Raw genomic sequence first — 57,671 nt, 5'->3', positions numbered from 1 at the left:
TCGTGACCTGTTTCTTGCTCTCGGCAGGGTTTTCGGCAAAAGCCGGTTGATGTGTAGCCAGAAGAAGACCGCAAGCAAGTACGACAGCAGAAAAGACTACTCTCATCATTTATCCTTTGGAGTGGAAACTGCAGATTGGCTGTGATCTTGGTGAGTGACAGCCCCAAAACTGTAACTCATTTGACAATGTTTGTCAGCTTCAACGAGTCCCCGGCCACACGGATCAGCCGTGCCCACCAAACCCACGCAGCGTTGCGCAAATGCCTCAATGTTGCAAACGGTGCCATATCCGTTTCCCCCAGCACCACCTCCCCATGACTCGCACAGCCATGCGTTTGGCTCGCTAAGCCACTGCAAAGTCGCCAGTCACCCCTCGGTTTCGCTCTAAGATCGGCTCATTGCAGTAATGACACCGTTTCTGAGAACCCCCATGAAACCAGCTTTGAATGTGCACGCGGCGCTGTCCGGTAAGCGCGTACTGATCACCGGCAGCACCGGCTTCCTCGCCAAGGTAGTGCTGGAAAAACTCATCCGCAGCGTGCCCGACATCGGCCGCATCGTGCTGGTGATACGCGGCGGCCGAGGCAAGACCAACGGCGACGCCCGCACCCGCTTCGAACGCGACATCGCCACCTCCTCCGTATTCGACCGCCTGCGCGCCGAACGCCCGGCCTTCCTGGCCGAGTTCTTCGCCGAGCGCATCGAATGCATCACCGGCGAAGTGACCGAACCCTGCTTCGGCCTGCCGCTGGCCGAGTTCAACGCCCTGGCCCGCCGCATCGACCTGGTAATCAACGCCGCCGCCAGCGTCAACTTCCGCGAAGCGCTGGACGAGGCGCTGGCCATCAACGCCCTCAGCGTGCAGAACATCGCCGAGCTGGCGCGCGTCGCCAACGCACCGCTGGTGCAGGTATCGACCTGCTACGTCAACGGCTACAACCGCGGCGACATGCTGGAGCAGAACGTGACGCCGGCGCGCGCCGCCATCCCGCGCCACGCCGACGGCCATTTTGATTTATACGGTTTACTCAAACACCTGCAGCACCGCGTGGCCGCCATCAAGGCCGACACCAGCGACGCCGAGCAGTTGACCCGCCGCCTGACGGAACTGGGCATCGCCGAAGCCAACTACCACGGCTGGAACGACACCTACACCTTCACCAAATGGATGGGCGAGCAGCTGGCGATGCAAGCCATGCGCGGCAAGACGCTGACCATCGTGCGCCCGTCCATCATCGAAAGCACGCTGCAAGAGCCGGCGCCGGGATGGATCGAAGGCGTCAAGGTGGCCGACGCCATCATCCTGGCCTACGCGCGCGGCAAGACCAACTTCTTCCCGGCCAAGCCGAACGAAATCGTCGACATCGTCCCGGCCGACCTGGTCGCCAACAGCATCGTGCTGGCCGCCGCCGAAGCGCTGGCCGAGCCAGGCGCCACGCGCATCTACCAGGCTTGCACCGGCTCGGCCAATCCGATCTCGGTAGGCCGCGTGATCGAACTGTTCCAGACCGAGTCGCAACGCAACTGGCGCAACTACGAGCGCCTGTTCTACAACGAGCCCAAACATGGCTTCCGCGTCGTGAGCCGCCCTGTATTCCTGTTGATGCTGCGGGCCATGAGCCTGGGCGCAACCGCCTGGAGCGGCGTACGGCGCCTGCTGGGCGCGGGCGAATCGCCCAAGCTCGAAGCACTGCGTACCACGCAGCTGCTGGCGTTGACGTTCTCGTTCTACACCGCACCGCACTACGTATTCCATAACAAATCGCTGATGGCGTTGGCCCGGCGCTTCAACAGCGAAGACCAGGCGCGCTACGCGGTGGACCCGGCCATCATCGACTGGCCGGACTACCTGTGCCGCATCCACATGACAGGCTTGAACCGTTACGCGCTGCGGCCGCGCTCACCCAAATCGGTGGAAGCGGCAGCGGCGGCAGCGCCTGCGCCGACCACGGAAGCAGAAGCACGACCAGTAAAAATATAAGCGGACACCGACAAAGATTCGGCGCCGCACGAGGAGACAGCATCACATGAGCAAACCAACCGCAGCACCGGCGGCAATGACGCGTCGCGACTATGCGTGGCACCGCATGGACACCGACAAGAACCTGATGGTCATCAACAGCATCTTGCTGTTCGAAGGCCAGGTCGATATGGAGCGGCTGATTTCCACCATCGGTCTGCGCCTGCCCAACTACCCGCGCTTCACGCAGAAGGTGGTGCAGCGGCGCGGCCGTCCGCACTGGGTCGAGGACGACCAGTTCAACATCGCCCAGCACATCAAGCTGGAACAGATGTCGCAGGAAGTGAGCCGCGAAGAACTGCAAGGCCATATGACGCGCATCGCCCACCTGCCGCTGGAACGCGACCGGCCGATGTGGCATATGACGGTGCTGGACCGCGTCAACGGCGGGCACGCCATCGTGTTCCGCGTCCACCACTGCATCACCGACGGCCTGGGGCTGGTGCATGTGCTCAACCACCTCACCGACGACAACGGCGTGCATGGCCGCACGCCCTCCCCGGTCGGCCATCCGCACCGCGCCACGGTGGCGCACAACGCCGTGTGTTCGGCGGTGGCGCGTGGCGTGTCGTGGCTGAAGATCGCCTTCCACGTGGCGCGGTTATCGGTGCTGTGGCCCGACGCGCGGAGCCAGTTCAAGGCGCCGATGACGGGCGCCAAGCAGCTGGTGTGGCTGCCGCCGCTGGAGATGGACCGCGTACGCGCCATGTCCAAGCGCATGGGCGTGACATTGAACGATGTATGGGTGGCCGCCGTCTCCGGCGCGCTGCGTCAGTACCTGGGCGAGCGTGGGCAGCGGCCCGATGGCCGCGCTCTGCGCGCCGCCGTCACCTTCAACCTGCGCGAGAAGGCCAACGCTTTCCAGTTGGGGAACGAGTTTGGTCTGGTGGCGGTGGATCTGCCGACCAATGTGGACGATCCATGTGTGCGCCTGCGCCAGTCCAGCGACCGCATGACAGCCATCAAACGCTCGCACCAGCCACGCGCGACGATGGCCTTCCTGTCGATCGCAGGCTGCCTGCCGACCGCCCTGCAGCACTTCGCACTGAACCTGTTCACGTCCAAGGGCTCGGTGGTGCTGACCAATATCGAAGGCCCGGGCAGCCGCCGCTACCTGGCCGGCTCGCGCATGACGGATTTGATCTGCTGGGTGCCGCAAGCAGGCAAGCTGGGCGTGGGGTTGGCCTTTATCTCGTACGCCGGACAGATCCAGCTGGCCCTGTTCGTCGACACTGATCTCGTGCCCGACCCGGAGCGCCTGATGGCGTTGACCTACGATGCTTTCGAAGAACTGGAGTTGGCCACCCGCGCCGCGCCGGCCGACGCACCGGAGGAAGCGGCGGACAACGAACTGACAGGAGCGCCACTGGCCCCTGCCCGTTAGCCATTCATATCGAAGTCCGTGCCGGAAAAGAGGCGTTCAATGATGCGCCTCATTTTGGGCACCCGGTGTTTTCCCATCCAAGTTGGGTGAGCTTGTAACGTCAACCTTCAAGACTGGCTTCAGGGTCGGGTTTTTTAATTTCAATTCAATAACACCAATACTCCTATTCGCCGACAAGGGCTTTTTAGAAGGTTGCTTATCCCGCTTTAAGTAGAAATTTCGATGCCAAGTCAACACCCTAGCATAACAGTCCCCCAAGGTTTCGTTGGTTGACTTATGGGTCACTTCCCAATCGGGTAATGCTTTTGCCAGAAGTTCAGCTTTAATTTCACGATTTTTCTCAAGCCCGTGAAGATGGCCTTTAAGGATTATCGTATCTCGAAAGTCGATCGCCTGCGCCGCTTTAGCGATCGCCACTCTGCCTTTGTCCATGAATTCCGTGTCAGAGCACATTACTCGCGCGTAAAAGCAAGGAAATAATGTCACACCCAACCCCATGTGGGTACTCCACTCCCCGCGCCCCTCTGGGCTGAGCATCATATTTGTCTTTCTGTAAGTCCAGCACCACATTGTGTAAAAATACAATACAGTGAAAACACAAACCATTCCGCAGAGCAGGCACATAACCCACAACATCATCCCCTCGAAGTCGAGCAAACTCAAAGATAGAATTAATAGCAAGAAAATCACACCCAAAACACCGAAAAAAAATTTCCCCTCCGTTTTCGTCAATTTATTGCGCCAGGGAGAAAAATACATACGATCATACAAATTCCACATTTTTATACTTTCTAATAAATATGAGATTAATATTTATTAATTTAAAAATTTTCGTTGCGCGCTTTGACGAAAGCCAACCAGACGTTCCCGTTCAAAACTCACCACGCATTCTCCGTCAATAGAGGCCAGTGATTCCGATCCGAATTAAGTAAACTTGCGTGTAACACTATACAGCGCCCCTCCCTCAAAATACTCACCCATTATCACTTTTGACACTGTTGGCAAAGGTCTCGTCATATCTCTGTCATATTCGACAAGTACATTCAGCTACCACCTTGATACTGGAGCTGAATCGCATGAATACAGTCGTCCAACCCGCGCGGGTCAGCCCTGCCGAGAGCAAGAACACTCCCATCACCGCCGCCATCTTCTTCCTGCTGCTGGTGGCCGGCCTGCTGTTCAGCGGCTACAGCCTGCGCTCCGACGTCACCGAAGCCGGCCCGGTCGCCACCAACTGGCTGCCTTACGTGCTGCTCGGCGTGGCCCTGCTGATCGCCCTCGCCTTCGAATTCGTCAACGGCTTCCACGACACCGCCAACGCCGTTGCCACCGTCATCTACACCAACTCCATGCCGGCCAATGCCGCCGTGGTGTGGTCCGGCTGCTTCAACTTCCTCGGCGTGCTAACCTCCAGCGGCGCGGTCGCCTTCGGCATCATCTCGCTACTGCCGGTCGAACTGATACTGCAAGTGGGCGCAGGCTCCGGCTTCGCCATGGTGTTCGCGCTGCTGATCGCCGCCATCGTCTGGAACCTCGGCACCTGGGCGCTCGGCCTGCCGGCATCGTCGTCGCACACGATGATCGGCTCCATATTGGGCGTCGGCGTCGCCAACGCGCTGATGCACGGCCGCGATGGCACCAGCGGCGTCGATTGGGCGCAAGCCTCCAAGGTCGGCTACTCGCTGCTGCTGTCGCCGATGGTCGGCTTCCTGTGCGCCGCCTTGCTGCTGCTGGCGCTGCGCGCTTTCGTCAAGAGCCGCGAGCTGTACGAAGCCCCGGTCGGCAACACGCCGCCGCCCTGGTATATCCGCGGCCTGCTGATCCTGACCTGCACCGGCGTCTCCTTCGCCCACGGTTCCAACGACGGCCAAAAAGGCATGGGCCTCATCATGCTGATTCTGGTCGGCACCGTGCCGATGGCCTATGCGCTCAACCGCGCGATGCCGGTCGACCAGGTCACGCAGTTCGTCGCCGTGGCCCAGGTCACGCAACAGTCGCTGCAAAAATACATACCGCCCGGCGCATTGCCGGCAGCCGAACCGCGTCCCGCGCTGTCGGCCTACATCGGCAGCAAGCAGCTGACGCCCGAAGTCGTGCCTGCGCTGGCCGCGCTGATCGGCGATATCCGCAACGCCGTCAAGCAGCACGGTTCGCTGGCCAAAGTGCCTGCCGAAACCGTGGGCAACGTGCGTAACGATATGTACCTGGCCGCCGAAGCGATGCGCGTGATGGACAAGACCAAGGCCGTCCCCTTCGATCCCGACACCTCCGCCAACCTGAAGGCCTTCAAGCAGCAGCTGGACGACGCCACCAAGTTCATTCCGCTGTGGGTCAAGGTGGCGGTGGCGATCGCGCTGGGCCTGGGCACGATGGTGGGTTGGAAGCGCATCGTCGTCACCGTCGGCGAGAAGATCGGCAAATCCCACCTGACCTATGCACAGGGCGCGTCGGCCGAAATGGTGGCGATGCTGACCATCGGCGCGGCCGATGCCTACGGCCTGCCGGTATCGACCACGCAAGTGCTGTCGTCCGGCGTGGCAGGCACGATGGCGGCCAACCGCTCCGGCCTGCAATGGTCCACCGTCCGCAACCTGGCTATCGCCTGGGTGCTGACGCTGCCGGCGGCGATCCTGTTATCGGGTTCGCTGTTCTGGCTGTTCTCCCACATTTTCTGACCCAGGATAGACCATGCGACTGAATGAAACCGATTTGATGGAACGCGTACAGCGCGAACTGACCGACAGCTACGACGAAGAGCTGGAGATGGAACTGGAAGACCGCGAGATCGATCCAGTCACGCGCGAAGTGCTCGTCAGCGAACGCAGCGACGAGGCCAAGGAAGCCCGCCGGCTTTACTTCCGCGAGCTGTTCCGCCTTCAGGCGGAGCTGGTCAAGCTGCAGGACTGGGTGGTCCACACCGGCCACAAGGTCGTGATCCTGTTCGAAGGCCGCGACGCCGCCGGCAAGGGTGGCGTCATCAAGCGCATCGTCCAGCGCCTGAATCCGCGCGTGTGCCGCGTGGCCGCGCTGCCGGCGCCGAACAACCGCGAGCGCACGCAATGGTACTTCCAGCGCTACGTGTCGCACCTGCCTGCGGCCGGCGAAATCGTGCTGTTCGACCGCAGCTGGTATAACCGCGCCGGCGTCGAACGCGTGATGGGCTTCTGCACCGACGAGCAGTACGAAGAGTTCTTCCAGACCGTGCCGGAATTCGAACGCATGCTGGCGCGCTCCGGCATCCAGCTGATTAAGTACTGGTTCTCGATCTCTGACGAGGAGCAGAACGCCCGCTTCCTGGGCCGCATCCACGATCCGCTCAAGCAGTGGAAACTGAGCCCGATGGACCTGGAGTCGCGCCGTCGCTGGGAGGAGTACACCAAGGCCAAGGAGATCATGCTGGAGCGTACCCACATCGCGGAAGCGCCGTGGTGGGTGGTGCAAGGCGTGGACAAGAAGAAGGCGCGCCTGAACTGCATCCACCACCTGCTGGAGCAGATGCCGTATGTGGAAGTCGAGCACCCGGCGATCCAGCTGCCGGAACGCGAGTATCACGACGACTACGTGCGCCGTCCGGTGCCGGCGGAAATCATCGTGCCGGAAGTGTACTGAGCGACGACGCTGTGCTAAAGTTGGCCGATCATCCATGTTAGGAGATCGACATGCAACTCGGCGCATTTTCCATCAGCCTGGCGGTCAAGGACTTGGCCGCCTCGCGGGCTTTCTATGAAAAGCTGGGCTTCAAGGAGTTCGGCGGCAACCCCGCGCAGAACTGGCTGATCCTCAAGAACGGCGACCATATCATCGGCCTGTTCCAGGGCATGTTCGAGAAGAATATGCTGACCTTCAATCCAGGCTGGGACCAGAACGCCACAGCGCTGGACGGCTTCACCGACGTGCGCGAGATCCAGCGCCAGCTGAAGGCGCAAGGCGTCGCCCTCGCCTCCGAGGCCGACGAAGCCACCACCGGCCCGGCCAGCATCATCCTCACCGACCCGGACGGCAATCCCGTTCTGATCGACCAGCACCTGTGAGAATGCCCACGCTATGAACCTGAGCCGCATCACACCTATCCTGAGAAGCTTCAACGAAGCGCAGACGCGGGAATTCTATGTCGACTTCCTGGGCTTCCAGGTCGACTGGGAGCACCGCTTCGAACCGGGGCTGCCCTTGTACATGCAGGTATCCCGGGGCGACTGCGTGCTGCACCTGACCGAGCATTTCGGCGATTGCAGCCCGGGCAGCGCTATCCGCATCGAGACCAGCGGGCTGGATGAATTCCATGCCGGGCTGCTGGCCAAGCAGTTCAAGTACGCCCGCCCCGGCATCGAGGACATGCCTTGGGGTAGCCGCGAGATGTCGATCAAAGACCCATCCGGCAACCGGCTGACCTTTGTCGGCGCCGATGCACCATGAAGCTGCTGCTCGCGTTATCGCTGGCTTGTATCACGGCGCATGCGGACGATGGACAGGCGGCGCTCAGTTCCACCGGCGGCCAGTTGATCCGGTCGACCTTCGCCAAGGGACTGCATGAGCTGAAGCTCGGCGCGGTGCCGGCCGCAGATAAGCTACAATCCCGCGATGCACAGATGTCCAGCGCCATCGCCAGCGCTGCAAAAAAGGATTTTATCCAGGAAGGGATCGAAGCATCCCGAAAAGCGCTGCTGGCGTGCCAACAAGAGACATCGGCCGTGCTGGTCATGCCGTCCTTGCGCAGCGACAGCCAGCAGGCGCATTGTTATCGGTTTTAAGGGAAGTATATGGCGTGGTTAATCATCAAGTACCTGCTGACGTCCGCTGTCGTCGTGGGCGTATCGGAGTTCGCCAAACGCAGCGACCGGCTGGGAGGCCTGATCGCCGCGCTGCCGCTGGTGACGGTGCTGGCCTTGATCTGGCTGTACGTTGAAAAACAGCCCGAGCAAAAAATCGCCAACCACGCGTGGTACACCTTCTGGTACGTGGTGCCGACGCTGCCGATGTTCCTGGCCTTCCCTCTCCTGCTGCCACGCATCGGCTTTTGGCCGACGCTGCTGGCATGCATAGTCCTCACCATCGTTTGCTTCGGCCTGTTCGCGATGCTCGTACGCCGCTTCGGCATCGAGCTGCTTTAACTTAGAAGCGGTGACGTAAGCCGACGGTGAACTGGCGGTTGCCGATACCCGGTTCTTCGCTATTCCCCTCAGTGTAGCCGCCGCCATTATGGTTGCGTATCACCGCATAAGACGTGTAGATGTCGGTGCGCTTGGAGAACGCATACATATACGCCAACGCATACTGCTGCGCATCCTGATTCCGCACGGTGCGGTCGTTCTTGTTGATGTACGTCGCAACCACGGTACTCAAGCCACACGGCACCGTCACGCCAAGCAACACATCGCGGCTGTCGGTGGAAGCAACCGGCGCCGGGCCATCGAAATTGATGATGGAGCTGTTCAGCGGCGAGGAATTCAAACCCCGGTCGACACCATAACCAAACCAGGCCTTGGCCGGACCAAAATCATAGTTCGCGCCCAGCAGCGTATTGCGCGCCGAGCCAGTGCCCTTCAACGTAGCCGTATCGTTGTTCTTGTTGTGGTAGGCCAGGCGCACATTCAGCGGACCACGGCTGTAACCGAACGATCCACCCAGCGCGCGATTGGCACGCTGATCGCCGGCCACCTCGCCCGCCACATACATCGCGTCGGCGCTGAAACCATCGATCACCGGCGTGCGATACAACACCGAATTCCCGGCGCGGAAGCCTGTCGACGACATCAGATTGTTGGAACGCGCAATCCCGTTGCGCAGCGGGTCGACGATGGTATTGAGCGTGGTGAACAGCGGCGTATCCTGCAAGCCTGCCGACACTGCACCGTACTTTGTGCCCAGGCCGACGATGCTGGTGCGGCCAAACAGCGTGCTGTTTTGCGTCGAGACGCCCGTGTCGGCATGAATCCCGCCTTCGATCACAAAGAAGGCCGACATGCCGCCGCCCAGGTCTTCATTGCCACGGAAGCCCCAGCGGCTTTGCGTCGCCATGCCGCTGGTGGCGCGGGTCGACGTGCCGGCGATGCCGCCGCGGTCTTGCGAGATGCCCATGTCCATCACGCCGTAAAACGTCACATTGCTTTGCGCCAGTGCGGCGGCGGAACAAGTGGCCAAGGCGAGCGCACCCACCGCATAAATGCTTTTTTTCATTTTTGTCTCCAGATTTTATGTGCCGGTGAGACGGCGCGCTGTCGGCGCCGCCTCATCCGCAGGAAGGATTTACATCAGCGCGCCGGCTGGATAGCGCCGCGCGGCTCAGGGTCGGGAATGGCTTCGATCTTGCCGAGCACGAAGACGAAGGAGACGATGCCGATCAACAGTATCACGCCGGCCACCATGAAGGCGTTGGTGAACGAGTTGGTCGCGCCGACGATCATGCCGGTAACGATAGGAGCAGCTGCGCCCATCAGGTTGTTGGCAAAGTTCATGATGCCGCCGATGGTGCCGGCGCCGCCCTTCGGAGCGATCAGCGATGGCAACGACCAGCCCACCGGTGCAGCCGACGCCAGGCCACCCAGGGCGATGGAGATCCAGAAGATCGCCCAGGCCGGATCGGTGGTCTGCGTTGCGCCGAACACAGCCAGACCCAGCACCATGCCGCATACCAGCACGCCTTTGCGGACCAGCGATTCATCCTTGCCACGCGAGATCAGGTGATCGATCAGCCAGCCGCCAACGAACAAATCAGCCACCGTCGCCACCAGCCACGGAATCGCCGCGTAGCCGGCCGACTTCAGGATACTCATGTGCATGGTCTGCACCAGATAGCCAGGCAACCAGGTCAGGAACAGATAGAACGAGTAGCCGTAGGCGGCGAAGCCGATGGTCAGGCCCCAGATCTTGGATTTGGTCAGCAGATAGCCCAGCATATTGAGCGCGCCCGCTTCGGACGGGCCTTCCGGCGAAGCGCCACCTTCCTGGATATAGCGCAGCTCTTCCTTGCTCAGCTTCGGGTCGGCGCTAGGATCGCGGTACAGCACATAGAACGCGATAAAGTAGCTGAAGCTCAGCACAGCGGTCAGGCCGAAGCCCCAGCGCCAGCCGAAGGTGACGATGGTCAGCGCCAGCAGCGGCACGCCGATCACGTTGGAGAACTTGGCGGCGGCGTCGAAGATCGCCGTTGCCATGCCGCGTTCATTGCGCGGGAACCAGTAGCCGGTAGCCTTGGCGCTGACCGGGAAAGCAGGCGCCTCGGCAATGCCCAGCAAAATACGCGCCGCGAAGATGCCGGCAAAGCCGCTCGAAAATGCGGTGATCGTAGCAGCCAGTCCCCACAGGAACGCGCCCCAACGGCCAACGCGGGTGGGACCGAAACGATCCATCACCATGCCGACCGGAATCTGCAACAGCGAATACGACCAGGCGAAGGCGCTGAACAGCAGGCCCAGTTCAACCGGCGTCAGGTTGAATAGTTCCTTGATCTGCGGCGCAGCCACGGACAGGCCGATACGGTCGATGTAGTTAATCAGTACGCCCACGCCGAGCAGCGCGCCTATGCCCCAGCGCCGCTTCGGTATCTTTTTGGTGATGTCGGTTTTCATTCTGTCTCCCAGTTAAATTATGGATGGCACGCTATTACTGCGGCTCCGGATACTTCAAAATTTGGCTGACCAGCTCCGATGGCGGCTGCGTCAGGTCCAGGCGCAGGCCCGATTCATCGGACTGCAGCGGTTCAAGATCACGCAACTGGCTGTCGAGCAAACTTGTTGGCATGTAGTGACCGGTGCGGGCTTGCATGCGGCTTTCGATGACGGCACGTTCGCCGTCCAGATGAGCAAAACGCAGCTCGGGGTCGGCCTGGCGCAGCAGGTCGCGGTAGCGTCGCTTGAGGGATGAGCACGACAACACCAGTCCCTCGCCCCGTTGCGCCGCTTCCCGGATTTTGGCTTGCAGCGTCAGCAGCCAGCCGGCCCGGTCGTCGTCATTGAGCGGCACGCCGGCCGACATCTTGGCGACGTTTTCCGCCGGATGAAAAGTGTCGCCTTCAAGGAAAGGCACTCCGAGTTCCGTAGCCAGGCGCGAACCGATCTCGCTCTTTCCACAGCCACTCACTCCCATGACGACCCAACGATATACCGCACTATTGTTCACAGACACTCCAAATTGTTAGCGCTAACAAGACCTGTAGTCTAGCCGGTCGTCGTTTTTTGTAAAGGATAATTCGTGTTGCGACGCACAAACTGTGGTGTGGCTTGGACGCTATGGCCTAACCCACTGCTTTGGCCATAATTCCGCTTGAAAATTTTCTGTCGCAATGTTAGCGCTATCACTCGCACACAAAAAAAGGCCGCGCATTGCTGCGCGGCCGGCATATCATTTTCCTTCAGGAGGTTCCCACAGCTCGACCTTGTTGCCGTCCGGGTCGATCACCCAACCGAACTTGCCGTACTCCGATTCATCGACCTTGTCTTCGACCTGGCATCCTTCGGCGCGCAGCGCGGCCAGCAGCGCGTGCAGGTCATCGACCCGATAGTTGAACATGAACGGCGCGGTGCTCGGCGCAAAATAGTCCGAGTCCTGCTTGAACGGACTCCACGCCGTGGTTCCCGTGCCGGACCAGCGGAAGGCAACACCGCCCCACTCCGACACATCGAAGCCAAGATGCACCCGATACCATTCGGTCAGCCGCTTAGGGTCTGGAGATTTGAAGAACACACCGCCAATGCCGGTGACACGTTTCATATAGGGCTCCTGAAGTGAGAAAGTAGCAGTGATTGAGCGGCTACTTTACTCCCATGCAGGAACCCGATCAAGCGGCTCAGTAAGCCGTCTGCGTGTACGGACGCGCTGCCGCGCCCTTGCCCCAATCAGCGTTCGGCTTGGCCGACATGGTGAATACCAACTCGCCGCCCGCAGTGATCTGCTCATGGCGCAGGAAGCTTTGCGCCAGCGGCTTGCCGTTCAACGTCACGCCGGCCACGTACACGTTCTCCGCGCTCAGGCCCACGCTGCGGATGGTGAAGGTCTTCCCGTTCGGCAGATTCATCACAGCCTTGTCCAGGAACGGCCGGCCGATCACGTACTCATTGCTGCCCGGCGCAACCGGGTAGAAGCCCAAGGCCGTAAAGGCCAGCCATGCCGACATCTGCCCCAGGTCGTCGTTGCCCGACAAGCCGGCCGGCGTGGTGTTGTACTGCGACGCCACCACCTGCGTCAGCCGCTTCTGCGTCTTCCACGGCGCACCGGCGTAGTTGTACAGGTAAGCCACATGATGCGAGGGCTCGTTGCCATGCGCGTAGTGACCGATCAGGCCGGAGATGTCCTCCATGTGCGCGTACACCTTCTCGTCCACTTTGGCGTCGAACATCATGTCGATCTTGTTCTGCAGGCCGGCGTCGCCGCCCAGCATGTGGATCAGGCCCGCGTTATCGTGCGGCATATACCACGAGTACTGCCACGCGCTGCCCTCGGTGTAGTCGCTGCCGAAGTTGGACAGCACCGGATCGAAAGGCTCGCGGAAGGTGCCGTCGGACTTCTTCGCCCGCAGGAAGCCGGTCTTCACATCGAAGGAGTTGCGATAGTTCTGCGCACGCTTGTAGTAGCGCGCCGCGATATCCTTCTTGCCCATCTTTTCAGCCATGCGGGCGATGGTCCAGTCGTCGAAGGCATATTCCACCGTCTTCGACGCCGCTTCGGGCTCCAGGTCGATCGGCACATAGCCCAGTTTCATGTAGTGCTGAAGGCCGCCGTACGGGCCATACTCCGCGCTGCTGGTCATGGCCTTCAGGGCTTCTTCGGCATCGAAGCCCTTCAAGCCCTTCATGTAGGCGTCCGCAATGACCGGCACCGCGTGGTAGCCGATCATGCACCAAGTTTCAAGGCCGTGGAACTGCCAGACCGGCAGGATGCCGTAGGGACTGGACTTCTGCGATTCGATCAGCGAACGCACGAAGTCCACGTTGCGCTGCTCCGGCTGGATCAGCGTCAGCAAAGGGTGCAGCGCGCGATAGGTATCCCACAGCGAGAAGGTCGAGTGGTAGCGGAAGCCCTGCGCCTGATGGACCTCGTTGTCCGGGCCGCGATAGCGTCCGTCGCGGTCCATGAACAGGCTGGGCGCCAGCATGCTGTGATACAGCGCCGTGTAGACCATCTTGCGCATATCGGGAGCTGCCTCGATAGCCACCGCGCCCAGCGCCTCGTTCCATGCGGCCGACGCCTTGGCGCGTTCGGCGTCGAAGTCCCAGCCCGGCATCTCGGCCAGATTGGCAATCGCGCCCTCCTCGCTGACGGCCGATATCGCCACCTTCACTTCAAGCTGTCCATCCGCAGGCACGCCGAAATCCAGCGCGCCGACCAGCGCCTTGCCCTCGACCATAGCCTTGTCGCCAGGGCCGCTGCCTGGGCCGGCGAAGCCTTTGTATTCAACGTCCGTCTCCATATTGCGCAGCGCGCGCGACGCCAGCGGATGCGAGAACGAGATGGCGAAGTACAGCTGCCGCCCGGCCGCCCAGCCCCGCGTTTCGCGCATGCCGGTGATGAGCGTGTTGTCGCGCACCCGCAGGCGTGACCACAGATTCTTGGCCTTGTAATCGTAGATGCTGCTGCGCAGGTCCAGTATCACCTTGGCCGATGCGCCCTTGGCGTAACGATAGCGGTGCATGCCTACACGCTCGCTGGCGGTCAGCTCGACATCGACCTCGTTGTCCATCAGCTTGACGGCGTAGTATCCCGGCTCCGCATGTTCATCCTGGTGCTTGAAGCGCGAGCGATAGCCGCTGAAGGGACGCTCGGGATAGCCCGGTTCCAGCTTGGTCTCGCCGCTGTACGGCATCAGCAGCACGTCGCCCAGATCGGAATGGCCGGTGCCGGAGAAGTGGGTATGCGAGAAGCCCAGTATGCTGTCATCCTCGTAGCGGTAGCCGGCTGCCCAAGGATAGCTTTGGCGGAACGGCCGCACCTGCGTATCGGGACTCAGCTGGATCATGCCGAACGGCCGCGCCGCGCCGGGGAAGGTATGGCCGTCGCCGCCGGTGCCGATGAAGACATCGACCGCAGCGGCGGGTGTGGACGGCTGTGCCGCGATGGCGGGAAGTGCGAGCGCCAGCGCAAGCGCGCCAGCCGGCAGGAGTTTGGTCATGGACATTCGGCTTCCAATCGTAGGGGGCGATCCAACTTTATAGCCCTGCACGCGGCACCGGTCAACCGGATGCCTTCCTGAAAGCCGCTTGTTTAGCGAATCCGCTAAACTTCCACTGCTATTTGTACCAGGGACGGGTAATTTGCAGCGGCCGCACATCGAGCCGCAAATTGAGGATCGTATAGCCCTCCGTCGCGGCCGACGCGTAACCCACGCTGTCAGCGACGCGGGTGAACTTGAATTCGAATCCCAGTTCCTGGCGTGGCTCGCCCGGCGCGGCGGTGGCGATGCCGATCGCCTCGGTCTGCGCGTTGTCGATCAGCTTTTCCATCGTAAGCAGCACGGCGTTGTGGCCGAGGATATCGGTCGAATACACTGGTTCCTTCATGTAGGGCTTTTGCGGATCGACCTTGCCATCCACCTTGTCGGCCGACGGCGTGTACTGGCGAGTGGCCAGGTTGTAGCGGTCGCCGCGATCCAGATAGCTGATGCGCGCATTGGAGATATTGAAGTCCTTGCCGTCTCCGACCACGGCCTGCGACAGGTCGAGCAGCAGCGCGCCCTGATAGCCCAGCACCTCCACCTCGCGCGCCGCGTTAATCACCATCGCCGTGTTTTCATCGATGCCCAGTCCCAGCTTGTAGCCCTTCTTCAGCATGGCCGGCAGCATGCGGGCGAAGCGTCCGCGCGCCAGCAGGTGCTGGTCCACGAAGATGTCGTTGCCGATGAAACCCAGGCCCGACGCCAGCTCGCGGCCATCGTTGACGCCCTCGCTCATCGTGGAGAACACGGACCTGGCGTTGTAGTACATGGTGCTGCTCATGACGGCCGCGCCGGCGCTGGTGCCGGCGATTACGCCGCCGCGCCGGTAGACATCCCAGATCGCTTCCAGCACCGCCGTGCGACTGCCGTCCGGACGCACCAGCGCCCGCGTAATCAAACCCTGGTCGCCGCCGGAAAAGTAGACGCCGCCGGCCGCGCGGATGGAGTTAGCCAGCTCCTGGTCTTCGGCATCGCGCCGATAATCGCGGTCCTTCAAGCGCACCGACAGCGGCACGACAAAGGCGGACGCGCCGTAGCGGTTCAGATTTGCCGCCAGATTGGTCCCGGATCGCTCAGGATTCGCGGCGGCCGTCGGCAGCACGGCGATACGCGCCCCGGCGCCGCCGGCCAGCTGCACCACGCGCTGCCAGACCACTGCATTATCGGCCCTCAAGGCGCCGCCGATGACCACCAACGAGCCTTGCTGCGCTGCCTCCGCCGCATTCGCCTGCATGCACCACACCAGCCCTGCCAACAACAACCCTGCGAATCGCCTCATGCCTTATTTCCCTTTTTTGCCGTACGCTTCCTGGTGGCGGGGCCGTACAGATACGCCGATATCGCCTCCGTCAGCCGCGCCGCCTTTTCCACATTGTCCTTGTTCGACACCATTAACGATACCGCCAGCGCCTCGATCACCGCCACCGCCGCCGTCGCGCTGCTGGGCAGCACGGCGTGGCCGCTGTTCGCATACAGCACATGTTCGGACACTTCGACCAGCGGCGATGCCGGCGCGTCGGTGATCGAAATAACGCAAGCGCCGTGGTCACGCGCAAACTTCGCCAGCCGGACCACATCCAGAGCATAACGCGGGAAGGAAATCACCACCAGCAGATCATTCGGGCCGACGTTGGCCAGATGGGCGGCCGCCACTTCGGTGCCGCCCTGCCCCGCTACTTGCACCACATGCGGGCAGAAAGGCTGCAAATGCAGCGACAACAGGCCGGCCAGATAGGACGACAGCCCGAAGCCCAGCACATACACGGTGCGCGCGCTGCTCAACTTCTTTACCACCTGCTCCATCTCCGCCTGCGACTGCGCATTGCGGGTCGCGCTGATATTGGCCAGTGCGTACTCCATGCTCTGATCGCCCGGCCATACCGAGCCTTGACGGTTCTCGATCGTGTGGCGCAGCTTGTCCACCGGCTGCATCTCCGAATGCAGCGTCTCGGCCACGGCGCTGCGCATCGCGCCGTAGTTGGAGAAGCCGATGTCGCGGGCAAAGCGGCTGATCGTCGCGGTCGAGACCTGACAGCCTTCGGCCATCTCGTCGATCTTCAGCGCGGTCACGCGCATCGGATTGCGCAGCACGAAATTGGCGATGCTGCGGTTCGACGCAGAACCCGCAGCCAGCACGCCGGACAGCACATGGCCCAGCGAAGACTGCGCAAACGCCACATCCGCCGACGACGATCGTGTCTTGGCTGATCTACTGCTAGTCATCCAGCTCTCCAAATCCGAAAGACCGTAAGCATACTTACATTTTCGGAGAATTTGGCATCCAATTTTCACACAACTGGAAGTTACAACAGAATTCGACTACCATACCAAAACATTAACATGGAGAGCGATCATGGTATCGAGCGTTTTATCAGGCAGCGCGCGCAGAATGGAATTGAGCGTCAGCGCGCAAGACCAGATCAGCATGATCCTCAAATCGATCAAGGGGCTGCGCAAGAAGGTCGTTCTGCTTCAAAAGCAGCTGATGGAAGAGACTGACCCGCAGGCCCGCGTACTGTTAAGCAAACAGATTCAAGACCTGCAGAACACCATCGCGCTGCTGGAGCGGCAGATCGCGCAGATCGAAGAAGCCGAACGACGGCGTGCGCAGATGCGCCAGCAGGCGCAGCTCGACATGGCGGCGGAGCATAAACGGCGGGAACAATAGCCGCATCATTCACTGGGAGACCGTAGTGACACGTGCACACATGAAGAAGCTCGCCTGCATACTGGCCTTGTTTGTCTCCGGCGGCGCCTCGGCCATCGACTACTATAACAAGGGCAACGAGCCTGGCCGACCGTTCTCGCTGGCGGTGCGCGCGGGCGACTACGTGTTCGTGTCGGGCCAACTGGGCACAGGCCCGGCAGGCCTGGTCAAGGGCTTCGATGCGCAGTCGCGCCAGGCGCTGGATAACATCGTCACCATCCTCAAAGGCGTGAACCTCGGCATGGACGATGTGGTCAAGTGCACCATCATGATGGCCGACATGGCCAAGTGGGAGGACTTCAACAAGGTGTACGTCACCTATTTCAAGCCGCAGCGCCTGCCCGCGCGCAGTGCGATGGGCGTCAACGGCCTGGCCCTGGGCGGCGAAGTGGAAGTCGAATGCATGGCCTACTCGCCGCGCCGGTAAGGCTCCTGGCGGCGGCATGAACGACCATCGCAAACGCATCCTGATTTTCTGTTCCACCTGCCGGCTTTTGCATTAGAATCGTCCTCTTTGCTTACCACTCAGGGGACCAGATGGCAGATGGGAAGAATGAACTCAAGCGAGGCCTGAAGAGCCGGCACATCCAGCTGATCGCGCTGGGCGGCGCCATCGGCACCGGCCTGTTCCTCGGCATCGCGCAGACCATCCAGATGGCCGGGCCTTCCGTGCTGCTCGGGTATGGCGTGGCCGGGCTGATCGCCTTCTTCATCATGCGCCAGTTGGGCGAGATGGTGGTCGACGAGCCGGTCGCAGGTTCGTTCAGCTACTTCGCCGACAAATACTGCGGCCACCTGGCCGGCTTCATGTCGGGCTGGAATTACTGGGTGCTGTATGTGCTGGTCAGCATGGCCGAGCTGTCGGCGGTCGGCATCTACGTCCAGTACTGGTGGCCTGCGATTCCGACCTGGATGTCGGCGCTGGCCTTCTTCGTCATCATCAACGCCATCAGCCTTGCCAACGTCAAGGCCTTCGGCGAGATGGAATTCTGGTTCGCCATCATCAAGGTGGTCGCCATCGTCGGCATGATCGTCTTCGGCGCCTACCTGCTGATCTCCGGTGACGCCGGTCCGCAAGCCACCGTGGCCAACCTGTGGCAGCACGGCGGCTTCTTCCCGAACGGGATCGGCGGATTGGTGATGGCCATGGCCGTCATCATGTTCTCCTTCGGTGGACTGGAACTGATCGGCATCACCGCCGCCGAGGCGGACGACCCTTCGCGCACCATTCCCAAGGCCACCAACCAGGCCATCTACCGCATCCTGATCTTCTACATCGGCGCGCTGGGCATCCTGTTGTCGCTGTACCCGTGGGAGAAAGTGGTCACCGGCGGCAGCCCCTTCGTGCTGATCTTCCACGCGTTGAACAGCAATCTGGTGGCGCACGCGCTCAACGCCGTGGTCCTGACGGCGGCGCTGTCCGTGTATAACAGCGGCGTCTACTCCAACACCCGCATGCTGTACGGCCTGGCCAGGCAAGGCAATGCGCCGCAGCTGCTGCTGAAGGTGAACCAGCGCGGCGTGCCGCTGGCGGCGCTGGGCGTTTCGGCGCTGGCGACCGGCATCTGCGTGGCCGTCAACTACTTCATGCCTGGCAAAGCCTTCGGCTTCCTGATGGGTCTTGTGGTGTCGGCGCTGATTATCAACTGGGGCATGATCAGCTGGATCCACCTGCGCTTCCGGGCACAGAAAAAGGCCGAGGGCCAGACTACCGCGTTCCGCAGCCTGGGCTACCCGCTGACCAACTACCTGTGCCTGGCCTTCCTGGCCGGCATCCTGGCGGTGATGTATCTGACGCCCGACCTGCAATTGTCGGTCTACCTGATCCCCGTGTGGCTGGCCGTGCTGGGCGTCGGTTATCTGATACGGCAGAAAAAGGCCGCCTAGCCGAGGACGGCGATCGCCTGCGCCAATCAGATGGTTTCGCTCTCCCGTACCGTCAACGGGCTGCCCAAAGCATAGCGGGCGATATCGTCCTTGCGCATGAAGGCCACGCCGGCCTTGCTGCGCGCATAGGTCAGGAACTCATCCCACACCCGCACCATCTGCGGCGTGCCGCTGATGCGGTCGTGGGCGCTGATCGACATCATGCGGCGGCGCGTTCCGGCTTCCTCGTACAGCTGGTCGAACTCGCCCTTGATCTGCGCCAGGAAGGCCTGCGGCGAATAATTGCGGCCCTCGATCAGCAGGATATCGTTGTTGCGCAGCGTGTAAGGCACCACGACAAAATCGCGGCCGTTCACCTGCTCGATAAACGGCTCGTCGCGACTGACGTCATCGATGTGGTACAGGAAGCCCAGCTCCTGCAGCAGCGACAAGGTGTTCGGGCCGCGACGCAGCCAGTTGCAGTTGTAGCCGACGGTCTGCTCGCCCGTCGCCTGCTGCACCATCTCGCGGCCGGCGACGAGGAATTCCCGCTCGTCCTTGCGGCTCATCGCATACTGCGAACTCCAGCGCGGCCCGTGGCCGGAAGCCTCATGCCCGCGCTTGACGATGTCCCTCGCCAGCTCCGGGTGCCGGCGCGCGGCCTCGCCTATCATGTGCGACGTCACTTTGACGCCGTGCTTGTCCCACAAGTCCAGCATGCGCGGCACGCCTTCGCGGTAGCCGTAGGCAAACCAGGTACTGGCCGCCGCATCCGACGGCACGCCGGCCGGAAAGTCCACCTTGGGGAAAGGGCTGTCCGCACCCTTGGCCGGCTGGCCGCCCGCTTCGAACTGCATGGAGATCGAGATCACGAGCCGCGCACCATTCGGCCAGAAGGCCCCAGGCGCAGCACCACCCGGCACCGAAGCACTGTGCGCCATGCCGGCAGCCAGCAAAGCCGCGCCACCGGCGGCCTGCGTCAAGAACTGGCGGCGCGGAGGCGTCGTCGTAGAGCTGTTTTTCATAATTCATTCCCTGATAATGAAGTCACTCATTCTCCCGCCAGCAACGCCAATTGGGAATTGGCCCAGTCCTTGAAGGACCTTCAATGCAGGATTGAAGATGCGCCGCGATTGCCGGGCTTGGGCTAGAATGACGCGCATGAATTCTCCAAACAACACCTCGCTGTATTGTTATCCGTGGGATGTCGCGGATGTTGACCGCTTTGTAGACCAGGCCCGCAGCCTGGGCATGAACGGCGCGACGCTCGCCGTCAGCTACCATGCCGGAAAATTCCTGCGTCCGCACGCGTCCAGTGGGCCGCGCGTCATATTCCCCGAAGACGGCGTGGTCTACTTCGAGCCGGACATGGCGCGCTACGGCGACATCAAACCGCAGGCCCACTCCGACCCGGCGTTGCGCGAAGTGCTGCCCAAGCTGGTCGCCAACGGCGGCGTCGCGGTGCATGCGTGGACTGTACTGCTGCACAACAGCCGCCTCGGCACGGCGCACCCGCAGTACACCGCCTGCAACGCTTACGGCGATAGCTACCTGTACAGCCTTTGCCCGATGCAGCAGCCGGTGTTCGACTACGCCGTCGCCCTCAGCGCCGACGTGGCCGCGCGCGGCGTCGCCAGCGTGGTGGTCGAGACGCCGGGCTGGCTGCCTTACGCCCACGGCTACCATCACGAATTCGCGCAAGTGCGCAGCAACCTGTGGCTGGACTCCATGCTGGGCCTGTGCTTCTGCGACGCCTGCATGGCCGCAGGCCAGGCCGCGGACATCGACATGGACGGCCTGCGCCAGCGCATCCGCCGCAGCATCGACAGCTATCTCGATGCGCCTATCGACGCCACGCCCACCCAGGCAGCCGCCTGGCTAACCGCCGACCTGCTGGAAGACCGCGCCCTGGCCGCCTTGAACCGATTGCGGCAGGACCGCGTCACGCAGCTGGTCGCCGCCATTCGCGCTTCCATGCCGCCGCAGGTGCAGCTGGCCGTGGTGGCGACCGTGCAGCGCCCTACCGCCCAAAGCTGGATTGAAGGCACCGACCTGCACGCGCTGTCCAAGGTGGCGGACTGGCTGGAGATTCCGTTCTACGAATCCGATGCCGCCGCCGTCGTCAGCGACGCCTGGGATTGCATCCGCCGCATCGGTACACCAGACAGCATCCGCGCCATCCTTCGTCCCGGCCCGCCGGACCTGGGCGACGGCGCGCAACTGCCGCAGGCACTGCAAGGCCTGTGGGAACTGGGCATCCGCCACTTCGGCTTCTACAACTACGGCATGCTGCGCCGCGACCGCCTTCAGGCGCTGGGCGCAGCACTTCACTCTTTCGACCGCAGGAGCACTACTTGACACGCACCGCCCCCATGATGGAATTGGAAAACCAACTGCTGCAACCCGGCGTCAAAGGCCTGCCGATCACCGCGCCGCTGCGCCAGGGCGACATCGGCGCCCGTCAGTGGAACGTGCTGCGCGCCGACACCAGCTTCCCGGTCGCACTGCTGAAAACCTCGGCGCAGGAACACAACCTGCAATGGATGCGAGGCTTCTGCGAGCGCTACGGCGTACAACTGGCCCCGCACGGCAAGACCACCATGAGCCCGCAGCTGTTCGACGCCCAACTATCCAACGGCGCCTGGGGCATGACGCTGGCGACGGTGTCACAGACGCTGATCGCCCACCGCTACGGCGTGCGGCGCGTGCTGCTGGCGAACCAGCTGGTGGCGCCGGCCGACATCACCGCCGTGCTGACGCTGATGCGCGACAATCCATCATTCGAATTTTTCGCGCTGGCCGATTCCAGCGCAGGCGTTGCGCGCTTGTCGCAAATGGCGCAGCAAACCGGTATCGGCCGGCCCTTGCCGCTGCTGGTGGAACTGGGCCTGGCCGGCAAGCGCGCCGGTTGCCGCAGCATGGAAGAAGCACTGGCGCTGGCGCGTGAGATCGCCGCTGCGCCGGGCCTGGAGTTGGCCGGCATCGAAGGCTACGAAGGTCTGCTGGTCAGCCCCGACCGCGACAGGGACCATGAGGCAGTACGCCATTTCGTCGCCCAACTGTCCGAGCTGCTGCGCCAGGCCGATGCCGAGCACCTGTTCAAACGCAGCGAGATCCTGCTGACGGCGGGCGGATCGGCGTATTTCGATTTCGTCGCCAGCGGCTTCGCGCAAGTCCAGGATTTGTCGCGCCCCGTGTTGCCGGTACTGCGCAGTGGCTGCTACCTGACCAACGATCACGGCTTCTACCACGATCTGATCGAGCAATTGAACACGCGCGAGGGCTACGCGCCCGGCCAGGGTCTGCGGCCAGCACTGGAGGTATGGAGCATGGTGCTGTCGCGCCCAGAGCCGACGCTGGCGATACTCGGCATGGGCAAGCGCGACGCCTCCTACGACATGGAGCTGCCGCGCGCGCTGGTCTCGCACCGTCCCGGCGCCGGCCTGCCGTCCGCGCTGCCCGAAGGCTGCCGCATCGAGAAGATGAACGACCAGCACGCGTACCTGCGCCTGCCCGAAGGTCATCCCATCATTGGAGAGTTAGCGGTGGGCGACCTGATAGGCTGCGGCATCTCGCACCCCTGCACCACCTTCGACAAATGGCCGTTGCTGCTCGCCGTGGACGACGACTACACCGTGCAACGCGCCGTCAACACCTTCTTCTAGGCCGCCACCCAGCGCAGATGCTTCGCGATGGTGGCGAACATCTGCTCCACGTCGACCGGCTTGCCGATGAAATCATCCATGCCGGCGGCGATGCATTGTTCGCGTTCCGATTCCATCACACCGGCCGTCATGGCGATCACGGGCAGCGTCATGCGCAGCTCATCGCGTATCGCCCGCGTCGCCGTGAAGCCGTCCATCACCGGCATCTGCACATCCATCAGCACCAGGTCGCATTGCAGGCCATCGCGCAGCAACTTGAGCGCTTCCTCGCCGTTCTCGGCCACAGCAACCTGCGCGCCCGCCTGTTCCAGTATGCCTTTGGCCACCTGCTGGTTGATCGGATTGTCCTCCACCAGCAGCACGCGCACGCCGAGCAGCACCTTGGGCCCCGGCGTGGCAGGACCGGCGGCGGCATCGCCATGCCGGCGCGCCAGCGCGGTCTGCACCGCGTCGTACAGACTGGACGCCGTCACCGGCTTGGTCAGGAACACCGGCGCGCTGACCGCTTCCATATCCTGTACCAGCTTGCTGCGGCCATAGGCGTTGACCATGCAGATCACCGGCGTGCCGGATTCCTGCTGCACCGCGCGCATGGTCGCCGGGCCGTCCATGTCCGGCATCTGCCAGTCGACCAGCGCGGCGTCATAAGCGCGGCCGGAGCGCAGCAGCGCCAGCGCCTCCGTTCCTGTGGCGACGATGTCGCAGGTCCAACCCCAGGCCTGTATGGTCTTGCCGAGATAGGAACGGCTGGTCGGATTGTCGTCCACCACCAGCAGGTGGCGGCGGTGGGCCGGCTTGGGCGCCTCGGTCGCGTCGCCCTGCTTCATCGGCAGCGTGAAGGTGAAGGCGCTGCCCAGTCCTGCGGTGCTGCTCACTTCAATCGCGCCACCCAGCAGTTCGATCAAACCCTTGGAGATGGTCAGACCCAGGCCTGTGCCGCCGAAGCGCCGCGTGGTGGACAGGTCGGCCTGGGTGAACGGCGAGAACAGGCGCGCCAACTGCTCTTCGCTCATGCCGATGCCGGTGTCGCGCACGGTGAAACGCAGCAGCACCGCGCCTTCGCCGCCTGCGCGCTCCACCAGCACCGAGACCTCGCCCTGTTCGGTGAACTTGATGGCGTTGCCGGTCAGGTTGACCAGGATCTGCTGCAGCCGCAACGCATCGCCGACCAGCACGCGCGGCACGTCCAGCTCCACGCCCAGGCACAGCTCCAGGTTCTTCTCGCCGACGCTGACGCTCATGATGCTGGCCAGCGAATGCAGCACATCGTCCAGCAGGAAGCGCACCGGATGCACTTCGATCTTCCCGGCGCTCATCTTGGAAAAATCGAGGATGTCGTTGAGGATGCCGAGCAGCGACTGCCCGGACGCCCGTATCATCTCCAGATAGCGGCCCTGCTCCGGCGACAGTCCGGTTGTGTTGAGCAGGTGGGCCATGCCCAGCACCGCGTTCATCGGCGTGCGCAGCTCGTGGCTCATATTGGCCACGAAGACATCCTTGGCGGCGCTGGCGATCTGCGCCTGCTCCATGGCCTGGCGCAGCTCCCGCTCCGCGCGTTTGCGCTCCGTGACATCGCGCACGATGCCGACGAACAGATGATGTCCATCGACGAACAGCGCCCGTATCGACAGCTCCAGCACGAACGTGGTGCCGTCCTTGCGCAGTCCTTGCAGCTCGACGTTGTTCTTGCCGACGACCGTGGGAGCGCCGCCCGACAGGTAGCGCGCCATGCCCGCGTGGTGGGCGCCGCGCATGGATTCCGGCATCATGCACATGATGTTGGCGCCTATCGCTTCCTCGGGTGTGTAGCCGAAGATGCCGCAGGCGGCGCGGTTGAAGGATTCGATCACGCCTTCCGCGTTGATGGTGATGATGCCGTCGCCGACGTTGTCCATCACGGTGCGAGTGCGCAGTTCCCGGTCGCTCGCCTCGCGCTGCGCCCATTGCAGTTGCAGGGTGCGTTCCTCGATCACGCTTTCAAGACGGTGGCGGTAGCGCTGCAGTTCCGACTCCACCGCCTGCAAGGTATGAATGGCGTCGTCGGCCTCGCGGAACGCCGGCCGCACGCGGTCCAGCCGCAGGTCGGTATCCTTGCCCAGGGCGCTGGCGGCATAGGACAGCGCCCGGACCGAATGGCCGATGCGGCGGGCAAAGTACCAGGCCGACGCCAGGCCCAAACCGAGCAGGCAGGCCACGACCAGCGTGATCCAGCGTATCGATGACGCCATCTCGGCCAGCACCGTACTGCGCGGCACGCCGATCACCACCGCCCAGCCGGACATGGTGGAATGGCTGTACATCGAATACACCGGCGTGCCTTCCAGCGTGCTGGTTTCGATGGCCGCCTCGCCGCTGCTGTTCATCTTGGCGAGCAAGGACGGCGAGCCGCGCTTGCCGACATATTTTTCCGGCTCGCGCGTGCGCGCCACGATCACGCCTTGCGAATCGAAGATGCCGGCCACGCGGTCGACCGGCAGGCGCTGTTCGCGCAGCACCATGCCCAGGCGTTCCGGCACGAAGGCCACGGACAGGCAGTAGACCACCTTGCCGTTCCTGAGCACCGGCACATGCACCGCGACCAGCGGCCGCTTCAGCGCGCCGCCGATGAAAACGTCGGAGATGACGGTGCGGCCGGTGTCGAACACCTTCCTGATTCTTTCCCGGCTGCCCGGGTCGGGCATGGGTGCGCCGAAAGGACGCACGGTATTGAGCAGCTGCACCGAGTCGCGGTCGCTCAGGACGAAATTAAATCCGGGGAACTCGGGCCGCAGCGCCTTGCTGGCCAGCGTATGGAAGGCTGCGAGATCGTTGTTGTCGAGGCTGGGCGAATTGGCCAGGGCCAGCGCCATCGTGATGCCGGTGTTGAGGTCGCGGTCCACCGCCTGGATCAGCGCGCGGGCGGTAATCAGCGATTCCAGCTGGATCTGCTCGCGCTCATGTTCGTAGAAATTATTCGCCAGCAGAACAAAGCCGACGATGGCAGGCAGCGCGCAAGCCCACACCAGCGTGTAAATTTGCGCTCGTATCGATGGTAGCGGGCGATGGGCGGCAGGCTTCATTCTCGGCGATAGTTACTTACACGAGAACAACTCTAGCACAGAAGCGCGGCGCGGCCACCGCCGATGCTACAGGCGGGCGCCCAGGCTGAGCACGGCTGCCACATTGCGCGCGGCGCGGCGCACGTTCTGCGCCGCCTCGGCCAGCGCCTGCTCGACCGTGCACGGCCGGCTGACCGCGCTGAACACGGCGGCTATGCCATGCTCGTGCACGACGGCCGCGCCCGGCGCCAGGCAGCCGGCGATGGCGATCACCGGCTTGCCGTGCCGCTGCGCCACGCGGGCCACGCCGACCGGCGTCTTGCCGTGGATGGTCTGGCTGTCAATGCGGCCTTCGCCGGTGATGACCAGGTCGGCATCGGCCACGGCCGCGTCAAGGCCGACCGCCGCCGTCACGATCTCGCTTCCGGGACGCAAGCTACCGCCCAGGAACACCAGCATGGCCGCGCCGATGCCGCCGCCCGCGCCGGCGCCGGGCACGTCCGCGACCTGTTGGCCGAGCTCGCGTTCGATGACGTCGGCATAGTGGCGCAGATTGGCGTCCAGCTGCCCGACCATGGCCGGCGTGGCGCCCTTCTGCGGGCCGAAGATGTGCGAGGCGCCCTGCGGCCCCACCAGCGGATTGCTGACATCGCAGGCGATGTCGAACACGCAGTCCTTGATGCGCCCGTCCAGGCCGGACAGGTCGATGCGGTGCAAACGATCCAGCGCGCCGCCGCCGGGCGGCAAGTCGCCGCCGCCGGCGTCGAGCAGGCGTCCGCCCAGCGCCTGCACCATGCCGGCGCCGCCGTCGTTGGTGGCGCTGCCGCCCACGCCCAGCACGAAGCGGCGGGCGCCGGCGTCGAGCGCGTTGCGGATCAACTGGCCGGTGCCGTAGCTGCTGGTGCGCAGCGGGTCGCGCAGCGCCGTCGGCACCAGCTCCAGGCCGCTGGCGGCGGCCATTTCGATCACCGCCGTCGCGCCGTCGCCCATCAGGCCGTAGAACGCGTCCACCGGCTCGCCCAGCGGGCCGGACACTTGCAGGTTCACGCGCCGGCCGCCGCTGGCGTCTATCATCGCCTGCACCGTGCCTTCGCCGCCGTCGGCCACCGGCAGCTTGACGTACTCGGCATCGGGATAGAACTCGCGGAAGCCGGCCTCGATTTCGTTGGCGACCGCCATGGCGGTCAGGCTTTCCTTAAACGAATCGGGCGCTATGACTATTTTCATCGAAGAACTCTATCAACGGTTGACCAGCTTGGCGGGTACGCGCAGCACCAGTATCGCACCAAGCAGCAGCACGCTGGACAAAATATACAGGGCGGTATCGGTGCTCTGGGTGGCGTCCTTGATCCAGCCGACCAGGAAGGGACTGACGAAACCGGCGATCTGGCCCAGCGAGTTGATCAGCGCCAGCCCGGCGGCGGCCGCCGCGCTGCCCAGGAAGGCCGACGGCAAGGACCAGAACATCGCCAGCGCGCCCATGGTCGCCATGCTCAGGCCTATCATCACGACCACCACATTGCTGGAGAAATTGGCAGCCATCATCAGGCCGGTAAAGCCCATCAGCATCGGCAGGCTGACGTGCCAGCGGCGCTCACGGCGGCGGTCGGCCGAGCGGCCGGCCCAGACCATGAAGATGGCGGCGCACAGATAAGGAATCGCGCTCAGCCAGCCCACCGCCACCGAGCTCTGGAAGCCCAGCGACTTGATGATGGACGGCAGCCAGAAGTTGATCGCGTACACGCCCATCTGGATGCAGAAGTACAGCACGCCCAGCATCCACACGTTGCCGTTGCGTACCACGTCCGAGAAGGATTGGCCGACACTGCTGTTGGCCTGGCGCTGCTTTTCATCGCTGGCCAGCGCGGCTTGCATCGCGGCTTTTTCTTCGGTGCTCAGCCACCTGGCCTGCGCGATGCCGTCGTTCAGGTAGAAGTACACGCCCACGCCCAGCAGCACGGTCGGCAAGCCCTGCAGCAGGAACAGCCACTGCCAGCCCGCCATGCCGGCCTGTCCGGCCGAGAAATGCTGCAACATCCAGCCCGACAGCGGGCCGCCGACCAGGCCGGAAATCGGTATCGCCGACATGAACAGCGCCATCACCTGCCCGCGCTTCTGCGCCGGGAACCAGTGGGTGAAGTACAGCACCATGCCCGGGAAGAAGCCGGCCTCGGCCACGCCGGTGAAGAAGCGCAGCACGTAGAACGACACCGGGTTGTGCACGAACAGCATGCAGGCCGACAGGCTGCCCCAGGCCACCATCATCACCGCGATCCAGCGGCGGGCGCCGATCTTGTGGAGGATCAGGTTGCTCGGCACGCCGCTGAGCACGTAGCCGATGAAGAAGATGCCGGCGCCCAGGCCGTAGACGGTATTGCTCAACTGGAGAGCGTCCAGCATCTCCAGCTTGGCGAAGCCGACGTTGACGCGGTCCAGATAATTGAAGAAGTAGCAGACGAAGATAAACGGTATCAGATGCCAGCTGGCCTTCCTGTAGGCGCCGTCCAGAACGGACGCCGCCGGCCACGGTGTGGCGGTAGTGGTGGTGTTCATGCTTGTCTCCTTGGTTTTTTTAGGGGCTTGTGCAGATGATTATCTGGAATCGACGCTGAAAAATCATCGGCCAAATGCACCATAAATCCGGCGGCGTCCGGCCGTTTATTGGGCATATGCACAACTTAATCCATGAAAACATCTAAATCTTTTTGATTTCTTTGTTCTTTGGCACAATGACGGGCAAGGAGAACCTTCATGTACATACTCAGCACCGAACTGGCGCAGGACATCGTCAGCCGGACGATGAAGATCATCCCCTACAACGTCAACGTGATGGATGCCAACGGCACCATCCTGGCCAGCGGCAATCCGGCGCGCATCGGCGAGCTGCACGCGGGCGCCATGCTGGCCCTGGCCAAGCGGCTGACCGTGGAAGTGGACGCCGCCGGCGCGCGCAATATGCACGGCGCCCAGCCCGGCATCAACCTGCCGTTGACGGTCAACGGCCAGGTCTGCGGCGCGGTCGGCCTGAGCGGCGTGCCGGACCAGGTGCGCCAGTTCGGCGAACTGGTGCGGCTGACGGCGGAGATGATCCTCGAACAAGCCCACCTGGCCGGCGAGCTGCAGCGCGACTCGCGCTACCGCGAAGCCTTCGTGCTCAACCTGATCCGCTACGAACCGGCGCGCGAGGCCGACCTGGCAGCCTGGGCCCGCCGGCTGGGCGTCAATTTCGAACGCAGCCACCTGGTGTTCCTGCTGGAGCTGGACGACAAGGCGGCCGGCACCGACCAGGCGCTGAGCGAGCTCCAGCGCCTGCAACTGCGCATGCTGGCGCGGCAGCCGTCGGTGCTGACGGCCTCGGCCGCCGCCGACCAGATGGTGCTGCTGGATTTCCACGAGGCCCCGGGCGCGCACGACGCGCACTGGCCGCAGCGCCGCCTGCAGGCGCTGGCCGCCATGCTGCGCGAGGAATGCCAGCAGCCGCACACGCTGACCATGGGCATCGCCCAGTCCGGCATGGCCGGGGTGGCGATTTCCTGGCAGAGCGCGCAGACGGCGGCCCGCATCGGCCGCGCCCGTCATCCGCGCCGTTCGCGCTTCAGCTATTACGAGCAAGCCTTGCCGGTGCTGCTGTCCGGGCTGGGTTCCGGCTGGGAGGCGGAACAGCTGCGCCGCCCCATGGCCCAGCTCCAAGCCGTGGACAAAAGCAAGGACTTGTTGCGGCGCACGCTGGAAGTGTGGTTTGAACACGACGGTCATCCCGCCGCGACCGCCGCCGCCCTGCACATCCACCGCAACACGCTCGATTACAGGCTGCGCCGCATCGGCGAAGCGACCGGGCTGGACCTGGGCAGGCTGGAAGACCGATTCTTGATCTATGTATCATCGTTATTAACAACTTAACTTCTCGGCATCACCTCGAAGTTACTGTATTATTTGCCGTCGCCCGGCCGCCCACAAGGCACCAATCCGGGGACGGAGACCACCAAAATAAAACTGGAGCCATTTTGAGCCTATTTCGCACTAAGAACCTGGACGATATGATCGCCAACAGCCGCAAACCTGGCGGCCTGGCGAAAGTACTCGGACCCTTCGACCTCATACTCATGGGTATCGGCGCCATCGTCGGCACCGGTATTTTCGTACTGACCGGCACCGGCGCCGTCACCGCCGGCCCGGCGCTGACGCTGTCCTTCGTGGTCGCCGCCATCGCCTGCGGTTTCGCCGCACTCTGCTACGCCGAATTCGCCTCCACCGTACCGGTGGCCGGCTCCATCTACACTTACACCTACGCCACGCTGGGCGAACTGGCGGCCTGGATGATAGGCTGGGACTTGCTGCTGGAATACGGCCTGGCCACCTCGGCCGTGTCGGTAGGCTGGTCCGGCTACTTCCAGTCGCTGATTTCCGGCTTCGGCATCAACCTGCCGGTCGAGTTGACGGCCGCACCCGGCGCCATCCCCGGCGTGCACACACTGATCAACCTGCCGGCGCTGTGCATCATGCTGGTGCTGACCGCGATGCTGAGCTGGGGCGTGCGCGAATCGGCCCGCCTGAACAACATCATGGTGGCGATCAAGGTCGGCGTGGTACTGCTGTTCATCTTCGTCGGCGCGCGCCACGTTGAGCCGGCAAACTGGAAACCGTTTATGCCGTTTGGCTATAACGGCATGCTGAGCGCCGCCGCGCTGGTGTTCTTCGCCTTCATCGGTTTCGATGCGGTGACGTCGGCCGCCGAGGAAGTCAAGCGTCCCGAGCGCGACCTGCCGATCGGCATCATCGGCTCGCTGGCCGCCTGCACCGTGCTGTACGTGGTGGTCTCGGCCATCATGACCGGCATCGTGCCTTACCAGCAGTACCTGGGCATCGACCATCCGGTGTCGCTGGCCCTGAAGCACGCCGGTGAAAACTGGTTCGCCGGCTTCGTCGATCTGGGCGCGATCCTGGGCATGACCACCGTGATCCTGGTGATGGCCTACGGCCAGACCCGCATCATCTTCGCCATGTCGCGCGACGGCCTGCTGCCGAAGGCGCTGTCGACCGTGCATCCGCGCTTCCACACGCCGTTCCTGGCCACGTGGATGGTGGGCATCGTGTTCGGCCTGATCGCCGCCGTGGTGCCGCTGAACGTGCTGACCGAGCTGATCAACATCGGCACGCTGGCCGCCTTCAGCCTGGTATCGATTGCCGTGGTCATCATGCGCAAGAAGCGTCCTGATTTGAAGCGCGCCTTCCGCTGCCCTGGCGTGCCGGTGATTCCGGCGCTGGCCGTGATCTTCTGCGTCATGCTGATGACCTACCTGAGCTGGTTCACCTGGGTGGCCTTCGCCGTCTGGCTGGTGCTGGGCCTGGGCATCTACTTCGGCTATGCCCGCAGCCGCTCGGTGCTGAACAAGGCTTGATGTAAATCCGCGTCCCCCGGCCACCGCTGCCGGGGGACGATTTAGCGATCAAGGCGAGTAGCTCAATATCAGGCTGTCCGCGATATCCTTGATGCAGATCCCCAGCGCATAGTCTTGCGCTTCCTCCTCCCTGAATCCGTACACAAGCCGCTTCACGCCGGCCAAGTTCTCCAGCGTGCCGCCCAAATCCCGATACGACAGTACACGCGAATAGACCTCCGCGATTTCGCGCTTATACCACTGATAGCGCTGCGGCAGAATGAAAAATTTCACCGAAGTCCGGCACGCGCCTATTCCGGTCACTTCAATTTCAATCTGCTTTGCAGTCATCTTCACCGGATTGCGCGGCAAGCGTTCTCCGCCGGCCAGGCGCATACGGAACTGGACCGATTTATTGCCGATCTCGAATGGGTGCGTCAATGCTTTAGCCAAGGGATCGTGGTCTCCCTTGATAGTTGAATTGCATTGATAACAGCTGGGTATCAAGTTGTACAGACTAGTGCCGAGGTACGGATAGCGCGACCGTGGATAGAAGTGATCGAGTGGCGGCCGCATGTCCTTCTCACTGTGGAAGTGAAAGTTCAGATGCGAAGTGTGGCAGTAGGCACAAATCCTCAGGTTGTACTTTTCGACCAGCTCGTAAGCACCCCATTTGGGATGCTTCCAACGGCTGAAGGCACCGTAGTCGAACACCCATTGCAAGCCGCTCACGATATCCTTCTCCCAGTCATCCCGGTCTTCCGCATCCTTGGCAAGAATGATTTCCAGCCATCCAAGCTTCAGGCTGGTCGCAGTAATAAACTCCCTCAACTCGGCGGGCTTCGCGACCACTATGTCCTTGACCTTGGAACGAAAATAAACGACGAGATCATTCAAATCGGCAGGCGGAACATGCGTCAGCGTGGCCGCGTCCAGTTTTTTCGAGATCAGATCACCGAGGCGCTTTTTGGCATGGTCGCTCAGCTTCTTGAGATGCGTATCGACCACCGTCTGATCGAAATATTTAAGTTTGATCATTCGCGGCACCGCTCCAAGGCTTCGACGACCTGCTGCTCTAGAAATTTACTGACATTCACATCGGCAAGCGCTGCTGTCAGCTCCATGATTTGCGGATAGTCCTCGCGTCGCGGATGATGAATAAAAGCCTCGATCCGCTTGAACTCAGCCTCCGAACTCTGCCCCTGGAAGACTGCGACCTCGTAGACATCAGCCAACGTACTGCGCGGCCCCAGGCCAAAACCGTTGACCTGCTCGCCGGTCGACACGTTGACCAAGCTGTACGGCGGAGCATCCGCAGCGACGATCAACGAATGGGTTGCCAGTAGCAGGTACAAGCGGCCCTTGAGTTTCTTCGCCCCTTGTATGAAGTCGAGCAGTTTGGCGATGTAGAGACGCTGCCAGCTTGGATGCAGAAACATCTCACCTTCATCCAATAGCAGGAACACCGGATGCTCCCCATCCATCTGGCTCACCTGTTCCAATCCGCCATACAGCGAGGAAAAAATCATCGCATACGCCGTCTCGCCGGAACTGAGGCCGGAGATCGAAAACTCCAGCAGGCCAAGATCAGCGCACAGCCGCAGGCCTTCTTTGTAGCCGAAAAGCTGTTGCGCGATCATCTGCTCCAATGCCGCCGGGTTGTATCGCTGCGACAGGCTCTTGGAAAACTTAGGCTGCAACATCAACTGCAGCAGTTCCATTACCTGCGTCATCTCTGTCTCATTCATGTTGCTGGCAGTGGCATTGATCACGCTCTTCCATAGCTCGTACAGGTCAGCCCCCGGGTCAGCTGACTCCGGGAATAGATCGAGTTTTTGGACGAACTCCTGGGGGAATGGCAGCTGTTTGCGCTGGTGAACCGCAACGAACAAACTCAACCAGCAGCGCAGTTGTATCTCTTCACCTTTCGGTAGCTCGCTCGCAGCAGCCATCACGGCACGGCGCACAACCGGCACATGCGGACTATGGGTCCCTCCATTCATGTTGGAGATCGCAATCATCGCGTTCGACACGGGCTTGACCGCGTGACGGACACGGATGCTGGCGTGATCAAGGAACGGCATATCCAGCTGATCGCAGATCTTCAACAGCGACAAGCCATCGAATGTATTCCGCTCACCGAACACCGGCGAGACATCATGGGCCAGCGAATTCTCGCCGAACCGTTCACGGCGCCCCCCATCGAACGGCGAGGTCGTATAGAACACCGACGGGCAACGCAAGAGCTCGTCGGATTTCTTGACTTCAGCCGGTATACCCTCGACTGTGCGCCCTTGGAGTGCCTTGCCCGGACGCAGGAACAACTTGCCGTCGCGTTCATACAAGCCGCCTGCAGTTTTTTCTTGTGGATTATTGCCAAACACGTTGGCAATATCGATCATCGCGCTCGTCTTGCCCGCGCCATTCTCGCCATACAAGACCGCCATGCCTGCAACACCGGCGACCTGGACGCCCGCCGTCACATACCGGTCAGAATTGAGGGCGATCTTCAATGTTTGCGGCGTGGGAAACGTCACGGCGTAAGTGTTGGTCAGATTAACGACCAGCACAGACTGGTCCTTCTGGTTCCTCCGCCCCTTCTGCTCCGTCTGGTCGATAAACAGACAATGTATAACTTCGGTCATCAATGCTCTCTCTATTGGCAATTAACTATTGTTGCAAACTATTGTAGGACGAGGCCTACAATGTGTACAGCCCTCCTTCGCTACCAACTGTGGGTTATGCCACAGACAAAACTCCCGTCACGGTCGAGACTATGTCGAAAGTCAGCGTCCCGCTGCTAAGGAGGCCTGTGAACACCACTCAATGGTTCCTGCTCGTCGGCTGCCTGATGCTGGCGCGCGGACTGGCGGCCACCACGATCTCGAAGTCGCCCTTCACGTCCGCCATCGTCTACCTGGGCGTGGGCATCCTGCTGGGCCCGACCTTCCTCAACATCTTCGGCTTCGATCCCAAGCTGCAATCCGCGCTGCTGGAAGTGCTGACCGAGATCGCCTTGCTGATTTCGCTATTCTCGGCAGGCATCAAGATGCCGGTGCCGTTCAAGCGCCAGCGCTGGAACGCGCCGATGCGCCTGGCCTGGCTGTCGATGACGTTGACGGTGGGACTGGTGGCGCTGTTCGGCCACTACGTGCTGCATTTGCCGCCGGGTGGAGCGGTGCTGCTCGGCGGCATCCTGGCGCCCACCGATCCGGTGCTGGCCACCGACGTGCAGGTGCGCCACGCGGGCGACAAGGACCAGCTGCGTTTCACGCTGACCTGCGAGGCCGGCATGAACGACGGCAGCGCCTTCCCCTTCGTCATCCTCGGCCTGGGCATGCTGGGGTTGGCCGATACCGGCCACTTCCACTTGCGCTGGCTGCTGGTGGATGTCTTGTGGGCCACGGCGGGCGCGGTGCTGATCGGTGTGGCGGCCGGGGCTGGCGTCGCAAGATTGGGCTGGAGACTGCGCGCCAGCGAGCCCAGGCACGAAATCATGGACGACCTCGTGGCCTTGGGCATGATCGCCATCATCTACGGCATCGCCACGCTGGCCAAGGCCTCCGGCTTCCTGGCGGTGTACTTCGCCGCCGTCGCGCTGCGCCAGACCGAGCTGGTCCTGGCCGGCGCCCCCAAGGACCGCCACGGCCTGCTGGAGCCGGACACGGCGAAATCCGAAGCGGCCATGACCAGCGTTACGCATGAGGCGCCGCTCATCGTCAGCGCCGGATCGCTGGTGTTCAAGGAACACCTGGAGCGCCTGTCCGAGCTGACGCTGGTGCTGCTGCTGGGCGGCATGCTCTCACTGCAAAGCCTGCAATGGGATGCCTTGTGGATGGCCTTGTTCCTGTTCATTATTGCCCGCCCGCTCAGCGTGTTCTCGGGCCTGGCCGGCAGCGACACCAGCCTGCGCATGCGCGCCATGACCGCCTGGTTCGGCGTGCGCGGCATAGGCTCGATCTACTACCTGATGTTCGCCATCGAGGCGGGACTGGCGCCGGAACTGGCGGCGCAGCTGACGCGCATCGCACTGTTCGTCATCATGCTGTCGATACTAGTGCATGGCTTCAGCGTCAAGCCGCTGATGGACACGGTGTGGCGCCGGCGCCGCTGATCGCCTCGTTTCGACCTGCATCAACAAGCGCCGGTGCGGGATATGGGATCGTCTGGCGACCATGTCCAACGATACCTACCTCATTGAAGACGCCAGCACACAGGTCGGCGACCACGCCCTGATCCAGCGCTGGCGCGAGCTGCTGGCCGATAGCGACAGCCATGGCCGCGTCTACCAGAGTCCGGAATTCTTCGACTATCTGCTGTCCACTGCGACACAGCATCCGCCTCCACAGCTGTTCACTGTGAAGCACCGCTGGAGTGGCGTGGTGGTCGGGGTGGTACCGCTGACGCTGCGGCATCACGGCATGGAATTCTCCGCCGGCCGGCTGCGCCTCGGTTCGCTGCCGGTGCCGAGCGTCGTGCTGCTCGGCAGCGCGCCGTTGATGCCGGCCGAGCCGGCGCTGCTGGACTTGCTGCTCGATTTTCTGCTGAATCACTTCCCGCAATGCCAGGCGGTCTCGCTGACATCGCTGCCGTCGGACAGCGAGCTGTGGCGTTGCATAGCCCGCAGCCAGCGCGCCTACCGGACGCATCTGCTGAACGACTGGCGCGACTGCCACCAGATCCCCCTGCCCGCCAGCTTCGACGCCTTCATGGCGCAGTTCAACTCCAAGCGCCGCTACAACCTCAAGCGGCAACAACGCCAGCTAAGCGAGCATGGCGGCGGACAGTTGACGCTGCATTGCATCGAACATCCGGGACAACTGGCGGCCATGGGCGAGGCCCTGTCCCGGCTGAGCACCCCCGAACACCGGGCGCAGTTGTGGACCCCGGAAGAGATGCACGAACTGGCACAACACGGCATGCTGCTGTGCTACCAGATCGACTGTGGCGGCCTGCCCTGCGCGTTGATGCTGGGCTTGCAGTCCAGCGATACGCTCCATCTGTTCAACATCTTCCACGACAGCGCGCTCGACCATCTGTCGGTCGGCACCACGATGCTGCATATGGCCATTGAAGACATGTGCAAGCGGCGCCGCTTCAAGCGCATCGACCTCGGCTACGGCACGCCGGGCCACAGCTACATGTCCACCAACGTTACGGTGCAACGCGCCCACGTGCTGCTGATGCGCGCGAGCTTGAGGAATCGCCTGGTCTGCGGCGCGCATCGCCGCTTTAGCGCCGGCATCGCGTGGCTGAGACGGCGCGTCAGGTAACGCTATTCCCTGTGAGGTGTCCTGGGAATCCCGAACCACGGATTGGCGATCTCTTGTTTGCAATACTGCCCCTTGGGCATCGGCGTCGCATGAGCGTGCACTTGGGCCGATGTGAGCGGAGCCGGTGACTGCGCCTTGCCGTAGCTGCCGACGACCGTGCCGTCCGGCAGAAAATGCAGCGACAAATTATCCGCATCAACAGGCGCTGGGCCGGGCACATCGATCACAGCAGAACACCAGCGACTCCCGGGCGCAGCGCCCTTGTTAGCGCGCTCGTCATAGTTTCTCCCGCTCTCGCCTTCGAACAGATCGAGGTCGTACACCACATTCCATACCAGCTTGAGTTTGGTGGGCGCGCGCAGGTGTTTGTCCCGCATAAAACAGCAATCCGCGAAAGAGAACTGGTATTTTTCGCCACCATCCAACAGCGCACTGCTGGAATTGCGGAAGAACACGGAGCCTGCGCGCACGGCGCCAGCCACGTCAAAAACCTGGGCGGCATCCTTGAAGCTAATGTTGTAAAGATTGTGAGCGGTGTAGTTATACGAACTGGTCGTCATCGTGCCGCTCAGGTCATCCCGAGAATTGCAGGCAGTCAAAAGGAACACGCAAAAAAACGACAGGGCTGTGATAATAAACTTCATGACGGATTCCGTGACACATACGGTTCAACCGGATCGGCGCGACGCTGCGAACTGCAGCCCTCGTGGCGATAATTGCGGGTAATTTTTCGAGTAGATAAGTTCAACTGTGTTATCCGGATAGATATGCACAGCGAGATAATGTTCGCCTGCCGAAGGCGGTGCAAGTTCGGGATGGTTTTGCGCATGCACCACCTCGCCGTTGCGCGGCGTACCCCGGGGTCCATCAAGCGTCCAACGCACGGTTTGCGCCCCGCTGGAGAACCTGGCGCCCGACATGGTTCCACCACCCGTACTTGGATACACGCCCGATACGCCAACGTCAGTATTGCCAACAACTACGTCAAAAATAGGCCGATCCAAATAACTAAACAGCACTGCTTCGGCAATGATTGTCAATGATTTCGACTTACACGCAGATAAGAGACAAAACATCAGACCGGCGGCACAGAGGGTGCGTCTGCGGTTAAAAAGTGAGAGGGGTTCGCTTGTGGTATGCACGGAATTTTGGCACCTCAAAAGGCAACGCAGCATCTTAAAAGCTGATCAGGAAGGCGCAGATAAAGTGCTTCTGGAGGGCTGCGACGAACGACAAGAAATATCAGCTCAAATATAGACGTTTATCGTTATCCATTCCCTTTGAAAATCTTTCTAAACCGCATTATTCCTTGACCATTAATCAAATACTCATTAGTCGAACTTCCTCCCATAGCAATAAATCCAGCCATGGAATCGTGAATATAATTACCAAAAAATTCCTCAATATCTTTATTTAATTTTTTCTCATCCAAAGACCTAATGACTTCATACAACTGTGCATTTTCTTTTTCATCTTGCGTTCCAAAACCCGCAGCAGCTGTCATTTTATTTTGCATAACAACCGCATCAGAAGCTGAGTACTTTTCATCAGTCGGCGCCAATGCATAAGCGCCTAGCCTGCTTAGTCTCTTATTAAAAGTCCCAGTAGTAATTTCAATATAGCGCTTATACTCCGCACTGGCCCTTGCATAAAATGGAAGAGATGATATTTTGTTTCTATATTTATATCTGTAAGTAAGATATAAACTCATATTCTTTTTGTGCAACTCCTCTACAGGGCCTGATGCAATTGCCGCAGACTTTATATAACTATTAAATCCAGTTATAGTTTTTTCAGCGGGAATAAAATCACGCTTTATGGCATCTGGCAGTTCATTCCAAGGTCTTAATGGAACACCCGCCAACCTGGCCTCTTGATACATTTGAGCTCCGGGAATTATTGCTAGAAAATCTTCGACACTGGGAGCAATTCCAACATCATTCGGCGCATATCCCCCTCCCACATCAGAGTGTGAGCCCGGATACATTACCTCTTTAGCGTTCGGTGGATATTTTCCGTCGACACGGACAGAATCCAGTGGAAAAGAAGCGCGAACCTCATGGCCAGCAACAAAATGCACGCACTGTTCTATTGCGGGATGAATCTCCATATTCCCATCCGCCCAGGACTGGTGCCCCTCCATGAAAAAATTTGGTAAAGTATTAGGAATTCCAACGGATGCAACAGTATCAAAAATACCTAAAAAACTCAGACGTATCGGAATTCCAGCAAATAGCCATTGTCCTTGAATCTTTTCACACGATTCAAATAACCAATTGGAGAAAGCCCTAGCCTCTGCCGCACCTCGGGAAAAACCAAAAACCGAAAGGTTTATTATTTCAACGAGAGGTTTTTTATTAGAAATAGCCTGCCTCAAAGTATTTTGCCAATTGCGCATTATTTCACGCCGCAATGCAGGTGGAGTGAACATGGAGGCCATATTATTTGCAATTGTTGCGGATCGTGCGTCATCAAGCATCGTCGATCTATTTACAAACAGATGTGGTGTATTTAGCAAGCGAGTCAAGGCCCAGGTCAACCGGTTTTCTCCATCCCAAGCGAATGCGCTCCCTAACGTGCCGCCTGTATCGCCAATCTGAGGGAAAGGCGTTCCAACACCCGGAATATAATACCTGAAGTACCCCGCCGCGTTGTTATCTGGAAATGTATTAAAAAGCTTTACGACGTTACTATGCTTTCTTCTGTCCAATGGAGGCTTTCTATAATCCGCCTCCATGTTATTTCCAGTTCCGTCAAAAAAAATCCCGACATTTATCTGTCCGCTACAAGACGGAGCGCCGCTCTTTTCCGTAGAACACTTCAATGCTTTCGCACGCTGCAATATTTCTTTCGAACTCAGCGGCCGCAATCCATTGCTAGGAAATACACTTGGAGAAACAGTTGACATGTTATTCGCCCGGACGTGGGTAAGGATAGCCTGGAAATTGATTGGTTTTCGTGGTAACTAAAACCTTTACCGTATCATCTGAATAAAAATGCACGGCAAGAAAACCAATATCTGCTTCAGAATATTTCGGCACCGCAACAATTCGCTCCCTTGGGGCGCCAGGATTTTTTTCATCATAATTCCATCTTACTGTAACTCTGAGATCCTTATTCCACTGACGAGGTAACAAAACGCAACACACAAAGCTTCCCCCACCACCATTAGCATATATACTAGCACCGCTATATCCATTTACCGAAAAATCTTCAATATGCTTACTCGTATAGTTTAGTCCACACAACTCTATACTGGCACTATCACTCCGACACCCGGAAAGTAATAGCAGAACAAAAATCAGCTGCAGGTAGAAAAATACTCTGGATTTCATATTCATAATAGTTATTTCAATATTTCATCAAGACTATCAATTAAACTTCCAGGCACCCACTTACCCTCATTTAATAGTTTAGCAACATCATCGTTTTTTTCAACTTCAATAGCTGAAATCAATCCAAACAAGACCATGCTTACGATGTCGTGGAAATTTTCTATTCCGTTTATTTTTGAAAATTTATAGAGTTCTTCCACTTTATTATAAAATATATTTCTCCCTACATTAGGAACAACCTCTGGATAATCCCTGTGCAAAATACTTATCAAACAATCGGGCTCCGATGATTCAACCAAGGCATTAAATTCAAATTCAGAAAGCAAAAATTTTTCGCTGCCGACATGCACGTCTTTTGATACGTTAACATCTTCGATTTCGCCATTTCTATTTATATACATCCACTCTTCAATGAGATTAGTAATCCCGCTCCAGTTATTAAGTTGAAGGCAATTCGGAAGGTATTCTAATACTCGCGTATCAGAAAATCTAAGAATAAGCTCCAGGCCATCCGGTGAACTTGCATTTAAGAATTTCCTCCACCTTTCAGCTATCTCCACAGCGGAATACTTCGATGAAAAAAAACTCAACATCGGACGATCGTGCCTATGTTTGGAAAGCGAAATTATTTCCGAGTGAATTAGTTCAAGATTATTAGATGAAAGTCTAATGATGTATGGAGATGCCTCAACTATTTCCTGCAGCATTTCGCAATCAAAGAGCTTAATTGAGTCAGAATAAACCAGACGTTTTTTACCGCCGAAATCGAACGCGCCATCAACTAGCGCCATCCAATTCCAATCAGGACTGCGCTCTATTCTCCGCATAAGTTCAGAACGGATAGCGGTTGGGTTACAGGGCTCAAGGGCGAAATACATGTCTTTCTTTCTACTTAAGCGATAACGGACTTCCAGATGCAAGCGCCTTCATAAGACACTCTATGCAAACAGAGCGGGGAATCTTAGGCAATAGGTAGTCTAATTTTTCTGGGCCTGAGAAATTTTTTGTCCCAGCACGGATGGTGATTTTACCCGGGCACTGCACAGTAATATTCCCACCATCGATGGTAATGTTGGCTCCCCCAGCCGTGGACAGCGTGATGCTTTTGCTCGCAGCCCAATCAATAAACGCATTGGCGCTGACAAGATTGACCTCATCCCGCGCCTGCACCTTCAAGACATCGGCTTGCGCCTGGATGTCGATGTCATCCTTGGCGGAGATGATTTGCACGCCGATATTGTTCTCGCCTGCTTTGACCGCCCCGCCCAGCACGCCGATAGCCTGGCGGCTTTGCATGCGTAACTGCCCGCCGCTGACGAACTGAGTGTCGGCACCGCTCATCAAGGCGATCGTTTCGCCATTGGACAGCTGCATAGCCTGACCCGCGGTCAGGCTCAGCCCGCCCTTGCCACTGACCGCGATGATCGGCGAACTGGCATGCGGCAACTGATCATCACCCGGCGCAGTTTTCCTTTCCTCGGTGTCGGCCCTGGCTGCATTCAGGCTGGCATTGCCCACCATGCCCGATACCGCAGTCAACATCGCCTTCAACGGCGCGGACTTGTCATCCACCACGCTCGCATCGGCCTTGGCCGCGCCAAGGTGCGCCGCCAGCGCAACCGTCTCATGCGTCTTGGCCGCCTCGCTGAAGGTCTGCCCCAGCTGCACGGCCTGCTTCAACAGCGCGATGCCGGCCGTGTTATCACCCATCGGCTCACGCTCGCTGGCGCCGTGATCGATCTTGTAGCTCGACACCAGCAAGCCGCCGCCGGCCCGCAAGGCGCCATACGCGTCGGTGCGCAGCTCGGCGCCCTGCCCGCGCAGACTACCGCGATAATTGTCGGCGCTGTGGATCAGATGGCCCAGCGTCAGCTCGCTGGCGGCATGCGTCGAGCGCAGTTGCACGCGGCCCTGGGCATCGGTGTCGTCGAACAGTAGCTGGTTGTAGCCGGAACCGCCGAACTCCTTGCTGCGCAAGCCCCACTGCGCCGCCGGGTTGCCGTGACCGGCCGCATCGGCCGAAGCGCCATGCCACAAGGGACTATTGCCCGCCGCCAGATTGCCCTGGGCCGAAGGCGCATGATCGTTGGCCGGATTGAACAGTGATGCCTGGCTGTCACCGCCCGCCTGTCCCGCCGGTGTCGGCGCGACGCCGCCCTCGCCCTGGCCGTTGTACAAAGCGCCAAGAATGATCGGCCGGTCGATATCGTTTTCGATGAACTGCACCAGCACTTCCTGCCCCACGCGCGGCAGGAACTGGCTGCCCATGCCGCCGCCGGCCGAACGCTGCGCAACGCGCACCCAGCAGGTCGCGTCGCCATTGTCCTGCCAGTGGTAGCGGATGCGTACGCGGCCCAGCGCGTCGCAATGGAGTTCGTCCGATCCGGCCGGCTGGTCCGATCCATCGGCGCCGATGACGATCGCGCTCTGTGCGCCCGACGCGGTCGGCTTGTGATGGTTGCGGCCATCGCTGTCGGGCCGTTGCGGGCGCCAGATCACATCGGCAGCGACCGCTTCGAAGCTGTTGGCATAGCCGGTCTGCCGCGCCTGTTCGATCACCAGTGCAAAGTCATCGTCATACGCCGGCGCCAGTTCCTCCAGCAGTTCGGGGATGGGACCAAACAGCTCGGCCAGCCCATGCGAGGCCGGCGACGGCAGGTTGTTGACGCCAACGCTGATGACGCGCAGCACCGTGTAGGCCGGTGCCTGCGCGCCATCCGCCGCGGCCAGCGGGCCCTGCGTGACGTTGACGCGGCGCCCTGCCGCCAGCGTGCGCACCGTCGAACGCCCGCGCCATTGCTGGCTGCGCGCCTCGCGTGCCTGCATCTGCAGCTCCGCATAGTGCTGTGCCTGCGCACCATTCGCGTACGCATATTGGCCGGGAACGTCGAAGCTTTCCAGCTGCGGCAATTTCTTGTATTGCTGCTGGGCCGGCGCGCTGGCGGCGACGGCTTTCCTGGCTTTGTAATCGTAGCTGAGCAAGGTGGTCAGCGTCGCCGTCACGCTGCGCCTGGCCTGCAGGGCCTGTATCGTGTCCTGCTGCTCGCCGGCGCGCACGCCATGGAAACGGATGCCGCCGCCGGCTGCGCTGCTGGCGTCCTCGGGCACCGCGCCGAGCTGGCTGCTGTCGGCGAACAACACCATGTTCAGCCCGTCTTCGGTTTCTTCGAAGCGCCAGGCCAGGCCTTCCTCGGTCAGCAGGCGCAGCACGAAGTCGTAGTCGGATTCGCGGTACTGGCAGCAATAGCTGCGCGCGGACACGTCGGCCAGGAAGCTGCCGACCTCTTCGCTCCAGCGCCATCGCGCCAGCGGCTGATAGGCGGCAAAGACCGATTCGACGATCTCGATCACCGTCTTGTCCTGCCAGACGCGGCTGTTGCGGACCTGGCTCAGGCGCCACAACCACGGCGTCAGCCGCAGGCGGAAGCGCGCCAGGCCGCCTTCGCTGCCCAGCATGGCCGCCTGCGTGATGTCGCCGCTGAAGGTGGTGCGGCTGCCGTCCACCAGGCTCACTTCCAGGCTGGCCGGCTTGCCCAGCAAGGGCGCCAGCGCCACATGGGCGTTGGTCGACAGCACGATGATGTCACGCGCGCCGCTGCCCTGCAGCATATCGTCGGCGCAGAAAGCTTCCACCAGCAGGCCGCCGGAGCCGAGCTCGCCGCTGTCGTCGTCCAGCTTCAGCGCATACAAGCGCGTGGCGCTGGAGAATTGCGCCAATGCGGTGGTAATTTGCTGAAGCAGGGCGACGCTCATGAGTTCGACGCTGTCTTCGCGGCGGGCGCCGCCTTGCATTCGGGCTCTTTCTTGGCGTCCGACGCGCACAGGCGGGCTCGGCACTGCTCTTCGCCGGCGGCGTTGTACTGCTTGCAGGTCTTGAGCTGGTCGGCCGGCGTGCTGGTCTTCTTGACCGGCGGACGCGTCTGCAAATGCGCCATCAGCGCACTGATCAGCGTGACATCGTTATCCGCCGGCTTGCCCGGCGCCTTCTCCTTGACCGGCGCGGTCTTCTGGGCCAGCTTGACGTTGTCGGACTTGCGCTCGGACTTTTTCTCGACTTTGTGTTCAGGCTTGTGCTCCGCCTTGGCCAACTGCGTCGCCTTCGGCTGCGGCCGCTCCAACGCCTGCTTCAGCTCATCATGGCCGGACTTGGGCTTGGGCGGCTCGGCCAGCATTTCCTTCAGCGAGGGCAACTTGCCTTCGGCCGGCGGGCTGACAGCCGCCGTCGTATCTTCCAGAATCGCGGCCGTCGACACTTCGGCCTCGGCCGGGGCGGCAGCCGTCACCGCGGTCGCCGGCGGCTTGGCCGACGGAGCGGCGGCCACCACCGGCAAGCTGTCTTCGTCGGGCGTGTTGCTCATCCAGGCAAGCGCGCCACCGACCGCAGCCAGCGCGCCCAGACCCACCACACCCCACACCACTAGCCGGCCCGAACCCTTGGTTTGCGCCGGAGCGCTGGCGACAGCCGCAGCGGCCGGTTTGCTGTCCAGCGTGCTCAGGATGCGGCGGCGCTCGGCTTCGGCCTGCTGTTCCGAAGAAAGAAGACTAGGCCTGCCCCCTTTTGAAGGGCGATCGTCTTGACGTTGCAAAATGTACTCCTTGTTTATTTCGCATTACTTTACGCGATTCAAGAAAAAAGCGACGCATAGTACGAAGTCAACAGTGCGCACCCCGGATTTCCGCATTTTCATAGGGCGATTTCAATCGTGCGCTGGATTGTCATAACTGTAAGATATACTCAAAGCAATGCTTTAAGGATACTAATGATGCACCGTTACGCTGGGGGAAAGTTGTCGTGCTGATACTGGCAATCGCACTATATTTCGTACTTGCCTGCCTGATCAGCTGGATGGTCTTGTTCCCGGCCGGCCGCGAGTTCGTGCTGAATGCGCTGGCCGGCGCCGGCCAGCGGTTGCAACAACGGGTCGGCCGCCTCGCCGCGCGTGGGCAGCAGGACGCCGGCGCGCTGGGCCGCACGGGTCGCGCATCGGCGGGCGAGATCGGCGCCTTCCTGCGTCAGCACTATGTGTTGTGCCTGGGCGGTGCGGCGCTGATCTGCATCCCGCCGCTGCTGGCGCTGCTGATGAGCACCAGGAGCACGCTGAGCGGCTTCGAAACCTCGACCCGGGAAGTCAACACCCAGGTCGCCGATCTGCTGCAAGGCGAGCAACTGGTTCCGCCGCCGACGCTGCCGCCGCTGGTGTTCGCCTCGGCCGAGGTGGCGCAGGAGCGGCCGATGCTGGTCTCGGCCAGCCGCGACTGGGCATTGATGGATGCGGCTTACGCCCAGCGCCTGCTGATGGCCTTCAAGATCATGAAGGAAAAGCACGGTTACGACATGGCGATCCTGGAAGGCTACCGCAGCCCGGAACGCCAGAACGCCCTGGCCGCGATGGGACCGAACGTCACCAACGCGGCGGCGTTCCAGAGCTGGCACCAATACGGCCTGGCCGCCGACTGCGCGTTTCTGCGCGACGGCAAGCTGGTGATCTCGGAAAAAGATCCGTGGGCCATGCGCGGCTACCAGCTGTACGGCGAAGTGGCCGAATCGCTGGGCCTCACCTGGGGCGGGCGTTGGAAGATGATGGATTTCGGGCACACGGAACTGCGTGTGGCCGGTGTGATGAAACGATAAGGTACGGGCAAAATGGCGGCATGGCTTAAAACTCTGATGATGGCGATACTGGCGTTCGGCGCCAGCTGGCTGGGCGCCGTGTGGTACTGGCGCGCGAACAACCGCGTGCCGGCCACCGACGACCTGGTGCTGTACCTGCTGGTGCTGCCATTGGCCTTGCTGGCCGTGTTCTGGCTGGGCCGGAAAATCTATCGCGGCATCAGCGCGCCCGCCGCCGCTGTCCCTGGCGCCGCCGCAGCGCAGGCCGAGGTTCCAGCCGCACCGGCGCGCGGACCGGCGCTGTCGCTGTTGGCGGCCGCCGTGCGCGCACCGCATGGCATGTCCGCCTCCGAGTTGGGCGCGGCACTGGCCGGCGCGCAGGCCCGCCCGGCGCTGGACTCCGAACTGAACGACGAGCAGGGCTATCCGGTCATGAGCGCCCGCATCGCCGACATCGATCCCGATCCGTTGCGCGAGGAAGTATCGGCATGGCTGGCCGTCCACAATCTGGAGCCGCACTTCAGCGACGAACAATGGCGCGCGCTGAGCGCGGGCAGCGAAGTGGTGAGCGAGCTGTCCTCGCAGCTGGCGGGCCATCCGCAACTGGAAGCGCACGCCGAACACGTGGCGCGGCGCGAACCATCGCCGCTGCCGATGCTGCAATTGCAGCCCGTGTGGCAGGCCGAATGGAAGCCGGAGCAGCGCCAGGCAGCGGCCCTGTGGCTGCGCCACGTGCTGACGCAAGCCGGGTGGCCCGAAGAACGCATCGCCGTCGCGCCCGAACGCGGCGCCGCCGATACCGAAGTGTCCACCGCGCTGACGCGGCTCTTGTCCAACGAACCGCCTGCACTGACGCTGGTGGTAGCCTGCGGCTCGCACATCGGCGAGGGCAGCGTCGAGCGACTGGGCAACGCCGCCGCGCTGTTCAGCGCCAGTCACCCGCAGGGCCAGATCCCTGGCGAAGGCGCGGCCGGCCTGCTGCTGGCCGATGCGGCGCAAGCCGCGCTGCTGGCGCCCGGCGCACAACTGCCGCAGCTGCTGGCCGTGAACAGCGGTCGCCTGCCCCACTCCGCCGACGAATCCAAGCGCGCCAACGCCGAACTGCTGCTGGAACTGAGCACCAAGGCGCTGCATAGCGCGGGCCGCGAAGCATCGGCCATCGCCCTGATCACCGCCGATACCGACCACCGCACCAGCCGCGTCATGGAGCTGATGGGCGTGATGGCGGAAACGACGCCGCAGCTCGATCCCGGCGCCGACGTATTCAGCGTCGGCGCGGGATGCGGCAGCTGCGGCGCCGTCACGTATTTGACCGCGCTGGCATTGGCGCGGCAGGAAGCGGAGAGCCGCAACGCCGCCATCCTGTGCATCAGCAATCTGGACCCGTTCCGGCGCGATGTCGCCGTGATCGGCCCCGCAGCACCCGTAGCAGTTTGATTTTCCCGAATTTTTCTAGAGCCCTCAATCATGATGCAAAAAACCTGGCAATTCCTGACGACCCGCAACAGCCTGATCGTGATCGGCTGGGTGGCCTTCGCCGCCTTTTTGCTGATCGCCGCAGCCATCCTGCAGTGGCCGGCCAGCGTCGCCTGGACGGTGCTGGCGATCGCGCTGCTGTTCGGCGCCATCGTCTGGCTGTGGCGCCGCCATCGCCGCCAGCGCGCCGCCGCCCAACTGGGCGACATGCTGGAACAGCAGGTCAACAAGACGCCCGCCAAGCCTGACCCGGCCCAGCGCCAGGAGACGGACGTGATCCGCAAGCGCCTGCTGGACGCCATCTCCACCATCAAGGGATCGAAGATCGGCCAATTCTCCGGCAACGCCGCGCTGTACGAGCTGCCGTGGTATATGGTGATCGGCAATCCGGCGGCCGGCAAGAGCACGGCCATCGCCAGCTCCGGCCTGCAGTTCCCGTTCGCCGACACCAAGATCGTGCAAGGCGTGGGCGGCACCCGTAACTGCGACTGGTTCTTCACCACCGACGGCATCCTGCTCGATACGGCCGGCCGCTACTCCGTCGTCGACGAAGATCGCGGCGAGTGGTTCGGCTTCCTCGATCTGCTGAAAAAATACCGCAAGAAGGCGCCGATCAATGGCGTCATCATCGCCGTCAGCGTCGCCGAGTTGACGCGCAATCGTCCCGAATTCGCCATCAACCTGGCCAAGAACCTGCGCCAGCGCGTGCAGGAACTGACCGAGCGCCTGGAAGTGCATGCGCCGGTGTACGTGGTCTTCACCAAGGCCGACCTGATCACCGGCTTCAACGAATTCTTCCAGGACGCGGAGCGCGGCGAGCGCGATAAAATCTGGGGCGCCACCCTGCCCTACAGCCAGTCCACCACCAGCGAACAGATACTCGACCAGTTCGACGCCCGCTTCGATGAGCTGTACGACGGCCTCAAAGACCTGAGCCAGGCCAATATGGCGCTGCAATGGCGCGAGAGCATGCCACCCGGCGTGTTCACCTTCCCGCTGGAATTCAGCTCGGTCAAGCCCTCGCTGCGCGCATTCATCGCCACGCTGTTCGAAGAAAATCCGTTCCAGTTCAAGCCCGTGTTCCGTGGCTTCTACTTCACCAGCGCGCTGCAGGAAGGCGAATCCGTTTCCGCCTCCTCGCACCGCGTGGCCCAGCGTTTCGACCTGAAGCTACAACCGCAGGAACACGAAGAAACCCACCAGCAGCAAGGCTACTTCCTGCTTAACCTGTTCCGCAAAGTGATCTTCGCGGACAAGGATCTCGTGGCCCAATACGCCAGCCCGGCCAAGACCCGCATGCGCTACGCCGCCTTCTTCGCCGCCACCGCGTTTGTCGGCCTGGCGCTGGCCGGCTGGAGCTGGTCCTACATGAACAACCGCCAGCTGGTCGCCAACGTCCAGGCGGACCTGGACCAGGCCATCAAGGTTCAGCAGAACCGCATGGACCTGCAATCGCGCTTCCAGGCGCTGGAAATCCTGCAAGACCGTATCGAACAACTGGACAACTATCGCGACCATCGCCCGCTGGGTCTTGGCCTGGGCCTGTACCAGGGCGACCTGCTGGACCGCAAGCTGCGCGAGGAATACTTCGCCGGCGTGCGTGAAGTGATGTTGAAACCTGTCGGCCAGTCGCTGGAGTCCTTCCTTGCGGAAGTCAACAGCGGCGCGGCGCAGTTGCAGCCTATGGCCAAGCCGGTGACGGCTGCTGCCGGCAACGGCACCGCCGCCGTCGCCGCCGATGCCACGGCCGCCGCGCAGGTCAACAATGGCGCCACGCAGTTCAAGGACGCCTCGCCCGCCAACGCGGAAGACGCCTACAACGCGCTGAAAACCTACCTGATGCTGAGTGATAAATCGCGTGCCGAGGCCGGCCACCTGAACGACCAGCTGACCCGCTTCTGGCGCGTCTGGCTGGACGGGAACCGTGGCGCCATGCCGCGCGAGCAGATGATACGCAGCGCCGAACGCATGATTTCCTTCTACCTGGCGCAGATCAACGACACCTCGTGGCCGCAGATCGACGGCAAACTCGCACTGGTTGACCAGACCCGCGACAACCTGCGCCGCGTGGTGCGCGGCATGCCGGCGCGCGAGCGCGTCTACGCCGACGTGAAGGCCCGCGCCGCTACGCGCTTCCCGTCGATGACCGTGGCCCGCATCGTCGGCGATCAGGACAAGGAACTGGTCCTGGGCAGCTACGCCATTCCAGGCAGCTTCACGCGCCAGGCATGGGAAGGCTTTGTGCAGGACGCCTTCCGCGAAGCGGCCAACCGCGAAATGCAAAGCGCCGACTGGGTGCTGAAAACCTCGTCCAAGGATGACCTGACGCTGGAAGGCAGCCCTGAACAAATCCAGAAATCGCTGGTGGAACTGTACAAGAATGACTACGCCAAGGAATGGGAGAAGTTCGTGCAAGGCGTGACCATCCGCGAGCTGGATGGCTTCGACACCGCCGCCGCCGCGATGAACCGCCTGGGCGATCCGCAGACCTCGCCGATCAACAAACTGGTGACCACCGTCTACGAGCAGACCTCGTGGGACAACCCGTCGCTGCTGGACGCCGGTCTGCAACGCGCACAGCGCGGCGTCACCGGCTGGTTCCGCGAAACCATCCTGCGCCAGAAGCCGTCGCAGATCAACGTCAACCTCGGTTCCGCCAACGGCAGCAACGTGCAGAACGCGGCACTGCCGCTTGGCCCAGTCGGCCGCGAGTTCTCCGGTGTGGCCCGCCTGGTGGTCGCCAAGGACAAGGATGCCTCGCTGATGCGTGGCTATATCGACCAGATGTCCAAGCTGCGCACGCGCTTTAACCAGATCAAGAACCAGGGCGATCCCGGTCCGGGCGCCAAGCAGCTGATGCAGCAAACGCTGGACGGCACCGGTTCCGAACTGGCCGACGCGCTGAAATACGTCGACGAGCAAATGCTGACCGGGATGACCGACGCGCAGAAGCTGGCGATTCGTCCTATCCTGGTTCGCCCGCTGATGCAGACCTTCGCCGTCATCGTCAAGCCTACCGAGACCGAGATCGACAAGGTCTGGTCCGCGCAGGTACTGCAACCGTTCAGCAAGAACCTGGCGCTGAAATACCCGTTCGCCACGGAGTCCCGTGCTGAAGCGACCAACGCGGAGATCGGCGAGATCTTCGGCCCGGACGGCGCCATCGCCAAATTCTTCAACACTACCATCGGACCGTTGGTGGTGCGCCGCGGCGATTCGCTGAGCGCCAAGACCTGGGCCAATATGGGCGTCAACCTGGCGCCGCCAGTGGTAGCGGCCTTCCCTAACTGGATCGCACCGCTGTCGGCGGCGGGCGTCGCCAACACGGCGGCATCGAGCGGCGGCGAAGCGCAAACCATGTTCGACCTGCAGGCGCTGAGCGCGACCGGTGCGACCGAGTTCACCATCGAAATCGACGGCCAGTCGCTGCGCTGGCGCGGCCAGCCGCAGCCATGGGTGCACATGGCGTGGCCGAATCCGCAGGGCGTGCCTGGATCGAAGATCACCGCGATCACGCCGGAAGGCCGCAGCATCGTGCTGCTCAACGAGCCTGGCCACTTCGGCCTGAAGAAAATGATCGATGCCGCCAAACGCAAACGCAAGGACAATGGCGCGTTTGAACTGAGCTGGGACAACGCCGGCGTTGTCGTCACCGCCAACCTGAAGATCGTCACCACGACCCAGGCTCCTGCGCCGCAACCGGTGCAGGCGGCACAAGGCTTCAAGCGCCTGCGCCTGCCGGAATCGATCATCGCTGCCGCACCTGCGGCACCGGCGCCGGCCGCACCGCAAGCGCCAAGCGCTCCGGCCGCACCGGCAGCAGCACCGGCGGCCACGCCCGCACCCAAGCCACCTGTAGCTCCGGCGCGCACCGCCGCAGCCACCGTCACCTCGGGAGCCATGCAATGAGCCGCGGCGCCACCCCGATCAGCGTCGGCTACTTCGGCAAGATTCCTACCCGCGGCGATTTCGTCAAAGGCAGCGACAGCCCGGCACTGATCAAGGTGCTGGACGACTGGCTGTCGCAGGCGATGGAGCTGATGAGCACAGACGCCCGCTGGAAGCTGAACTACGACGCCGTCGCGCCGCTGCACTTCGCCTTCGTCGGCCCGCGCCGCCGGCATGCCATCGCCGGCCACATCGTCGCCAGCAGCGACCAGTCCAGCCGCCGCTATCCCTTCCTGATGATGGGCGCGATGGAAGTCAACGAACCAGCAGCCTTCGTGCCGAACTCCCCGCTGGTGCTGACACGCTTGTGGAATCGCCTGGAAGCGCTGACCACCAGCGTACGCGAAGCCGGCGACCCGGCGCTGCCGCTGCAAAGCGCGGCCAGCCATCTGGTCGAACTCGATCTGCGTTCGGCCGCCTATGATGCAGCCTTCGAGGACTTCCTCGAACTGCAAACCATCGGCGCGCTCGATGCGATGCTGGCGCAGACCGGATTCAAAGGCTCGGCGCGGCAGATCCTGCTGGCCCTGGGCATGCTGCTGCAGCCTGTGATGGCCAGCAGCTCCAGCCGCCTGGAGAAAAGCCTGCTGCTGCCGCTGCCGACCGATCCGATGTACCGCAACCTGGTCGCCGCCTTCTGGATGCACCTGATTACGCCCTTCCTGGCCCGCGCCGATTTCGAACTGGCGCTGTTCGTCACCCGCATCGAGCAGCGGCCCGCGCTGGTGCTCGGCTTCAGCGGTGCGTCTGCGCAGACGCTGCGCGCGATCATGGACCCGCAAACGGGGCTCGATCATCACATCGACTTCGAACAGCTGGACTGGGTGGAAGAACAGATCGATACCGACTACGGCATCAAGAAGCTGTCCACCTATCTGGCGCAAGCCAACCTGTCACTCAAGTCCGCGCTGGATTCCGTCGGCGCGGCGTTTATCGGAACCTGACCATGCGCTCTAACCAATTGATAGCCCAAGCCCTGCTGGCCGGCCTGTGCGCGATCGCCACCGGCGCCAATGCCCAGAACCCAGGCCTGGCGCCTGCCGCGCCGGAACCTGGCCAGGTACTCGCTAGCGGCACCGTGCCGGACGAAGGCAGCAAGGCCGCCGTACTGGCCAAGCTGCGCGAAGTCTACGGCGCCGACAAGGTGGTCGACCAGATCGCCATCGGCCCGGTCGCCATGCCCGCCAACTGGAACGGCTACGTACAAAAACTGATCACGCCGGATTTGAAGCAGATCAGCCGTGGACAGCTGAAAATCGATGGCAGCAACGTCAGCCTGCGCGGCGAAGTCGCCAACGAGGCAGTGCGCCAGCGTATCGCCAGCACCGTCGCCACCAGCCTGAATCCGACCTACACGGTCAACAACGGCCTGCGCGTATCGGCGGCCGACCAGAGCATCCTGGACACCACGCTGGCCAACCGCACCGTCGAATTCGAAAGCGGCAAAGCCACGCTGACGCCGGCCGGCAAAGCCATCCTCGACGAGATGCTGGCCGCGCTGTTCAAGCTCAAAGGCCGCAAGGTCGAGATCATCGGCCACACCGACAGCGCCGGCCTGCGCGCCACCAACCTTGGCCTGAGCCAGGCGCGCGCGGAGACCGTCAAAGCCTACTTCTCCAGCCATGGCTTGAACGGCGACCTGCTGACCGCCAGCGGCCAGGGTCCCGACCGGCCTATCGCCAGCAACGACAATGCGGATGGACGCGCGCGCAACCGCCGCATCGAATTCCGCATGGCTCAATAATCAACAAGAGGACATCATGTTTTCAGCAGAGCAGTTACTCATCCCCATCAGCGACAGCCGCCCTTCCGGCGAGGATCTGTCGTTTTCGTCCGACCTGGACGCGATCGCGCAGGCGCGCAAGTTCGACGACCCTTCGCTGGATCAAGGCGAATGGGTGACGGAGTTAAAGGAAGCGGATTGGGATTTCGTCGTCAAGCGCAGCGCTGCGCTGTTGACGGAGAAGAGCAAGGACTTGCGATTGGCCGTGTGGCTGACCGAGGCCGCCGCCAAGCAGCATCACCTGCGCGGCCTGGGTGAAGGCTATCGCCTGCTGGCGGGCCTGTTTGAACAATACTGGGACATGGGCTTGTATCCGGAAGCGGACGGCGGCGACAACGACCAGCGCATCGGCAATCTAAGCTGGATACTGGCGCGCACGAAGACACTGATCCGCGAGCTGCCATTGACTGAGGGCCGCAATTCGGCCTACTCCACCATCGACTTCGAAACCGCCCGCAAGCGCGCAAATGGCGGCAGCGACAACGACCAATCCGGCGCGCCCAAGCTGGCGGACATGGAAGCGGCCAAGCGATCCAGCTCGGCGCAGTTCATCGCCAAGTTCTCCGCAGACGCGCAATACTGCATGGACGCGCTGCTGCAATTGGAGAAAGTGGCGGATGCAAAGCTGGGCCAGGACAGCCCTGGCTTCTCCGCCGCGCGCGACGCCGTGCAATCGATGCTGCATGTGATGCCGGTGGCGGCCAAATCCAACGGCGCCGAAGCGCACGCGGACGACTACGCCGACGAACAGCCATCCCACGCCGACAATGGCGCAGCGGCGCCGCAGCAGCGTGAAGGGGTCTCCGGCCCGATCCGCAATCGCACCCAGGCCATCGCGCAGTTGCGCGCCGTGGCGAAGTTCTTCCGCGATACCGAACCACACAGCCCGGTTTCCTACTTTGCGGAGAAAGCCGCCAACGCCGGCGAACAGGATCTGCACACCTGGCTGCGCTCCGTCATCAAGGACGAAAGCTCGCTATCCCACATCGAAGAGATGCTGGGCGTACAGCCACCAAACTAACCCCCGTCATTCCCGCACAGGCGGGAATCCATAGAACGGCGGCTCCGCAAACTCAGCATGGGCTCCCGCTTTCGCGGGAGCGACCGTGGCGGTTATTCGCCGATCAGTTGAACCGCGTCTACCCGCTTGTAACCATGCTGCACGTTGTTGGCGATGGTGATCTTGACGCCTTTGACTTTGTAAGCCGTCTTCTCGAAGCTGCGCACGAACCACGTGCGGTTGCCGCGCCGGTCCTGCTTGACTTCGCTGATGCCGGTCCAGATGGTGTTCCACTTGCCATCCGTATCCTGCAACTCCACCTTGTTCACCGCCTCCACGCCGTCGCCGCCGGGGATAATCACCCGCACCTCGGTCGCGTTGACCGGCTTGGCGTAGCCCACTTCCAGCCAGTCGAAACCCTTGTCCTGGTTGTTGTTGGTCCAATCGCGGTCATCCGACGCACCGACGACGTTCTTCGCCACGTTGACCTCTGACGGCTCTTTCCCGTTGTCGTCGCCGAAGGTCGAACTGGCCTTCGCAGCGGTCGCCCATTGGCCTTTCGGGTCGTTCAGGTACTTGTCTTCCATCGTGCCGTAATCGAGCAGCGCCTGTTTCTTGGCCATCTCCTGCTGCTCGGCAGTCTGCTCTGCGGCCGGAGCCGCAGCTGCTGCGGGCGCCGCCGCCGGCGCTGGAGCGGTGGCCGCCGGTGTGACCTCCGGCTGTTCCTTCTTGTGGCATGCCGTCAGTATTAACGTGGACATCAGCAGCGCAATGGTGGCTGGGTGTTTCATCATCGTGAATCTCCTTATTTAACGGTGTACTTGAACTGGCCCTGCTTGTTGGCGCTGACCTTGATCTTGCTGATTACCGCACCTTCGGCCATCTTGGTCAACACGGATTCGGCCACTTCCGGCAACAACGTGCCGTTCAGGATATTGTCGACATTGCGCGCGCCGGAATCGACTTCCGTGCAGCGCGCCAGCACAGCTTCCACCAGCGCCTCGTCATAGCTGAACTCCGCCTTGTGATTGACGCTGATACGCTGCTGGATCTTGCCCAGTTTGAGCTTGATGATCTCCACCAGCACATCGTCGGGAATCGGATAGTACGGAATCACCTTCAAGCGGCCCAGGAAGGCCGGCTTGAACTGCTTCATCAGGTGCGGGCGGATCAGTTCTTCCAGCGCCGCCGGGTCGGGCAGTTCATCGCCGGTCTTGTTCAGGCAAGCCTGCATCATCGCGGCGGAAGCCACGTTCGAGGTCAGGATGATGATGGTGTTCTTGAAATCGATCTCGCGGCCTTCCGCGTCGTCCATCACGCCCTTGTCGAACACCTGGAAGAACAGCTCCATCACGTCCGGGTGTGCCTTTTCCACTTCATCCAGCAGCACCACGCTGTATGGATTGCGGCGCACGGCCTCGGTCAAGACACCGCCTTCGCCATAGCCCACATAACCCGGTGGCGAGCCTTTCAAGCCCGAGACGCTGTGCGCTTCCTGATACTCGCTCATGTTGATGGTGATGAGTTTTCGCTCGCCACCGTACAGCACATCGGCCAGTGCCAGCGCGGTCTCGGTCTTGCCGATGCCGGACGGGCCGACGAACAGGAACACGCCTTTCGGCTTGTTCGGATCGTCCAGGTTGGCGCGCGACGTGCGTACGCGCTGCGCCACCGCCTCGATCGCATGCGGTTGGCCAAGCACGCGCTGTTCCAGCATCGGCTTCAGGTTCAGCACCGTCTTGATCTCGTCCTTGACCATTTTGCCCAGCGGGATACCGGTCCAGCCGGCGACGATTTCCGCCACCACATGCCCGTCAACCTGCACCGGCACCATCGGCGTTTCGCCTTGCAGCGATTTCAATTCCGTTTGCAGCGCCTGCAGATCCTTGCTCTGGCTTGCACCGCCCTCGCCGCCCGCCTCCAGCACCACGCGGCCGGCCTTGATCTGCTCCGTCAACGCCTTTTCTTTCTCCCAGCGCGCAGACAGCTCGGCATGCTGCGCAGCGGCGGCCACACGGCCGGCTTCCAGCTCCGCCAATCGCGCCACGTGCGCGGAACCGCCGGTGCTCTGCTCGCGTTGCAGCGACGCCGATTCCGCCGCGATGCGTTCCAGCTTGCGCGCCAGGTTCTCGATCAGCGCAGGCGTGGCATTCTGGCCCAGCGCCACTTTGGCGCAGGCGGTATCGAGCACGCTGATCGCCTTGTCCGGCAGCTGCCGGCCCATGATGTAGCGATGCGACAAACGCACGGCCTCGGTGATCGCTTCGTCGTACACGCGTACGCCGAAGTGCCTCTCCATCAGCGGAGCCATGCCGCGCAACATGGCACAGGCCAGTTCCTCGCTCGGCTCTTCGACCTTGACGACCTGGAAGCGGCGCGCCAGCGCGGCGTCTTTTTCAAAGTACTTCTTGTACTCGCCCCAGGTGGTGGCGGCGATGGTACGCAGCTCGCCGCGCGCCAGTGCAGGTTTCAGCAGATTGGCCGCGTCGTTCTGGCCAGCCTGGCCGCCCGCGCCGATCATGGTGTGCGCTTCGTCGATGAAAAGGATGATGGCGTGCGGGCTTTTCTTCACTTCGTCGATGACGTTCTTCAGACGGTTCTCGAACTCGCCCTTGACGCTGGCGCCGGCTTGCAGCAGGCCCATATCCAGCGTATGAATCTCCACGCCTTTCAGCACATCCGGCACGTCGTTCAAAGCGATGCGCAGCGCCAGGCCCTCCACCACGGCGGTCTTGCCGACGCCGGCCTCGCCGGTCAGGATAGGATTGTTCTGGCGGCGACGCATCAGGATGTCGATGGCCTGGCGGATTTCCATGTCGCGGCCGATCACCGGATCGACCTTGCCGTCGCGGGCGCGCTGCGTCAGGTTGGTGGTGAACTGGTCCAGCGCCGGCGTTTTGGAAGCCGCCTTGTCCGACAGGTCGCCGACCGGATCGCCGCCCAACTCTTCACGCTCGCCGCTCGCGGCGGCGTTGGAAGCTACCGCCTCGTCCGAGCCTGCGGTCAGCTTGTCCAGGTTGTGCTTGATCTGGTCGACTTCGAATTTGGCGAACAGCTTGGAACCGCGATACGCTAGCTGCGCCAGTTCAGGTTCCGTCAACAGCGCTTGCAGCAGATGGCCGCTGCGTATCTGCGCCTGCTGGCCCGCCTGCAGGTCCAGCGATGCGATCAGCCATGCGTGTTCGAACAGCTTGGGCAGCCGCTCGGAGAATACCGGCGTGCGCGAGTTACCCGTCTTCAGCCGGGCAATCTCGGCCTGCAAATCCGCCTCCAGCATGCTGACGCTGATGCCGCTCTGGCGCGCGATGACGACGAAATCGCTCTTGGGCTGCTCCAGCAGCGCCAGGAACAGGTGCTCAATATCCACCTCGTACTGCCCCAGCGAGACACACAGGCTGGCGGCGCGGGTGGCAGCCGTGCGGCTGGTGTCGTTCAGTTTTCCGATCAAAGTCTTCAGGTTGATGCTCATGATGGTTCCTTATTATTTATACTGTTTTTATACCGTATGAATCTCATAGCGCACGTCGGCGCGGTCCTGCGTCTGGGCGTCGGTGACGAGGAAGCTATCCCACCCCAGGCGTCCGCCCACGCGGTCGTCCTCAAGCCGCGCACCCTGCACATCGGCAGCGCGCAGCACCAGCTGCACTTCATACTCCAGCGACAGCCCTGTGAACATGGTCAACATGCTCTTGAGCGCCTTCGCCGCTTTACCGCCGGGCAGGAAGGATTCGTAGCCTTCCAGATCCAGCGGGCCTATCACCAACCGTAATCGCAAATCTCGCTGCCATACGCGCGAGCCGGCCATCGCGCCCTCGCCCAGCATGGCGTTGCCCATGCCGAGTACCGTCTGCTGCTCCTGCGGCACGTCGTACCAGCAGCCGATGAACTGTTCGGCCTTGATCTGCTGGTTGAAGTACTCCGACAGCACCTTCGCTATCTGCACCGCCGACGCCGGACGCTGGCGCATGGCGGTGGCGAAGTAGCCGATCGACTCGTCAAGCACGCCGTCGCCGTCGTCGGACAACCGGTGCCGCAACGACTCGT

48 protein-coding genes (2 of these 48 running past the window's edge) are annotated in these 57,671 nt (G+C 61.9%); 23 read left to right on the top strand and 25 right to left on the bottom strand.

What is annotated here, in order from left to right:
- On the bottom strand, window positions 1–109 hold the beginning of the coding sequence (locus GEV02_RS01545) for a Cif family virulence factor (RefSeq protein WP_152836185.1). 425 nt of this gene lie to the left of the window's left edge; 109 of the gene's 534 nt are visible here — the first part of the coding sequence; its start codon is at window positions 107–109; the stop codon falls past the left edge of the window.
- Window positions 110–430: 321 nt separating this feature from the next.
- Here GEV02_RS01545 and GEV02_RS01540 point away from each other — a divergent pair, with 321 nt between their 5' ends.
- Both GEV02_RS01540 and GEV02_RS01535 read left to right on the top strand, forming a co-directional pair.
- A complete protein-coding gene (locus tag GEV02_RS01540; protein ID WP_152836184.1) occupies window positions 431–1,981 on the top strand; it encodes a fatty acyl-CoA reductase in 1,551 nt (516 codons plus the stop codon).
- Window positions 1,982–2,027: 46 nt separating this feature from the next.
- Entirely contained in the window at window positions 2,028–3,404 is a 1,377-nt protein-coding gene (locus GEV02_RS01535; protein ID WP_152836183.1) for a wax ester/triacylglycerol synthase family O-acyltransferase, read from the top strand.
- Between the two features lie 36 nt (window positions 3,405–3,440).
- Here GEV02_RS01535 and GEV02_RS01530 read toward each other — a convergent pair whose 3' ends face one another.
- Entirely contained in the window at window positions 3,441–4,184 is a 744-nt protein-coding gene (locus GEV02_RS01530) for a hypothetical protein (RefSeq protein ID WP_152836182.1), read from the bottom strand.
- A gap of 296 nt (window positions 4,185–4,480) precedes the next feature.
- Between GEV02_RS01530 and GEV02_RS01525 the strand changes: the two genes are divergently transcribed.
- Genes GEV02_RS01525 through GEV02_RS01500 form a run of 6 tightly spaced genes read left to right on the top strand, consistent with a single transcriptional unit; the run spans window position 4,481 to window position 8,512 of the window.
- Complete coding sequence (locus GEV02_RS01525) at window positions 4,481–6,079, top strand: inorganic phosphate transporter (protein WP_152836181.1); 1,599 nt, start codon at window positions 4,481–4,483, stop codon at window positions 6,077–6,079.
- Between the two features lie 13 nt (window positions 6,080–6,092).
- A complete protein-coding gene (ppk2, locus tag GEV02_RS01520; protein WP_174998921.1) occupies window positions 6,093–7,013 on the top strand; it encodes a polyphosphate kinase 2 in 921 nt (306 codons plus the stop codon).
- A 50-nt stretch (window positions 7,014–7,063) separates the two neighbouring features.
- Complete coding sequence (locus GEV02_RS01515) at window positions 7,064–7,435, top strand: VOC family protein (protein WP_152836180.1); 372 nt, start codon at window positions 7,064–7,066, stop codon at window positions 7,433–7,435.
- Window positions 7,436–7,448: 13 nt separating this feature from the next.
- Complete coding sequence (locus tag GEV02_RS01510; protein WP_152836179.1) at window positions 7,449–7,817, top strand: glyoxalase superfamily protein; 369 nt, start codon at window positions 7,449–7,451, stop codon at window positions 7,815–7,817.
- Window positions 7,814–8,152: a hypothetical protein gene (locus GEV02_RS01505; RefSeq protein ID WP_152836178.1), complete on the top strand. Its 339-nt coding sequence runs from the start codon at window positions 7,814–7,816 to the stop codon at window positions 8,150–8,152. The genes GEV02_RS01510 and GEV02_RS01505 overlap by 4 nt, the downstream gene beginning before the upstream one ends.
- Window positions 8,153–8,161: 9 nt before the next feature.
- Complete coding sequence (locus GEV02_RS01500; RefSeq protein ID WP_152836177.1) at window positions 8,162–8,512, top strand: DUF3147 family protein; 351 nt, start codon at window positions 8,162–8,164, stop codon at window positions 8,510–8,512.
- A 1-nt stretch (window position 8,513) separates the two neighbouring features.
- Here the strand turns inward: GEV02_RS01500 and GEV02_RS01495 are convergent, their stop codons facing one another.
- The 7 genes from GEV02_RS01495 to GEV02_RS01465 all read right to left on the bottom strand — a co-directional run bounded on the left by GEV02_RS01495 (window position 8,514) and on the right by GEV02_RS01465 (window position 16,770).
- Window positions 8,514–9,578 carry a porin gene (locus GEV02_RS01495; RefSeq protein ID WP_152836176.1) on the bottom strand — a complete coding sequence of 355 codons (1,065 nt, stop codon included), beginning with the start codon at window positions 9,576–9,578 and terminating at the stop codon, window positions 8,514–8,516.
- A gap of 74 nt (window positions 9,579–9,652) precedes the next feature.
- Window positions 9,653–10,969, bottom strand: coding sequence for an MFS transporter (locus GEV02_RS01490; RefSeq protein ID WP_152836175.1), 1,317 nt, complete (start codon window positions 10,967–10,969; stop codon window positions 9,653–9,655).
- A gap of 34 nt (window positions 10,970–11,003) precedes the next feature.
- The gene (locus GEV02_RS01485; protein WP_152836704.1) at window positions 11,004–11,486 is read right to left on the bottom strand and encodes a gluconokinase; all 483 of its coding nucleotides are present in this window, start codon (window positions 11,484–11,486) and stop codon (window positions 11,004–11,006) included.
- A gap of 255 nt (window positions 11,487–11,741) precedes the next feature.
- Window positions 11,742–12,110 carry a VOC family protein gene (locus tag GEV02_RS01480; RefSeq protein WP_070269793.1) on the bottom strand — a complete coding sequence of 123 codons (369 nt, stop codon included), beginning with the start codon at window positions 12,108–12,110 and terminating at the stop codon, window positions 11,742–11,744.
- Window positions 12,111–12,186: 76 nt separating this feature from the next.
- Window positions 12,187–14,505, bottom strand: coding sequence for a GH92 family glycosyl hydrolase (locus tag GEV02_RS01475; RefSeq protein WP_235922579.1), 2,319 nt, complete (start codon window positions 14,503–14,505; stop codon window positions 12,187–12,189).
- A gap of 118 nt (window positions 14,506–14,623) precedes the next feature.
- Window positions 14,624–15,826 (bottom strand): cyanophycinase, encoded by a 1,203-nt coding sequence (locus GEV02_RS01470; RefSeq protein WP_152836173.1) that lies wholly within the window; start codon window positions 15,824–15,826, stop codon window positions 14,624–14,626.
- The gene (locus GEV02_RS01465) at window positions 15,823–16,770 is read right to left on the bottom strand and encodes a MurR/RpiR family transcriptional regulator (protein WP_152836172.1); all 948 of its coding nucleotides are present in this window, start codon (window positions 16,768–16,770) and stop codon (window positions 15,823–15,825) included. Before GEV02_RS01465 ends, GEV02_RS01470 begins: the two co-directional genes overlap by 4 nt.
- A 202-nt stretch (window positions 16,771–16,972) precedes the next feature.
- Here GEV02_RS01465 and GEV02_RS01460 point away from each other — a divergent pair, with 202 nt between their 5' ends.
- From GEV02_RS01460 to GEV02_RS01450, 3 genes are all read left to right on the top strand, one after another.
- Window positions 16,973–17,215: a hypothetical protein gene (locus tag GEV02_RS01460; RefSeq protein WP_217433108.1), complete on the top strand. Its 243-nt coding sequence runs from the start codon at window positions 16,973–16,975 to the stop codon at window positions 17,213–17,215.
- Window positions 17,216–17,240: 25 nt separating this feature from the next.
- Window positions 17,241–17,681 carry a RidA family protein gene (locus GEV02_RS01455; protein WP_328595687.1) on the top strand — a complete coding sequence of 147 codons (441 nt, stop codon included), beginning with the start codon at window positions 17,241–17,243 and terminating at the stop codon, window positions 17,679–17,681.
- 110 nt (window positions 17,682–17,791) lie between these two features.
- Entirely contained in the window at window positions 17,792–19,141 is a 1,350-nt protein-coding gene (locus GEV02_RS01450) for an amino acid permease (RefSeq protein WP_152836170.1), read from the top strand.
- Between the two features lie 26 nt (window positions 19,142–19,167).
- Here GEV02_RS01450 and GEV02_RS01445 read toward each other — a convergent pair whose 3' ends face one another.
- Window positions 19,168–20,145 (bottom strand): polysaccharide deacetylase family protein, encoded by a 978-nt coding sequence (locus GEV02_RS01445; protein ID WP_152836169.1) that lies wholly within the window; start codon window positions 20,143–20,145, stop codon window positions 19,168–19,170.
- Window positions 20,146–20,281: 136 nt separating this feature from the next.
- Between GEV02_RS01445 and GEV02_RS01440 the strand changes: the two genes are divergently transcribed.
- Entirely contained in the window at window positions 20,282–21,478 is a 1,197-nt protein-coding gene (locus GEV02_RS01440; RefSeq protein WP_235922577.1) for a hypothetical protein, read from the top strand.
- On the top strand, window positions 21,475–22,785 hold the full coding sequence (locus GEV02_RS01435; RefSeq protein WP_152836167.1) for an amino acid deaminase: 1,311 nt from the start codon (window positions 21,475–21,477) through the stop codon (window positions 22,783–22,785). The genes GEV02_RS01440 and GEV02_RS01435 overlap by 4 nt, the downstream gene beginning before the upstream one ends.
- Here the strand turns inward: GEV02_RS01435 and GEV02_RS01430 are convergent.
- The 3 genes from GEV02_RS01430 to GEV02_RS01420 form a co-directional block, all read right to left on the bottom strand.
- Window positions 22,782–25,844: a response regulator gene (locus tag GEV02_RS01430; RefSeq protein ID WP_152836166.1), complete on the bottom strand. Its 3,063-nt coding sequence runs from the start codon at window positions 25,842–25,844 to the stop codon at window positions 22,782–22,784. The genes GEV02_RS01435 and GEV02_RS01430 overlap by 4 nt on opposite strands.
- A 66-nt stretch (window positions 25,845–25,910) precedes the next feature.
- Window positions 25,911–27,050, bottom strand: coding sequence for a glycerate kinase (locus GEV02_RS01425; RefSeq protein WP_152836165.1), 1,140 nt, complete (start codon window positions 27,048–27,050; stop codon window positions 25,911–25,913).
- A gap of 12 nt (window positions 27,051–27,062) precedes the next feature.
- Window positions 27,063–28,376, bottom strand: coding sequence for an MFS transporter (locus GEV02_RS01420; RefSeq protein ID WP_152836164.1), 1,314 nt, complete (start codon window positions 28,374–28,376; stop codon window positions 27,063–27,065).
- 198 nt (window positions 28,377–28,574) lie between these two features.
- On the opposite strand from GEV02_RS01420, the gene GEV02_RS01415 reads away from it, so the two are divergent.
- Together GEV02_RS01415 and GEV02_RS01410 are read left to right on the top strand one after the other, a co-directional pair.
- Window positions 28,575–29,723: a sugar diacid recognition domain-containing protein gene (locus GEV02_RS01415; protein WP_152836163.1), complete on the top strand. Its 1,149-nt coding sequence runs from the start codon at window positions 28,575–28,577 to the stop codon at window positions 29,721–29,723.
- Window positions 29,724–29,827: 104 nt separating this feature from the next.
- Window positions 29,828–31,222: an amino acid permease gene (locus tag GEV02_RS01410; RefSeq protein WP_328595409.1), complete on the top strand. Its 1,395-nt coding sequence runs from the start codon at window positions 29,828–29,830 to the stop codon at window positions 31,220–31,222.
- Window positions 31,223–31,270: 48 nt separating this feature from the next.
- On the opposite strand, the gene GEV02_RS01405 is transcribed toward GEV02_RS01410, so the two are convergent.
- Window positions 31,271–32,239, bottom strand: a complete 969-nt coding sequence (locus tag GEV02_RS01405) for an HNH endonuclease (RefSeq protein WP_152836162.1) — start codon at window positions 32,237–32,239, stop codon at window positions 31,271–31,273.
- Window positions 32,236–33,846 carry an ATP-binding protein gene (locus GEV02_RS01400; protein ID WP_152836161.1) on the bottom strand — a complete coding sequence of 537 codons (1,611 nt, stop codon included), beginning with the start codon at window positions 33,844–33,846 and terminating at the stop codon, window positions 32,236–32,238. Before GEV02_RS01400 ends, GEV02_RS01405 begins: the two co-directional genes overlap by 4 nt.
- A 167-nt stretch (window positions 33,847–34,013) precedes the next feature.
- Between GEV02_RS01400 and GEV02_RS01395 the strand changes: the two genes are divergently transcribed.
- Window positions 34,014–35,315, top strand: coding sequence for a cation:proton antiporter (locus GEV02_RS01395; RefSeq protein WP_328595686.1), 1,302 nt, complete (start codon window positions 34,014–34,016; stop codon window positions 35,313–35,315).
- A 61-nt stretch (window positions 35,316–35,376) separates the two neighbouring features.
- On the top strand, window positions 35,377–36,474 hold the full coding sequence (locus GEV02_RS01390; RefSeq protein ID WP_152836159.1) for a GNAT family N-acetyltransferase: 1,098 nt from the start codon (window positions 35,377–35,379) through the stop codon (window positions 36,472–36,474).
- A gap of 2 nt (window positions 36,475–36,476) precedes the next feature.
- Here GEV02_RS01390 and GEV02_RS01385 read toward each other — a convergent pair whose 3' ends face one another.
- The 7 genes from GEV02_RS01385 to GEV02_RS01355 all read right to left on the bottom strand — a co-directional run bounded on the left by GEV02_RS01385 (window position 36,477) and on the right by GEV02_RS01355 (window position 44,395).
- On the bottom strand, window positions 36,477–37,118 hold the full coding sequence (locus tag GEV02_RS01385) for a DUF3304 domain-containing protein (RefSeq protein WP_152836158.1): 642 nt from the start codon (window positions 37,116–37,118) through the stop codon (window positions 36,477–36,479).
- A gap of 24 nt (window positions 37,119–37,142) precedes the next feature.
- Window positions 37,143–37,514: a hypothetical protein gene (locus GEV02_RS01380; RefSeq protein WP_152836157.1), complete on the bottom strand. Its 372-nt coding sequence runs from the start codon at window positions 37,512–37,514 to the stop codon at window positions 37,143–37,145.
- Between the two features lie 227 nt (window positions 37,515–37,741).
- Window positions 37,742–39,382: a T6SS phospholipase effector Tle1-like catalytic domain-containing protein gene (locus tag GEV02_RS01375; RefSeq protein ID WP_152836156.1), complete on the bottom strand. Its 1,641-nt coding sequence runs from the start codon at window positions 39,380–39,382 to the stop codon at window positions 37,742–37,744.
- 1 nt (window position 39,383) lies between these two features.
- Window positions 39,384–39,815, bottom strand: a complete 432-nt coding sequence (locus GEV02_RS01370) for a DUF3304 domain-containing protein (protein ID WP_152836155.1) — start codon at window positions 39,813–39,815, stop codon at window positions 39,384–39,386.
- Between the two features lie 5 nt (window positions 39,816–39,820).
- On the bottom strand, window positions 39,821–40,687 hold the full coding sequence (locus GEV02_RS01365) for a DUF4123 domain-containing protein (RefSeq protein WP_152836154.1): 867 nt from the start codon (window positions 40,685–40,687) through the stop codon (window positions 39,821–39,823).
- Between the two features lie 10 nt (window positions 40,688–40,697).
- Window positions 40,698–43,562, bottom strand: a complete 2,865-nt coding sequence (locus tag GEV02_RS01360; protein ID WP_152836702.1) for a type VI secretion system Vgr family protein — start codon at window positions 43,560–43,562, stop codon at window positions 40,698–40,700.
- Window positions 43,559–44,395 (bottom strand): hypothetical protein, encoded by an 837-nt coding sequence (locus GEV02_RS01355; protein ID WP_152836153.1) that lies wholly within the window; start codon window positions 44,393–44,395, stop codon window positions 43,559–43,561. The genes GEV02_RS01360 and GEV02_RS01355 overlap by 4 nt, the downstream gene beginning before the upstream one ends.
- A gap of 206 nt (window positions 44,396–44,601) precedes the next feature.
- Here GEV02_RS01355 and GEV02_RS01350 point away from each other — a divergent pair, with 206 nt between their 5' ends.
- From GEV02_RS01350 to tssA, 6 genes are read left to right on the top strand one after another with little or no spacing between them, the layout of a single operon-like run.
- Window positions 44,602–45,441 (top strand): M15 family metallopeptidase, encoded by an 840-nt coding sequence (locus tag GEV02_RS01350; protein ID WP_328595685.1) that lies wholly within the window; start codon window positions 44,602–44,604, stop codon window positions 45,439–45,441.
- Window positions 45,442–45,477: 36 nt separating this feature from the next.
- Window positions 45,478–46,857 (top strand): hypothetical protein, encoded by a 1,380-nt coding sequence (locus GEV02_RS01345; protein WP_235922575.1) that lies wholly within the window; start codon window positions 45,478–45,480, stop codon window positions 46,855–46,857.
- A gap of 33 nt (window positions 46,858–46,890) precedes the next feature.
- Window positions 46,891–50,805 (top strand): type VI secretion system membrane subunit TssM, encoded by a 3,915-nt coding sequence (gene tssM, locus GEV02_RS01340; RefSeq protein WP_152836700.1) that lies wholly within the window; start codon window positions 46,891–46,893, stop codon window positions 50,803–50,805.
- On the top strand, window positions 50,802–51,788 hold the full coding sequence (gene tagF, locus GEV02_RS01335; protein ID WP_152836151.1) for a type VI secretion system-associated protein TagF: 987 nt from the start codon (window positions 50,802–50,804) through the stop codon (window positions 51,786–51,788). Before tssM ends, tagF begins: the two co-directional genes overlap by 4 nt.
- Window positions 51,789–51,790: 2 nt before the next feature.
- Window positions 51,791–52,588 (top strand): OmpA family protein, encoded by a 798-nt coding sequence (locus tag GEV02_RS01330; RefSeq protein ID WP_152836150.1) that lies wholly within the window; start codon window positions 51,791–51,793, stop codon window positions 52,586–52,588.
- 16 nt (window positions 52,589–52,604) lie between these two features.
- Window positions 52,605–53,648, top strand: a complete 1,044-nt coding sequence (gene tssA, locus GEV02_RS01325) for a type VI secretion system protein TssA (RefSeq protein ID WP_152836149.1) — start codon at window positions 52,605–52,607, stop codon at window positions 53,646–53,648.
- 92 nt (window positions 53,649–53,740) lie between these two features.
- Here the strand turns inward: tssA and GEV02_RS01320 are convergent, their stop codons facing one another.
- The 3 genes in view from GEV02_RS01320 to tssG are tightly spaced (at most 27 nt apart) and all read right to left on the bottom strand, a layout consistent with a single transcriptional unit that may run on beyond the window.
- Window positions 53,741–54,421, bottom strand: a complete 681-nt coding sequence (locus GEV02_RS01320) for a hypothetical protein (RefSeq protein ID WP_235922573.1) — start codon at window positions 54,419–54,421, stop codon at window positions 53,741–53,743.
- 11 nt (window positions 54,422–54,432) lie between these two features.
- Window positions 54,433–57,096: a type VI secretion system ATPase TssH gene (gene tssH / locus GEV02_RS01315; protein WP_152836148.1), complete on the bottom strand. Its 2,664-nt coding sequence runs from the start codon at window positions 57,094–57,096 to the stop codon at window positions 54,433–54,435.
- A gap of 27 nt (window positions 57,097–57,123) precedes the next feature.
- Window positions 57,124–57,671, bottom strand: partial view of a type VI secretion system baseplate subunit TssG gene (gene tssG, locus GEV02_RS01310; RefSeq protein WP_152836147.1) — the 3' portion only. The gene runs 535 nt beyond the window's last position; the window shows 548 of its 1,083 coding nt (coding positions 536–1,083); its start codon lies off the right edge, out of view; its stop codon occupies window positions 57,124–57,126.

Origin of the sequence: Rugamonas aquatica (assembly GCF_009380215.1) — a bacterium.
GTDB lineage: Bacteria > Pseudomonadota > Gammaproteobacteria > Burkholderiales > Burkholderiaceae_D > Rugamonas > Rugamonas aquatica_B.
This window is presented reverse-complemented; position numbering and strand designations above follow the sequence as displayed.

What these genes read in the sequence shown, in the direction of transcription:
- GEV02_RS01480 (WP_070269793.1), bottom strand. Translation starts at nt 12,110, where the DNA reads ATGAAACGTGTCACCGGCATTGGCGGTGTGTTCTTCAAATCTCCAGAC.
- GEV02_RS01465 (WP_152836172.1), bottom strand. Translation starts at nt 16,770, where the DNA reads ATGACTAGCAGTAGATCAGCCAAGACACGATCGTCGTCGGCGGATGTG.
- GEV02_RS01415 (WP_152836163.1), top strand. Translation starts at nt 28,575, where the DNA reads ATGTACATACTCAGCACCGAACTGGCGCAGGACATCGTCAGCCGGACG.
- GEV02_RS01420 (WP_152836164.1), bottom strand. Translation starts at nt 28,376, where the DNA reads ATGAACACCACCACTACCGCCACACCGTGGCCGGCGGCGTCCGTTCTG.
- GEV02_RS01370 (WP_152836155.1), bottom strand. Translation starts at nt 39,815, where the DNA reads ATGAATATGAAATCCAGAGTATTTTTCTACCTGCAGCTGATTTTTGTT.
- GEV02_RS01440 (WP_235922577.1), top strand. Translation starts at nt 20,282, where the DNA reads ATGAATTCTCCAAACAACACCTCGCTGTATTGTTATCCGTGGGATGTC.
- GEV02_RS01320 (WP_235922573.1), bottom strand. Translation starts at nt 54,421, where the DNA reads ATGATGAAACACCCAGCCACCATTGCGCTGCTGATGTCCACGTTAATA.
- GEV02_RS01525 (WP_152836181.1), top strand. Translation starts at nt 4,481, where the DNA reads ATGAATACAGTCGTCCAACCCGCGCGGGTCAGCCCTGCCGAGAGCAAG.
- tssM (WP_152836700.1), top strand. Translation starts at nt 46,891, where the DNA reads ATGCAAAAAACCTGGCAATTCCTGACGACCCGCAACAGCCTGATCGTG.
- GEV02_RS01400 (WP_152836161.1), bottom strand. Translation starts at nt 33,846, where the DNA reads ATGACCGAAGTTATACATTGTCTGTTTATCGACCAGACGGAGCAGAAG.
- GEV02_RS01515 (WP_152836180.1), top strand. Translation starts at nt 7,064, where the DNA reads ATGCAACTCGGCGCATTTTCCATCAGCCTGGCGGTCAAGGACTTGGCC.
- ppk2 (WP_174998921.1), top strand. Translation starts at nt 6,093, where the DNA reads ATGCGACTGAATGAAACCGATTTGATGGAACGCGTACAGCGCGAACTG.
- GEV02_RS01365 (WP_152836154.1), bottom strand. Translation starts at nt 40,687, where the DNA reads ATGTATTTCGCCCTTGAGCCCTGTAACCCAACCGCTATCCGTTCTGAA.
- tssH (WP_152836148.1), bottom strand. Translation starts at nt 57,096, where the DNA reads ATGAGCATCAACCTGAAGACTTTGATCGGAAAACTGAACGACACCAGC.
- GEV02_RS01390 (WP_152836159.1), top strand. Translation starts at nt 35,377, where the DNA reads ATGTCCAACGATACCTACCTCATTGAAGACGCCAGCACACAGGTCGGC.
- tagF (WP_152836151.1), top strand. Translation starts at nt 50,802, where the DNA reads ATGAGCCGCGGCGCCACCCCGATCAGCGTCGGCTACTTCGGCAAGATT.
- GEV02_RS01475 (WP_235922579.1), bottom strand. Translation starts at nt 14,505, where the DNA reads ATGACCAAACTCCTGCCGGCTGGCGCGCTTGCGCTGGCGCTCGCACTT.
- GEV02_RS01360 (WP_152836702.1), bottom strand. Translation starts at nt 43,562, where the DNA reads ATGAGCGTCGCCCTGCTTCAGCAAATTACCACCGCATTGGCGCAATTC.
- GEV02_RS01445 (WP_152836169.1), bottom strand. Translation starts at nt 20,145, where the DNA reads ATGAAAAACAGCTCTACGACGACGCCTCCGCGCCGCCAGTTCTTGACG.
- GEV02_RS01460 (WP_217433108.1), top strand. Translation starts at nt 16,973, where the DNA reads ATGATCCTCAAATCGATCAAGGGGCTGCGCAAGAAGGTCGTTCTGCTT.
- GEV02_RS01510 (WP_152836179.1), top strand. Translation starts at nt 7,449, where the DNA reads ATGAACCTGAGCCGCATCACACCTATCCTGAGAAGCTTCAACGAAGCG.
- GEV02_RS01330 (WP_152836150.1), top strand. Translation starts at nt 51,791, where the DNA reads ATGCGCTCTAACCAATTGATAGCCCAAGCCCTGCTGGCCGGCCTGTGC.
- tssA (WP_152836149.1), top strand. Translation starts at nt 52,605, where the DNA reads ATGTTTTCAGCAGAGCAGTTACTCATCCCCATCAGCGACAGCCGCCCT.
- GEV02_RS01535 (WP_152836183.1), top strand. Translation starts at nt 2,028, where the DNA reads ATGAGCAAACCAACCGCAGCACCGGCGGCAATGACGCGTCGCGACTAT.
- GEV02_RS01430 (WP_152836166.1), bottom strand. Translation starts at nt 25,844, where the DNA reads ATGAAGCCTGCCGCCCATCGCCCGCTACCATCGATACGAGCGCAAATT.
- GEV02_RS01540 (WP_152836184.1), top strand. Translation starts at nt 431, where the DNA reads ATGAAACCAGCTTTGAATGTGCACGCGGCGCTGTCCGGTAAGCGCGTA.
- GEV02_RS01495 (WP_152836176.1), bottom strand. Translation starts at nt 9,578, where the DNA reads ATGAAAAAAAGCATTTATGCGGTGGGTGCGCTCGCCTTGGCCACTTGT.
- GEV02_RS01375 (WP_152836156.1), bottom strand. Translation starts at nt 39,382, where the DNA reads ATGTCAACTGTTTCTCCAAGTGTATTTCCTAGCAATGGATTGCGGCCG.
- GEV02_RS01470 (WP_152836173.1), bottom strand. Translation starts at nt 15,826, where the DNA reads ATGAGGCGATTCGCAGGGTTGTTGTTGGCAGGGCTGGTGTGGTGCATG.
- GEV02_RS01505 (WP_152836178.1), top strand. Translation starts at nt 7,814, where the DNA reads ATGAAGCTGCTGCTCGCGTTATCGCTGGCTTGTATCACGGCGCATGCG.
- GEV02_RS01500 (WP_152836177.1), top strand. Translation starts at nt 8,162, where the DNA reads ATGGCGTGGTTAATCATCAAGTACCTGCTGACGTCCGCTGTCGTCGTG.
- GEV02_RS01450 (WP_152836170.1), top strand. Translation starts at nt 17,792, where the DNA reads ATGGCAGATGGGAAGAATGAACTCAAGCGAGGCCTGAAGAGCCGGCAC.
- GEV02_RS01530 (WP_152836182.1), bottom strand. Translation starts at nt 4,184, where the DNA reads ATGTGGAATTTGTATGATCGTATGTATTTTTCTCCCTGGCGCAATAAA.
- GEV02_RS01490 (WP_152836175.1), bottom strand. Translation starts at nt 10,969, where the DNA reads ATGAAAACCGACATCACCAAAAAGATACCGAAGCGGCGCTGGGGCATA.
- GEV02_RS01425 (WP_152836165.1), bottom strand. Translation starts at nt 27,050, where the DNA reads ATGAAAATAGTCATAGCGCCCGATTCGTTTAAGGAAAGCCTGACCGCC.
- GEV02_RS01385 (WP_152836158.1), bottom strand. Translation starts at nt 37,118, where the DNA reads ATGAAGTTTATTATCACAGCCCTGTCGTTTTTTTGCGTGTTCCTTTTG.
- GEV02_RS01485 (WP_152836704.1), bottom strand. Translation starts at nt 11,486, where the DNA reads ATGGGAGTGAGTGGCTGTGGAAAGAGCGAGATCGGTTCGCGCCTGGCT.
- GEV02_RS01405 (WP_152836162.1), bottom strand. Translation starts at nt 32,239, where the DNA reads ATGATCAAACTTAAATATTTCGATCAGACGGTGGTCGATACGCATCTC.
- GEV02_RS01345 (WP_235922575.1), top strand. Translation starts at nt 45,478, where the DNA reads ATGATGGCGATACTGGCGTTCGGCGCCAGCTGGCTGGGCGCCGTGTGG.